The sequence below is a fragment of the Amycolatopsis thermalba genome (assembly GCF_003385215.1).
In the GTDB taxonomy this organism is placed as follows: Bacteria; Actinomycetota; Actinomycetes; order Mycobacteriales; family Pseudonocardiaceae; genus Amycolatopsis_E; species Amycolatopsis_E thermalba.
The window spans coordinates 1-57,028 of the sequence record NZ_PQHW01000034.1; the positions used below are offsets into that span (position 1 = coordinate 1).

At 71.7% G+C, this 57,028-nt stretch carries 51 protein-coding genes, 1 tRNA gene and 1 pseudogene (1 of these 53 cut by a window edge); 27 read left to right on the forward strand and 26 right to left on the reverse strand.

Annotated features, from left to right (window positions below):
• Positions 1–124: 124 nt before the first annotated feature.
• The 4 genes from D0D15_RS15775 to D0D15_RS15790 form a co-directional block, all read right to left on the reverse strand.
• A complete protein-coding gene (locus D0D15_RS15775) occupies positions 125–1,189 on the reverse strand; it encodes a 2-oxoacid:ferredoxin oxidoreductase subunit beta (RefSeq protein ID WP_094003776.1) in 1,065 nt (354 codons plus the stop codon).
• On the reverse strand, positions 1,186–3,087 hold the full coding sequence (locus D0D15_RS15780; protein ID WP_094003777.1) for a 2-oxoacid:acceptor oxidoreductase subunit alpha: 1,902 nt from the start codon (positions 3,085–3,087) through the stop codon (positions 1,186–1,188). The genes D0D15_RS15775 and D0D15_RS15780 overlap by 4 nt, the downstream gene beginning before the upstream one ends.
• 141 nt (positions 3,088–3,228) lie before the next feature.
• Positions 3,229–3,993: an enoyl-CoA hydratase gene (locus tag D0D15_RS15785; protein WP_115944535.1), complete on the reverse strand. Its 765-nt coding sequence runs from the start codon at positions 3,991–3,993 to the stop codon at positions 3,229–3,231.
• 8 nt (positions 3,994–4,001) lie between these two features.
• Positions 4,002–4,448 carry an Lrp/AsnC family transcriptional regulator gene (locus D0D15_RS15790; protein WP_094003778.1) on the reverse strand — a complete coding sequence of 149 codons (447 nt, stop codon included), beginning with the start codon at positions 4,446–4,448 and terminating at the stop codon, positions 4,002–4,004.
• 73 nt (positions 4,449–4,521) lie between these two features.
• Between D0D15_RS15790 and ddaH the strand changes: the two genes are divergently transcribed.
• The 14 genes and pseudogenes from ddaH to D0D15_RS15860 all read left to right on the forward strand — a co-directional run bounded on the left by ddaH (position 4,522) and on the right by D0D15_RS15860 (position 16,675).
• A complete protein-coding gene (gene ddaH, locus D0D15_RS15795) occupies positions 4,522–5,352 on the forward strand; it encodes a dimethylargininase (protein WP_233157083.1) in 831 nt (276 codons plus the stop codon).
• A gap of 82 nt (positions 5,353–5,434) precedes the next feature.
• Entirely contained in the window at positions 5,435–6,673 is a 1,239-nt protein-coding gene (locus D0D15_RS15800; RefSeq protein WP_115944528.1) for a class I SAM-dependent methyltransferase, read from the forward strand.
• Positions 6,670–7,458, forward strand: a complete 789-nt coding sequence (locus D0D15_RS15805; protein WP_094003781.1) for a sugar phosphate nucleotidyltransferase — start codon at positions 6,670–6,672, stop codon at positions 7,456–7,458. The genes D0D15_RS15800 and D0D15_RS15805 overlap by 4 nt, the downstream gene beginning before the upstream one ends.
• A pseudogene (locus D0D15_RS37015) lies at positions 7,455–7,553 on the forward strand (PIG-L family deacetylase); the annotation flags it as partial. The gene D0D15_RS15805 and the pseudogene D0D15_RS37015, both read left to right, overlap by 4 nt.
• A gap of 74 nt (positions 7,554–7,627) precedes the next feature.
• Complete coding sequence (locus D0D15_RS15815) at positions 7,628–8,650, forward strand: NAD-dependent epimerase/dehydratase family protein (RefSeq protein WP_094003783.1); 1,023 nt, start codon at positions 7,628–7,630, stop codon at positions 8,648–8,650.
• A gap of 19 nt (positions 8,651–8,669) precedes the next feature.
• Complete coding sequence (locus tag D0D15_RS15820) at positions 8,670–9,971, forward strand: MATE family efflux transporter (protein ID WP_094003784.1); 1,302 nt, start codon at positions 8,670–8,672, stop codon at positions 9,969–9,971.
• Positions 9,968–10,903, forward strand: coding sequence for a glycosyltransferase family 2 protein (locus tag D0D15_RS15825; protein WP_115944529.1), 936 nt, complete (start codon positions 9,968–9,970; stop codon positions 10,901–10,903). Before D0D15_RS15820 ends, D0D15_RS15825 begins: the two co-directional genes overlap by 4 nt.
• A complete protein-coding gene (locus tag D0D15_RS15830) occupies positions 10,900–12,054 on the forward strand; it encodes a polysaccharide pyruvyl transferase family protein (protein ID WP_115944530.1) in 1,155 nt (384 codons plus the stop codon). Before D0D15_RS15825 ends, D0D15_RS15830 begins: the two co-directional genes overlap by 4 nt.
• Complete coding sequence (locus D0D15_RS15835) at positions 12,051–12,599, forward strand: dTDP-4-dehydrorhamnose 3,5-epimerase family protein (RefSeq protein WP_094003787.1); 549 nt, start codon at positions 12,051–12,053, stop codon at positions 12,597–12,599. Before D0D15_RS15830 ends, D0D15_RS15835 begins: the two co-directional genes overlap by 4 nt.
• 5 nt (positions 12,600–12,604) lie before the next feature.
• Positions 12,605–13,918, forward strand: a complete 1,314-nt coding sequence (locus tag D0D15_RS15840; RefSeq protein ID WP_094003788.1) for a glutamate-1-semialdehyde 2,1-aminomutase — start codon at positions 12,605–12,607, stop codon at positions 13,916–13,918.
• A gap of 76 nt (positions 13,919–13,994) precedes the next feature.
• Positions 13,995–14,246 (forward strand): PqqD family protein, encoded by a 252-nt coding sequence (locus tag D0D15_RS15845; RefSeq protein ID WP_094003789.1) that lies wholly within the window; start codon positions 13,995–13,997, stop codon positions 14,244–14,246.
• Positions 14,194–15,345, forward strand: a complete 1,152-nt coding sequence (locus D0D15_RS15850; RefSeq protein ID WP_233157085.1) for an asparagine synthase-related protein — start codon at positions 14,194–14,196, stop codon at positions 15,343–15,345. Before D0D15_RS15845 ends, D0D15_RS15850 begins: the two co-directional genes overlap by 53 nt.
• Positions 15,342–15,758, forward strand: coding sequence for a lasso peptide biosynthesis B2 protein (locus D0D15_RS15855; protein WP_233157086.1), 417 nt, complete (start codon positions 15,342–15,344; stop codon positions 15,756–15,758). The genes D0D15_RS15850 and D0D15_RS15855 overlap by 4 nt, the downstream gene beginning before the upstream one ends.
• Before the next feature lie 5 nt (positions 15,759–15,763).
• Positions 15,764–16,675, forward strand: a complete 912-nt coding sequence (locus D0D15_RS15860) for a hypothetical protein (protein ID WP_094003791.1) — start codon at positions 15,764–15,766, stop codon at positions 16,673–16,675.
• A 227-nt stretch (positions 16,676–16,902) separates the two neighbouring features.
• On the opposite strand, the gene D0D15_RS15865 is transcribed toward D0D15_RS15860, so the two are convergent.
• On the reverse strand, positions 16,903–18,669 hold the full coding sequence (locus tag D0D15_RS15865; protein ID WP_115944536.1) for an ABC transporter ATP-binding protein: 1,767 nt from the start codon (positions 18,667–18,669) through the stop codon (positions 16,903–16,905).
• A gap of 168 nt (positions 18,670–18,837) precedes the next feature.
• Between D0D15_RS15865 and D0D15_RS15870 the strand changes: the two genes are divergently transcribed.
• From D0D15_RS15870 to D0D15_RS15875, 3 genes are all read left to right on the forward strand, one after another.
• Entirely contained in the window at positions 18,838–18,975 is a 138-nt protein-coding gene (locus D0D15_RS15870) for a putative RiPP precursor (protein ID WP_115944531.1), read from the forward strand.
• Positions 18,976–19,019: 44 nt separating this feature from the next.
• Complete coding sequence (locus tag D0D15_RS36325; protein ID WP_167481515.1) at positions 19,020–19,160, forward strand: hypothetical protein; 141 nt, start codon at positions 19,020–19,022, stop codon at positions 19,158–19,160.
• A gap of 93 nt (positions 19,161–19,253) precedes the next feature.
• Complete coding sequence (locus D0D15_RS15875) at positions 19,254–20,369, forward strand: asparagine synthase-related protein (RefSeq protein WP_094003792.1); 1,116 nt, start codon at positions 19,254–19,256, stop codon at positions 20,367–20,369.
• 43 nt (positions 20,370–20,412) lie between these two features.
• On the opposite strand, the gene D0D15_RS15880 is transcribed toward D0D15_RS15875, so the two are convergent.
• The 17 genes from D0D15_RS15880 to D0D15_RS15960 form a co-directional block, all read right to left on the reverse strand.
• Positions 20,413–21,546, reverse strand: coding sequence for a nucleotidyltransferase family protein (locus tag D0D15_RS15880; protein ID WP_094003793.1), 1,134 nt, complete (start codon positions 21,544–21,546; stop codon positions 20,413–20,415).
• Positions 21,527–22,183: a phosphatase PAP2 family protein gene (locus D0D15_RS15885; RefSeq protein ID WP_094003794.1), complete on the reverse strand. Its 657-nt coding sequence runs from the start codon at positions 22,181–22,183 to the stop codon at positions 21,527–21,529. Before D0D15_RS15885 ends, D0D15_RS15880 begins: the two co-directional genes overlap by 20 nt.
• Positions 22,184–22,203: 20 nt before the next feature.
• Positions 22,204–23,850, reverse strand: coding sequence for a hypothetical protein (locus D0D15_RS15890; RefSeq protein ID WP_115944532.1), 1,647 nt, complete (start codon positions 23,848–23,850; stop codon positions 22,204–22,206).
• A 4-nt stretch (positions 23,851–23,854) separates the two neighbouring features.
• Positions 23,855–24,844, reverse strand: coding sequence for a GHMP family kinase ATP-binding protein (locus D0D15_RS15895; protein WP_094003796.1), 990 nt, complete (start codon positions 24,842–24,844; stop codon positions 23,855–23,857).
• Positions 24,841–25,539 carry a nucleotidyltransferase family protein gene (locus tag D0D15_RS15900; RefSeq protein ID WP_094003797.1) on the reverse strand — a complete coding sequence of 233 codons (699 nt, stop codon included), beginning with the start codon at positions 25,537–25,539 and terminating at the stop codon, positions 24,841–24,843. The genes D0D15_RS15895 and D0D15_RS15900 overlap by 4 nt, the downstream gene beginning before the upstream one ends.
• A complete protein-coding gene (locus tag D0D15_RS15905) occupies positions 25,536–26,648 on the reverse strand; it encodes an SDR family NAD(P)-dependent oxidoreductase (RefSeq protein WP_094003798.1) in 1,113 nt (370 codons plus the stop codon). Before D0D15_RS15905 ends, D0D15_RS15900 begins: the two co-directional genes overlap by 4 nt.
• Entirely contained in the window at positions 26,645–27,775 is a 1,131-nt protein-coding gene (locus D0D15_RS15910; RefSeq protein WP_094003799.1) for a glycosyltransferase family 4 protein, read from the reverse strand. The genes D0D15_RS15905 and D0D15_RS15910 overlap by 4 nt, the downstream gene beginning before the upstream one ends.
• Before the next feature lie 4 nt (positions 27,776–27,779).
• Positions 27,780–28,967 (reverse strand): HAD-IIIA family hydrolase, encoded by a 1,188-nt coding sequence (locus D0D15_RS15915; protein WP_094003800.1) that lies wholly within the window; start codon positions 28,965–28,967, stop codon positions 27,780–27,782.
• A 76-nt stretch (positions 28,968–29,043) separates the two neighbouring features.
• Entirely contained in the window at positions 29,044–30,270 is a 1,227-nt protein-coding gene (locus D0D15_RS15920; protein WP_094003801.1) for a hypothetical protein, read from the reverse strand.
• The gene (locus tag D0D15_RS15925; RefSeq protein ID WP_198958127.1) at positions 30,270–31,787 is read right to left on the reverse strand and encodes a right-handed parallel beta-helix repeat-containing protein; all 1,518 of its coding nucleotides are present in this window, start codon (positions 31,785–31,787) and stop codon (positions 30,270–30,272) included. Before D0D15_RS15925 ends, D0D15_RS15920 begins: the two co-directional genes overlap by 1 nt.
• A 16-nt stretch (positions 31,788–31,803) precedes the next feature.
• On the reverse strand, positions 31,804–33,741 hold the full coding sequence (locus D0D15_RS15930) for an alginate lyase family protein (protein WP_094003802.1): 1,938 nt from the start codon (positions 33,739–33,741) through the stop codon (positions 31,804–31,806).
• Positions 33,741–35,906: a bi-domain-containing oxidoreductase gene (locus D0D15_RS15935; RefSeq protein ID WP_094003803.1), complete on the reverse strand. Its 2,166-nt coding sequence runs from the start codon at positions 35,904–35,906 to the stop codon at positions 33,741–33,743. The genes D0D15_RS15930 and D0D15_RS15935 overlap by 1 nt, the downstream gene beginning before the upstream one ends.
• A 9-nt stretch (positions 35,907–35,915) precedes the next feature.
• Complete coding sequence (gene asnB / locus D0D15_RS15940; RefSeq protein ID WP_094003804.1) at positions 35,916–37,817, reverse strand: asparagine synthase (glutamine-hydrolyzing); 1,902 nt, start codon at positions 37,815–37,817, stop codon at positions 35,916–35,918.
• A 2-nt stretch (positions 37,818–37,819) separates the two neighbouring features.
• Positions 37,820–39,439, reverse strand: coding sequence for a Wzz/FepE/Etk N-terminal domain-containing protein (locus D0D15_RS15945; protein WP_094003805.1), 1,620 nt, complete (start codon positions 39,437–39,439; stop codon positions 37,820–37,822).
• Positions 39,436–40,758 carry a YveK family protein gene (locus D0D15_RS15950; RefSeq protein ID WP_094003806.1) on the reverse strand — a complete coding sequence of 441 codons (1,323 nt, stop codon included), beginning with the start codon at positions 40,756–40,758 and terminating at the stop codon, positions 39,436–39,438. The genes D0D15_RS15945 and D0D15_RS15950 overlap by 4 nt, the downstream gene beginning before the upstream one ends.
• 154 nt (positions 40,759–40,912) lie before the next feature.
• A complete protein-coding gene (locus tag D0D15_RS15955) occupies positions 40,913–42,091 on the reverse strand; it encodes a glycosyltransferase family 4 protein (protein ID WP_094003807.1) in 1,179 nt (392 codons plus the stop codon).
• Positions 42,081–43,397 (reverse strand): nucleotide sugar dehydrogenase, encoded by a 1,317-nt coding sequence (locus tag D0D15_RS15960; protein WP_094003808.1) that lies wholly within the window; start codon positions 43,395–43,397, stop codon positions 42,081–42,083. Before D0D15_RS15960 ends, D0D15_RS15955 begins: the two co-directional genes overlap by 11 nt.
• Before the next feature lie 581 nt (positions 43,398–43,978).
• On the opposite strand from D0D15_RS15960, the gene htpX reads away from it, so the two are divergent.
• Positions 43,979–44,845 carry a zinc metalloprotease HtpX gene (htpX, locus tag D0D15_RS15965; RefSeq protein ID WP_094003809.1) on the forward strand — a complete coding sequence of 289 codons (867 nt, stop codon included), beginning with the start codon at positions 43,979–43,981 and terminating at the stop codon, positions 44,843–44,845.
• Positions 44,846–45,194: 349 nt separating this feature from the next.
• Here htpX and D0D15_RS15970 read toward each other — a convergent pair whose 3' ends face one another.
• Both D0D15_RS15970 and rfbA read right to left on the reverse strand, forming a co-directional pair.
• A complete protein-coding gene (locus tag D0D15_RS15970) occupies positions 45,195–45,692 on the reverse strand; it encodes a hypothetical protein (RefSeq protein WP_094003810.1) in 498 nt (165 codons plus the stop codon).
• Positions 45,693–46,574, reverse strand: a complete 882-nt coding sequence (gene rfbA / locus D0D15_RS15975) for a glucose-1-phosphate thymidylyltransferase RfbA (RefSeq protein WP_094003811.1) — start codon at positions 46,572–46,574, stop codon at positions 45,693–45,695.
• An 87-nt stretch (positions 46,575–46,661) separates the two neighbouring features.
• Here rfbA and D0D15_RS15980 point away from each other — a divergent pair, with 87 nt between their 5' ends.
• The 3 genes from D0D15_RS15980 to D0D15_RS15990 all read left to right on the forward strand — a co-directional run bounded on the left by D0D15_RS15980 (position 46,662) and on the right by D0D15_RS15990 (position 49,733).
• Entirely contained in the window at positions 46,662–47,528 is an 867-nt protein-coding gene (locus D0D15_RS15980; protein WP_115944533.1) for an alpha/beta fold hydrolase, read from the forward strand.
• Positions 47,529–47,532: 4 nt separating this feature from the next.
• Complete coding sequence (locus D0D15_RS15985; RefSeq protein WP_143266143.1) at positions 47,533–48,123, forward strand: TetR/AcrR family transcriptional regulator; 591 nt, start codon at positions 47,533–47,535, stop codon at positions 48,121–48,123.
• Positions 48,124–49,085: 962 nt separating this feature from the next.
• Complete coding sequence (locus D0D15_RS15990; RefSeq protein ID WP_094003821.1) at positions 49,086–49,733, forward strand: DsbA family oxidoreductase; 648 nt, start codon at positions 49,086–49,088, stop codon at positions 49,731–49,733.
• Here D0D15_RS15990 and D0D15_RS15995 read toward each other — a convergent pair.
• The gene (locus D0D15_RS15995) at positions 49,706–50,842 is read right to left on the reverse strand and encodes a sialidase family protein (protein ID WP_094003822.1); all 1,137 of its coding nucleotides are present in this window, start codon (positions 50,840–50,842) and stop codon (positions 49,706–49,708) included. The two genes, D0D15_RS15990 and D0D15_RS15995, sit on opposite strands and share 28 nt — an antisense overlap.
• A 180-nt stretch (positions 50,843–51,022) precedes the next feature.
• On the opposite strand from D0D15_RS15995, the gene D0D15_RS37570 reads away from it, so the two are divergent.
• The 3 genes from D0D15_RS37570 (at position 51,023) to D0D15_RS16005 (ending at position 55,371) form a co-directional block, all read left to right on the forward strand.
• Positions 51,023–51,151: a hypothetical protein gene (locus D0D15_RS37570; protein WP_255407832.1), complete on the forward strand. Its 129-nt coding sequence runs from the start codon at positions 51,023–51,025 to the stop codon at positions 51,149–51,151.
• A gap of 61 nt (positions 51,152–51,212) precedes the next feature.
• The gene (locus D0D15_RS16000; RefSeq protein WP_094003823.1) at positions 51,213–54,062 is read left to right on the forward strand and encodes a lantibiotic dehydratase; all 2,850 of its coding nucleotides are present in this window, start codon (positions 51,213–51,215) and stop codon (positions 54,060–54,062) included.
• 157 nt (positions 54,063–54,219) lie between these two features.
• Positions 54,220–55,371 carry a lanthionine synthetase C family protein gene (locus D0D15_RS16005; protein ID WP_094003824.1) on the forward strand — a complete coding sequence of 384 codons (1,152 nt, stop codon included), beginning with the start codon at positions 54,220–54,222 and terminating at the stop codon, positions 55,369–55,371.
• A 3-nt stretch (positions 55,372–55,374) separates the two neighbouring features.
• Here the strand turns inward: D0D15_RS16005 and D0D15_RS16010 are convergent, their stop codons facing one another.
• On the reverse strand, positions 55,375–55,866 hold the full coding sequence (locus tag D0D15_RS16010) for a YajQ family cyclic di-GMP-binding protein (protein WP_094003825.1): 492 nt from the start codon (positions 55,864–55,866) through the stop codon (positions 55,375–55,377).
• 116 nt (positions 55,867–55,982) lie between these two features.
• On the opposite strand from D0D15_RS16010, the gene D0D15_RS16015 reads away from it, so the two are divergent.
• The 3 genes from D0D15_RS16015 to D0D15_RS16025 all read left to right on the forward strand — a co-directional run.
• Positions 55,983–56,064: transfer RNA gene (locus D0D15_RS16015), tRNA-Tyr, on the forward strand.
• 109 nt (positions 56,065–56,173) lie between these two features.
• Positions 56,174–56,731, forward strand: coding sequence for a hypothetical protein (locus D0D15_RS16020; protein WP_198958130.1), 558 nt, complete (start codon positions 56,174–56,176; stop codon positions 56,729–56,731).
• 9 nt (positions 56,732–56,740) lie between these two features.
• Positions 56,741–57,028: the 5' portion of a F0F1 ATP synthase subunit B gene (locus tag D0D15_RS16025; protein WP_094003826.1), read on the forward strand. It continues 225 nt past the right edge of the window; 288 of the gene's 513 nt are visible here — the first part of the coding sequence; it begins with the start codon at positions 56,741–56,743; its stop codon lies beyond the right edge, outside the window.

Below are 57,028 nucleotides of genomic sequence, written 5' to 3' on the forward strand. Positions count from 1 at the left end.
TTTCCGCCCCAGACCTCACTCCACCCCCCGGCACGCGCCCCGGGGGCGCGTGCCGGGGGGTGGAGTGAGGTCTGGGGCGGAAAAACGAAGCCCCGCACCGGTGGGTGGTGCGGGGCCTCGAGCGTCAGTCGACCGTCCAGGTGTCCTTGCCCGTCAGCAGGGCCTGCAGGTCCGCCGGCTTCGCCGTCCTGGCCTGTTCCACCTGCGCGCGGGCCTGGTCGTCGTACGTGGGGCGGGCCACCTGGCGGAAGATGCCCGTCGGGGTGTGGTTGAGGTGCTGGTCGCCGATTCGGGACAACCCGAAGGCGTACGCGGTGTCCTGGATGGACGGGTCGTGGACGATCAGCTCGTCCTCCCCGACCTCGGCCACCTTCGCGATCTCGAAACCGCCCCAGCGGTTGGGTACCACGCCGTACTCGGCCTCCGGGCCGAAGCGGATCGGCTCGCCCGCGCGCAGCGGGATGATCCGGTGCGCGGCCTCGTCCTTGTCCTTCAGCACATCGAAGGCACCGTCGTTGAAGATCGGGCAGTTCTGGTAGATCTCCACCAGCGCCGAACCGCGGTGCTGCGCCGCCGCGGTGAGCACCTCCGTCAGGCCCTTCTTGTCACTGTCCAGCGCACGGCCGACGAACGTGGCCTCCGCGCCCAGCGCCAGCGAGATCGGGTTGAACGGCGTGTCCACCGAACCCATCGGCGTCGACTTGGTGACCGTGCCGGGGTCGGACGTCGGCGAGTACTGGCCCTTCGTCAGGCCGTAGATCCGGTTGTTGAACAGCAGGATCTTGATGTTCACGTTCCGCCGCAGCGCGTGGATCAGGTGGTTGCCGCCGATCGACAGCGCGTCGCCGTCACCGGTCACCACCCACACCGACAGGTCCGGCCGCGTCGTCGCCAGGCCGGTCGCGATCGCCGGGGCGCGACCGTGGATCGAGTGCATCCCGTAGGTGTTGAGGTAGTACGGGAACCGCGACGAACACCCGATGCCGGAGACGAACACGATGTTCTCGCGCTGCAACCCCAGCGTGGGCAGGAACGACTGCACCGTGTTGAGCACGACGTAGTCACCGCAGCCCGGGCACCAGCGCACTTCCTGGTCGGACTTGAAGTCCTTCGCCTTCTGGGGCTCGTCCGTGGTCGGCACCAGGTCCAGGCCACCGAGCTGGGGAAGACCGAGATCCGTGGCGGTCATCGGGTCAGCGCTCCTTCGATGATGTCGGTGAAGACGTGCTGCAGTTCCTCGGCCTTGAACGGCAGGCCGGCGACCTTGGTGTAGGAGTGCACGTCCACGAGGTACTTCGCCCGCAGCAGCAGCGCGAGCTGGCCCAGGTTCATCTCCGGCACCACGACCCTGTCGTAGCGGGCCAGGACCTCGCCCAGGTTGCGCGGGAACGGGTTCAGGTGCCGCAGGTGCGCCTGCGCGATCGGGATGCCCAGCTTGCGCACCCGCCGGGCCGCGGCGCCGATCGGGCCGAACGTCGAACCCCAGCCGAGCGCGAGCACCCGCGCCTCGCCGGACGGGTCGTCGACCTCCAGGTCCGGCACGTCGATGCCGTCGATCTTGGCCTGCCGCAGCCGGACCATGTGGTCGTGGTTGTCCGGGTCGTAGGAGATGTTGCCCTTGCCGTCCTGCTTCTCCAGACCACCGATGCGGTGCTCCAGCCCCGGGGTGCCGGGCACCGCCCACGCGCGGGCCAGCGTCTCCGGGTCACGCACGTACGGCCAGAACTCACCCGAGCCGTCCGCCGCGTTCGGCTCGGTGGCGAACTCCACCGAAAGATCAGGCAGGTCCTCGACGTCCGGGATCAGCCACGGCTCCGAGCCGTTGGCGTTCGCGCCGTCGGACAGGATCATCACCGGCGTCCGGTACTTCAACGCGATCCGCACCGCCTCGATCGCCGCCGCGAAGCAGTCCCCGGGGGACTGCGGCGCGATCACCGGCAGCGGCGACTCGCTGTTGCGGCCGAACATCGCCTGCAGCAGGTCGGCCTGCTCGGTCTTGGTCGGCAGACCGGTGGACGGCCCGCCGCGCTGCACGTCGATCACCACCAGCGGCAGCTCCAGCATCACGCCGAGGCCGATGGTCTCCGACTTCAGCGCCACCCCCGGCCCGGAGGTCGAGGTGACCCCCAGTGCCCCGCCGTAGGAGGCGCCCAGCGCGGCGCCGATGCCGGCGATCTCGTCCTCGGCCTGGAAGGTCAGCACGCCGAAGTTCTTGTGCCGGGACAGCTCGTGCAGGATGTCCGAGGCCGGCGTGATCGGGTACGTGCCCAGCAGCACCGGCAGCCCGGCCCGCTGCCCGGCCGCCACGATCCCGTACGCCAACGCCGTGTTGCCGGTGATCTGCCGGTAGGTGCCCTTGTTCAGCTTCGCCGGCGCCACCTCGTAGGTGGTGGCGAACGACTCGGTGGTCTCGCCGTAGTTCCAGCCCGCGCGGAAGGCCAGGATGTTGGCCTCGGCGATGTCCGGCTTCTTCGCGAACTTCTCGCGCAGGAACGCCTCGGTGCCCTCGGTGGGCCGGTGGTACATCCAGGACAGCAACCCGAGCGCGAACATGTTCTTGCACCGCTCGGCGTCCTTCTTGCCCAGCCCGGTGCCCTCCAGCGCCCCCTGCGTCAGGGTCGACATGGCGACCTTGTGCACCTGGAACGCCGACAGCGTGTCGTCCGCCAGCGGATCCGCGTCGTAGCCCACCTTGGTCAGGTTGCGCTTGGTGAACTCGTCGGTGTTGACGATGATCGTGCCGCCGTTGGGCACGTCCCGCAGGTTCGCCTTGAGCGCCGCGGGGTTCATCACCACCAGCACGTCCGGCCGGTCGCCGGGGGTCAGGATGTCGTAGTCGGCGAAGTGCACCTGGAACGACGAGACGCCCGGGATGGTGCCCTGTGGCGCGCGGATCTCGGCGGGGAAGTTCGGCAGCGTGGCCAGGTCGTTGCCGAAGGCCGCCGCCTCCGAGGTGAACCGGTCACCGGTCAGCTGCATACCGTCGCCGGAGTCGCCCGCGAACCGGATGACCACGCGGTCCAGCTTGGCGACTTCAGTGGGCCGGCTCGCCGACAGCACACCGTTGCCGTTCGTGCTCGTGCTCATGGGTCAGAGAATCCCTCTCTCCCGACAGGCCGCGTCTTCGTGGCCGGCTGGGCACACTTCCGCCGATACCTCCACCTTACTTGCTGTTCTGTGACGCGAATCGGCGGTGTGATCCCGGTTACCCGTAACTTACGGTAACATCTAGTTCCGCGTGGTGATCTTCGCCTGCATCGAGGCGAGCCGTTCCGCGAAGTCGGGGGAATTCAGCGACTTCACCTGCGGTTCGATCTCGGTGTCCACTGCGCGGGAATGCTCGGCCATGGTCGAGGTTTGCCGCATCGAGAACTTGGTCGCGAGGACCACCTCCCGCGGTGCGTCCGCCGCCGGTTTCGCCAGTTCCAGTGCCGCCTCCAGCAGGTCGTCGTGGTCGCCGTCCACGGTGCGCAACGTCAGCCCGGCCGCCTCGGCCGCCGCGGCGTCCAGCGACTGGCCGAACAACGTCATCGCCCGCGCCCGCTGGATACCCACCGCACGCTGCAGCATCCACGTGAATCCGCCGCCGGGGTGCAGGCCGAGTTCGAGGAACCGCGGGATGAACTTGGCGCGCGGGCCGGCGAGGCGGACGTCCGCGGCGAGCGCGAGGTTCAGCCCGGCGCCGACGGCAGGGTCGTCGACCGCCGCGATCGTCGGCAGCGGCGACCGGGCCACGGCGAGAAAACCCTCGTAGACCGCCCGCAGTCCCTCCTCCTGCGCGCTGCCCAGCGTCGTCAGGTCGGCTCCGGCGCAGAACGCCGGCGGGGTGCCGGTGACGACCAGCGCGTGCACGTTCCGGTCCTGCTCGGCGTCGGCGACGGCCTGGGCCAGTTCGGTGGAAAGCGCCAGGGTCAGCGAGTTTCGCCGCTGCGGGGCGTCGACGGTGATCACCGCGACTCGTCCGCGCCGTTCGGCCACGATGCGTTCGGTCATGACGGCCATCATGTCGTGGGGTTGGGCGGGCGCTCAAGGAGACGGGACAGCACCACGGTGGACACCGTCCGGTCGACGATCTCCAGCCCGCGCACCCGCTCCAGCGCCATCTCCAGCTGGTGGATGTCGGCGGCCCGCAGGTGCACGATGGCGTCCGCCGCGCCGGTCACCGTGTACGCGGCGACCACCTCCGGCAGCGGCTCCAGCCGCGCCCGGATGCGCGCCGGGGAGATGTTGCCGCGGCAGTGCACCTCGACGAACGCCTCGGTGCCCCAGCCCAGCGCCTCCGGGTCGACCACCGCCGTGAAGCCGCGTAGCACGCCGGTCTCCAGCAGCCGGTCGACCCGGCGTTTGACCGCCGGGGCGGACAGCCCGACGACCTTCCCGATCTCGGCGTAGCTGGCGCGCGCATTCGTGACGAGGCACGAAACGATCTGCTGATCGAGGGTGTTCACACGCAATGTTTAGCAGGTGAATGAGCATGAAACAGCGATTGCTTGTCCCTGAATCGAGCCATACCGTGAACTCATGACGACTCGGGTTCCGACTACCCGCCGGTACCTCATGTGCCCGCCCCGGTTCTTCGCCGTCGAGTACGCGATCAACCCCTGGATGGACCCGACGCAGCCGGTCAGCGCCGAGCGCGCGATGGAGCAGTGGCGCGAGCTGCGCGACACCTACCGCCGCCTCGGGCACACGGTCGAGGAGATCGAGCCGCAGCCCGGGCTGCCGGACATGGTCTTCGCCGCCAACTCCGGCACCGTCGTCGACGGCCGGGTGCTCGGCGCCCGCTTCCGCGCCCCGCAGCGCACCGCCGAGGCCGAGCACTTCCGCCGCTGGTTCGTCGAGCACGGCTACCGCGACGTCGTCATGCCGTCGTACGTGAACGAGGCCGAGGGCGACTTCGCCTGGACCGGCCGGATGCTGCTGGCCGGCACCGGGTTCCGCACCGACCCCGCCGCGCACGCCGAGGCCCAGGAGGTGCTCGGGGTGCCGGTGCTGTCGCTGCGGCTGACCGACCCGCGTTACTACCACCTGGACACCGCGCTGTTCGTGCTCAGCGAGGCGACCGACACCACGCCGGCGCAGATCGCGTACTACCCGGAGGCGTTCTCGGCCGGCTCGCGCCGCGTCCTGGCGCGCCTGTTCCCCGACGCGGTGCTCGCGACGGCGGCCGACGCGGAGTGCTTCGGCCTCAACGGCGTGTCCGACGGGCGCAACGTGGTGCTGCCGGTGGAGGCCACGGAGCTGGCCGACCGGCTCGCGGCTCACGGCTACGAACCGGTGCTCGTCGACATCTCCGAGCTGCGCAAGGCAGGCGGCGGTCCGAAGTGCTGCACGCTGGAGATCCGCAAGTAGGTCGCGGGTCTCATTTCGGGCTCGGTGGGCGAAACGCGGACGGTGTCTGTAACAGGGCCTTCGCGTCTCCCGAATCAGGAGCATGACCACCTGCCGACTCTGTGGCTCGACACAGCTGGCCAGCGTCGTCGATCTCGGGGCGACTCCGCCGTGCGAGGCGTTCCTGACCGAAGCGCGACTGGACGAGTCGGAAAATACCTTTCCGTTGCACCTGCGGGTGTGCACGGACTGCTGGCTCGCGCAGATCCCGCCGTTGATCACGCCGGAGGAAACGTTCACCGAATACGCGTACTTCTCGTCGTATTCGGAATCCTGGGTGGACCACGCGGGCCGGTTCGTCGCGGGTGCGGTGGACCGGCTGGGGCTGGACGGCGACTCGTTCGTCGTCGAGGTCGCCAGCAACGACGGGTACCTGCTCAAACACGTTGTGGCACAGGGCATCCGCTGCCTCGGCGTGGAGCCGTCGGTGAACGTCGGCCAGGCCGCCCGGGACGCGGGCGTGCCGACGCTGACCGCGTTCCTCGGGCCGGAGACCGGCGCGGCCGTCCGGGCCGGGCACGGGCCCGCGGATCTGGTGGTGGCCAACAACGTCTACGCGCACATCCCGGACGTCATCGGCTTCACCAAGGGCCTGCGCGCGCTGGTCGCCGACGACGGCTGGGTGTCGATCGAGGTGCAGCACCTGCTCACGCTCATCGAGAAAACCCAGTACGACACGATCTACCACGAGCACTTCCAGTACTACACGGTGGCTTCGGCGCAGCGGGCGCTCGCTTCCGGCGGGCTGTCCCTTGTGGACGTCGAGCTGCTGCCGACCCACGGCGGCTCCATCCGGCTGTGGGCCCGGCCTGCCGAAGCAGCGGGTGACCCGAGCCACCGCGTGATCGACGTGCTGGCCCGGGAGAAGGCCGCCGGGCTGCACGAGCTCTCCGGTTACACCGAGTTCGCCGCGCGGGTCGCCCGGGTGCGCCGCGACCTGCTGCGGTTCCTCGTCGACGCGGCCGACGCGGGCCGCACGGTGGCCGGCTACGGCGCGCCGGGCAAGGGCAACACCCTGCTCAACCACTGCGGCATCCGGCCGGACCTGCTCGCCTACACGGTCGACCGCAACCCCTACAAGCACGGCCGGTTCACGCCGGGCACGCGCATCCCGATCCTGCCGCCGGACCGCATCGCCGCGGACCGGCCCGACTACGTCCTGGTCCTGCCCTGGAACCTGCGGGACGAACTGACCCAGCAGCTGTCCTACGTCGGGGAGTGGGGCGGCAAGCTGGTCTTCCCCATACCCCGCCTGGAGATCGTCGAGGTGAACCCAACGTGAAGGTCGTCCTGTTCTGCGGCGGGTACGGAATGCGGATGCGCGGCGGCACCGCCTCCGACGTGCCCAAGCCCATGGCGATGGTCGGTCCCCGGCCGCTGATCTGGCACGTGATGCGGTACTACGCGCACTTCGGGCACACCGAGTTCATCCTGTGCCTCGGCTACGGCGCCCACCACATCAAGGACTTCTTCCTCAACTACGAGGAAACCACCTCCAACGACTTCGTGCTGCGCGGCGGCAAGGCGGAGCTGCTGTCCACCGACATCGCGGACTGGACGATCTCGTTCGTGCAGACCGGCATCGAATCGCCGATCGGGGAACGGCTGCGCCGGGTCCGGGAGCACCTCGGCGGTGACGAGATGTTCCTGGCCAACTACGCCGACGTGCTCACCGACGCGCCGCTGCCGTCGATGATCGAGCGGTTCGCGAAGTCCGACGCGGGCGCGTCCATGATGGTCGTGCCGCCGCAGTCGTCGTTCCACTGCGTGGAGATGGACGAGGGCGGCCTGGTCGGGTCGATCACCGCGGTGAGCGAGATGCCGCTGTGGGAGAACGGCGGGTACTTCGTGCTGCGCCAGGAGGTGTTCGACCACATCCCGGAGAACGGCGACCTGGTCGCCGACGGGTGCGCCGAACTGGCCAAGCGCGGCCGCCTGCTGGCCTACCCCTACCGCGGCTTCTGGAAGCCGACGGACACCGTCAAGGAGCGGTACGCGCTGGACGAGGGCTACACGCGCGGGGTGCGCCCGTGGGCGCTGTGGGACAAGGACCGAGTGCCGGCGTGACCGGGCTGGTTCCGGAACGGATCGAGCGGATCGTGGTGCTCGGCGCCCACTGCGACGACATCGCGATCGGCGCGGGCGGCAGCGACATCGTCCTTGGTACGACCGGGAGGCGCGGTACGCGGAGGCCTTCCACGTCAGGAAGTTGTGTCTCCAGCTGGAGGGCTGAGCCATGCGTGTGCTGCTGACCGGGCACAAGGGGTACCTGGGCACGGTGATGGCCCCGGTGCTCGCCGCCGCCGGGCACGAGGTGATCGGGCTCGACTCCGGCCTGTTCGACGAGTGCGTGCTCGGCCCGAAGCCGCACGACCCGCCCGGGCACCGGGTGGACCTGCGGGACGTCACGCCGGCGCAGGTGTCCGGTGTGGACGCCGTGATCCACCTGGCGGCGCTGTCCAACGACCCGCTGGGCGCGCTGGCGCCCGAGCTGACCTACGAGATCAACCACGAGGCCGCCGTCCGGCTGGCCCGGCTGGCGAAGGACGCCGGGGTGTCCCGCTTCCTCTACGCCTCCACCTGCTCGGTCTACGGCGCTTCCGGCGGGGCGGATCTGGTGAACGAGGACGCGCCGCTGCGGCCGGTGACGCCGTACGCGGAGTCGAAGGTGCTCGTCGAGGACGATCTGCACGCGCTGGCCGACGACGGCTTCTCCCCGGTCTACCTGCGCAACGCGACCGCGTTCGGCTTCTCGCCGCGGCTGCGGGCGGACATCGTGCTGAACAACCTGGTCGGGCACGCGTGCCTGTCCGGTGAGGTGCTGGTGCTCTCCGACGGCACGCCGTGGCGGCCGCTGGTGCACGCGCGAGACATCGCGCGGGCGTTCACCGCCGCGCTGGAAGCACCTCGCGAAGCGGTGCACGACAAGGCGTTCAACATCGGCACCGAGCGCAACAACGTGACCGTCGCCGAGATCGCCGAGCAGGTCGTGGAGGCCGTGCCGGGCTCGCGGCTGCGGATCACCGGCGAGGCCGGCGCCGACCCGCGGTCCTACCGGGTCGACTTCTCCCGCTTCCGCGCCGCGATCCCCGGCTTCACCTGCGAGTGGTCGGTCAAGGACGGTGCGGTCGAGCTGGTCGAGGCCTACCACCGGCACGGGCTGACCCGCTCCTCGTTCGAGCGCAGCTTCACCCGGCTCGCGCGGCTGAAGCAGCACCGCGAGGCCGGCGCGGTCGACGACACCCTGCGGTTCGTGTGATCGGTGGCGGAGTAGTGCGATGGCGGTGACGGGAAAGCCCGGTCGGCACCGGCTGGTGCGCGGGTCACCGCTGCGCGCGATGGCGGGCCGGCTCAGCTGGGGCCTCGGCGACCAGGCGGTGTCCAGCCTCAGCAACTTCTTCGTCGGCGTCGTCGTGGCCCGCTCGCTCGGCGCGGCGGCGTTCGGCGTCTTCACGCTCGCCTGGGTGACCTACGGCGTGGTGCTCGGCCTGTCCCGGGGACTGGCGACGGATCCGCTGGCCGTCCGGTTCAGCGGGGTCGCGACCGACCTCTGGCGGGGCGCGGTGGCGCGCTCCACCGCGACCGCACTGCTCGTCGGGACCGGCACCGGTGTGGTGAGCGCGCTGGCGGGGATCGCGATCGGCGGCTCCGTCGGTGGCGCGTTCGTCGCGCTCGGCGTCATCCTGCCGGGCCTGATGCTGCAGGACAGCTGGCGGTTCGCGTTCTTCGCCTCCGGGCAGGGGCACAAGGCCTTCGTCAACGACCTGGTGTGGACGGCCGCCCTGGTGCCGGCGCTGGTCCTGGCGGTGCTGCACGGCAGCGTGGTCGGTTTCCTGCTCGCGTGGGGGCTGTCGGCGGCGGTCGCCGGGCTGTACGGCTACTGGCAGACGCGGATGACGCCGACCTGGACCGGGGCGCGCGCGTGGGTGCGCGAGCACCGCGACCTGGGCAGCCGGTTCCTCGCCGAGAACGTCCTGGTGGCCGGGTCCGGGCAGCTCCGCATGTACGGGCTGGGCGCGATCGCCGGGCTGGCCGACGTCGGCGCGGTCCGCGGCTCCCAGTTGCTGCTCGGGCCGTTCATGGCGGTCCTGATCGGGTTGTCGCTGGTCACCGTCTCCGAGGCGGCGCGGGTGGTCCGGGAGCGGCCGCACCGGCTCCGCCTGTTCGCCCTGCTGCTCGGCGGCGGTCAGGCCGCCGCCGCGATGGCGTGGGGCGTGGCGCTGATGGTGCTGCTGCCCGAGTCCGTCGGCCGCTACCTGCTCGGCGACGTGTGGGAGTCGGCCGCCGCGCTGATCCTGCCGGCCACGCTCGCCATCGCCGCCGCGAGCTTCACCACCGGCTCCTCGTCCGCGTTGCGGGCGCTCGGCGCGGCGGGCCGCGGCCTGCGCGCCGAGGTGGTCACGTTCGCGGGCTACGTCGGGGGCGGGTTGATCGGCGCCGCGCTGGGCGGCGCCCTCGGCTCCAGCTGGGGCGCCGTCGTCGGCAGCGTGCTCGGCGCCGCGGCGCGGTGGCTCGAACTGGAGGCCTGCCTCCGTGAACGCGATCCGGCCGTCACATCCGAGGAAATGAGGACCACATGACCGGCACACCCCGGCTGAGCATCGGACTGCCCGTCTACAACGGCGAGGAGTACCTGGCCGAGTCCCTGGAAGCGCTGCTCGGCCAGACGTACGAGGACTTCGAGCTCATCATCTCGGACAACGCCTCGACCGACGGCACCGCGGACATCTGCCGCCGGTTCGCGAAACAGGACTCGCGGATCCGGTTCATCCCGCTGGCGAAGAACATCGGCGCCGCGCCCAACCACAACTTCGTGTTCCGCGAGGCGCGCGGCGAGCTGTTCAAGTGGGCCTCGCACGACGACCTGTACGGGCGGGACCTGCTGCGGCGGTGCGTGGACGCGCTGGACGAGCACCCGGAGGTGGTCCTCGCGCACGCCGGGACGGCCATCATCGACGGCCCGGGCGGGGTGACCGCGCCGTTCGAGTACCGGCTCGCCACGGACTCCCCGCACCCGCCGGCCCGGTTCCGCGCGCTGCTGTTCGCCGACGGCGGTGACGACTTCTACGGGGTGATCCGCTCGGCCGCGCTGCGCCGGGTCCGGCCGCACGACAGCTACCACCACGCCGACCGGACCTTCGTCGCCGATATCGCGCTGCAGGGCCCGTTCCACCAGGTCCCCGAGCTGCTGTACTTCCGGCGCGACCACCCGGACCGCGCGGAGCGGGCCAACAAGACCATCCGGTCCCGCTGCGCGAACCTGGACCCGAAGCGCGCCGACCCGCTCCGGCACCCGACCGCCCGGCTGCTCGGCGGCTACGTGTGGGGCTGGATCCGGATCGTCCAGCGCGCGCCGATCACACCCGCGCAGCGCCGCGAGTGCTACCGCCACCTGGGCGAGTGGCTGGCCCGGCGCGCGCTGCGGCGGGAACCGTCGGAGGAGTTCGCCCGCGTCGAGAACGACCTGGACGCCGTGGTCGACTCGGTGGTGGCCGGGCGCGGGGGCGAGTGATGCGCGTCGGCGTCTTCGGCCTGCTGGGACAGGGCAACCTCGGCAACGACGGTTCCCTGGCCGCCCTGCTGGACCACCTGCGGCGGGCGCACCCGGACGCGGTCGTGGACGCCCTGTGCGGCGGCCCGGAGGAGGTCAGCGGGCGGTACGGCATCCCGGCGCGGCGGCTGCACTGGTTCCGCTCGGAGACGCTGCCGGCCAAGGTGCTCGGCAAGGTCGCGGACCCGCTGTGGATCGGCCGCTGGGTGCGCCGCCACGACGTGGTGATCGTGCCCGGCATGGGAGTGCTGGAGGCGACGCTTCCGCTGCGGCCCTGGGGGTTTCCCTACTCGCTGCTGCTGCTCGGGCTGACCGCCCGCCTCACCGGCACCAAGGTCGCGCTCGTCAACGTCGGCGCCGACGTGGTCCGCCAGCGCGCCACCCGGTGGGTGATCACGCGCGCCGCGCGGCTCGCGCACTACCGGTCCTACCGGGACGAGCACTCGCGGCAGGCGATGGCCCGCATGGGCGTCGACGTGCGCGCCGACGCGGTGTTCCCGGACCTGGCGTTCGGGCTGGCCGATCCCGAGCCCCGGCCCTCGTCCGGCGCGGTCGGCGTCGGGGTCATGTCCTTCCACGGCGGCAACGACGACCGGGCCCGGGCCGGCGAGATCAACCGCGCCTACCTGACTACCGTGAAGCGGTTCGTGCGCCTGCTGGCCGACGAGGGACGGCCCGTGCGGCTGTTCACCGGCGACGCCGCCGACGACGAGGTGGTCGCCGAGATCCTCGCCGACCTGCCGGACGTCGACGTCACCGCCGAACCGCCGGCCTCGCTGACCGACCTCATGCGCCAGATGGCCGAGGTGGACGTCGTCGTCGCCACGCGCTACCACAACGTGCTGTGCGCGCTGAAGACCGGGAAGCCGGCGATCTCGCTGGGCTACGCGCGCAAGAACGACGTGCTGATGGAGGCGATGGGGCTCGGCGAGTTCGCCCTGTCCGCCCGGGAGCCGGACTTCGACCGGCTGGTGCGGCGGTTCCGCGAGCTGCTGGACCGGCGGGAGGAGCTGGTCGCCGTACTGGGGGAACGCAATCGTGTGACGACCGAGCGGCTCGCGCACCAGTTCGCCATGATGTCCGAATCCGTCGTCGAAGGGAGCCGGCCGTGAAGGCCGTACCGGTACCCGGCATCGCCGGGGCGTGGTTGTTCGAACCGACACCGCACGCCGACGCGCGCGGGTTCTTCTCGCGTACGTTCGACCGCGAGGTCGTCGCCTCCGTGGGCATCGACCCGGACGGCTTCGCGCAGGACAGCCTGTCCCGGTCGGTCAAGGGCGTGATCCGCGGAATGCACCTGCGCTCCGGCGCCGGAGAGGCCAAACTGGTCCGGTGCTCCTACGGCGAGGTGTTCGACGTCGTGGTCGACCTGCGTCCGGACTCGCCGACCTTCCGCAACACCGAGTACTTCCAGCTCTCCGGCGACACCCAGGTCAGCGTGTACGTGCCGGCGGGCTGCGCGCACGGCTTCCAGGCGCTGACCGACCCCGCCGACGTCTCCTACCGCATCGACCGGCCGCACGACCCGTCCGAGGACGTCACCATCGCCTTCGACGACCCGGACCTGGCCATCCCGTGGCCGCTGCCGGTCACCCTGACCTCCGACCGCGACCGGCGCGCGCCCGCGCTCGCCGAAGTTCTGAAGACCCTGAGGTGACAGTCATGGACGCCCAGTTCCTGCCCAGGTCCACCGAGCTCAACGAGCGCCTGCACCAGCTCGTGCCCGGTGGCGCGCACACCTACGCCAAGGGGGAGGACCAGTACCCCGAGGGGCTGGCGCCGGTCATCTCCCACGGCCGCGGCGCGCACGTGTGGGACGTGGATGGCAACTCCTACATCGAGTACGGCTCCGGGCTGCGGTCGGTGAGTCTCGGGCACGCGCACCCGCGGGTGGTCGAGGCCGTGCGGCGCGAGCTGGACCGGGGCAGCAACTTCGTGCGGCCCTCCACCGTCGAGCTGGCCGCGGCCGAGAAGTTCCTGGCGACCGTGCCGACCGCGGAGATGGTCAAGTTCGCCAAGAACGGCTCGGACGTCACCACCGCCGCGGTCCGGCTCGCGCGGGCGGCGACCGGGCGGCGGGTGGTCGCGATCTGCGCCGACCAGCCGTTCTTCTCCACCGACGACTGGTTCATCGGCACCACCGGCATGCCGGCCGGGATCCCGGACGAGATCGCCGCGCTGACCGTGCGGTTCCCGTACGGCGACCTGGCCGCGACCGAGGAGATCCTGCGGCAGCACGACGTGGCGTGCCTGGTGCTGGAGGCCGCGAGCGCGGTCGAGCCGCCGCCCGGGTACCTGGAGGGGCTGCGTGCGCTGGCCGACGCCTACGGCGTGGTGCTGATCTTCGACGAGATGATCACCGGTTTCCGCTGGTCGGAGGCGGGCGCGCAGGGCTACTACGGGGTGACGCCGGACCTGTCGACGTTCGGCAAGGCCCTGGGCAACGGGTTCGCGGTGTCCGCGCTGGCCGGCAAGCGGGAGCTGATGGAGCTGGGCGGGCTGCGGCACACGCGCGAGCGGGTGTTCCTGCTGTCCACCACGCACGGCGCGGAAACCCACTCGCTGGCCGCGGCGATGGCCGTCATGGACACCTACGTCCAGGAGGGCATCGCGGCGCGGCTGCACGCGCTCGGCGAGCGCCTGGCGTCCGGGGTGCGGGACGTGGCGGCGGCGATGGGCGTCGGCGAGCACGTCGTGGTGCGCGGCCGGGCGAGCAACCTGGTGTTCGGCACGCTCGACGAGCAGCTGCGGCCGTCCCAGCCGTACCGGACGCTGTTCCTGCGGCAGCTGGTCGCCGGGGGTGTGCTCGGGCCGTCGTTCGTGGTGAGCAGCGCCCTGACGGAGGCCGACATCGACCGGACGGTGGACGTGGTGGCCCAGGCGTGCACCGTGTACCGGAAGGCGCTGGACGCCCAGGACCCGACGCCGTGGATCGGCGGCCGCTCGGTCAAGCCGGTGTTCCGGCCGTACGCCTGACGGGGGGCGTCCGGCGTAACAGGGCGGTGGTCGTCCGCGACCCCCTGGTGAAGCCACCAGTTCCGGGAGGGCCGCCATGCGTGTACGGGCATCCGACATCTCGGCTCGCACCATCGGTGACGAGACGATCGTGCTCAGCCTGTCGACCTCGAAGTACTTCACCATCACCGGGGTCGGCACGCGGCTGTTCGAGCTGCTCGCCGAGGAGCGGTCGGTCGAGGACCTGGTCGGCGTGATCACCAGCGAGTACGAGATCGACGCGGACACCGCGCGCCGTGACATCGAGACCTTCCTCGGCCGGCTCCGCGATGCCCAGCTCCTCCACTGAGGCGCCGCCGCGGCTGTCCACACTGGACATCGCGGCCGGTCAGCCCCTCGGTGCCGCCCCGTTTCCGCTCGGCGTGCCCACGGACCCGGTGCGCGCGCTGCGGACCGCCCTGCGACCGGCGTTGCGGCGCGAGCCGTGTGTGATCGCCTTTTCCGGTGGGCGGGACTCGTCGGTGCTGCTGGCGGTCGCGGCCGATCTCGCCGCGCGCGAGGGGCTCGCGCCGCCGATCGCGCTGACCTTCCGCTACCCCGGTGACGCGGCCGCGGACGAGTCGGCCTGGCAGGAGGCGGTGATCCGGCACGTCGGCGTGGACACCTGGGTGCGCCGGGACATCGCCGGTGAGCTGGACCTGATCGGACCGCTCGTGCGGCCGGTGCTGCGTGCGCGCGGCCCGGTCTATCCGGCGGCGCTGGGCAACACGATGCTGCTCGCGTCGCACGCGCCGGGCGGCAGCCTGGTCACCGGCAACGCGGGGGACGAGGTGCTCGGCGGGCACCGGCTCGGAACGCTGCGTGCGGTGGCGCGCCGTCGTGGCCGCGGGGTGACCGGGGCCGATTGGGCGCGGTTCGCCGTGAGCGCGGCGCCCGCGTTCGCTCGTCGCCGGATCGCGCGCCGGTCGCTGCCGATGCCGTGGCTGCGGCCGGATCCGCGCCGCGTGGTGTGGCGCGCGGCCGCGGACCGCCCGTTGCGGTGGGAGACCAGCGTGCGCACCGCGTTGGCGACACGCGCGTTCGCGGTGGGATTCCGGACGCGGGCCGACGCGGCCGCGGAGTACGGCTGCGAGCTGGTGGAGCCGTTCGCCGATCCGTCGTTCGTCGCGTCCTACGCGGCTACCCGGCCGATGACCCGCGCGGCGGGCACCCGGCTGGTGGCCGACGGGCTGCTGCCGGAGGCCGTCCTCGCCCGGCGGGACAAGGCGCGGTTCAACGCCTCCCGCTTCGGGGCGCGCTCGCGTGAGTTCGCGCGTGACTGGGGTGGCACCGGTGTGGACGAATCGCTGGTCGACCCGGACGCGCTGCGGGCCGCGTGGCTGGCCGACGAGCCGCCGGCCGCCACCGCGATGCTGTTGCAGCAGGCCTGGCTGGCGGAGGCGACATGAGGTGGCGGCGACGGGCCCGGCTGGCCTGGGAGGTGCTGCGGGCGCTTCCGCCGATGGTGCGGATCGAGCTCGGCCTGCGGCGCTCGGACCTGCGGGAAACCTGCCGCCGGTTGGGGGTGCGCTGCGATCTGACCAGCACGGAACCACCCTCGGACGAGCTGCCGGTGCTGCCGCGGTGGTCGCGGGCGCCCATCCGGGCCTCGTACTTAGTGGTGTCGCGGTGGCCGGCCGGGGACACCTGCCTGCGCCAGTGCCTGCTCATCGGGCACCGGTTGCGGGACCTGGAGCCGGTGCTGCGGATCGGCGTGCGGCGTGCGGACGGCCGGTTCGCCGCGCACTCGTGGCTGGAGATCGACGGCAAGGCGCTGGACCCCACGGCGGCCCGGTACGCGGTTCTCGGATCGGCGGGGTGACCACAATGGACTTCACCTACCGGGCCCACGGGCTGACCGTCTGGAGCGACGTCGAGCTGGCGCTGCCACCCGGCGACGGCGGCGAGCCGGATCTGGTGCTGCGCCGGGGGCCCGATCACGCGGTGCCCCGGGCGGAGCTGCCCGGTCGCTGCCTGGCCGAGCTGGCGAAACCGGACGGGCGGGTGTTCTACACGCTCGCCACGGACGGGAACCGGACCGTGCTGCGGTACCCGTCGCTGTGCGAGTTCGCCGGCGACCCGCTGCTGCGTGAGGTGACCTACCACCTGGACCCGTCGGCCGATCACGGGTTGCTGACCGTGCTCGCGACGGGCGCGCTGCTGGCCGTGCACCTGACGCTGAACTCGCACCTGGTGCTGCACGCGAGCGCCGTGCGGGTCGACGAGCGGGCACTGGCGTTCGTGGGTGCGTCCGGGATGGGGAAGTCCACGCTCGCGGCGGCGTTGTGCGGGCTCGGGTGCGATCTGGTGGCCGACGACGTGCTGCGCGTCGATGCCGGCGGGATCGTGTACCCGGGGAGCACGGAGAACCGGCTGCGGATGGCCGCGCGCGGACTGGCGGACGAGGCCGCCGAGGAGGACGTGCGGCCGACCGCCGACGGTCGGCTGGCGTTGCGGTCCACCGTGTCCACGAACGCGTTGCCGCTGGCCGCGTGCGTGATCCCGCGGCCAAGTCGGTCCGTTGTGGACGTTTCGGTGGAGCGGCTGGCCGGGGCGCGGGCGTTCGTGCGGATGAGCCAGTTCCCGCGGGTGCTGGGCTGGCGCGATCCGGCGGTGATGGACTTCGCGTTCCAGCGGCTGGCCGATCTGGTGGCGGAGGTGCCGGTGTTCGAGGCGACGGTGCCGTGGGGGCCGCCGTTCCGCGACGAGGTGCTCAACACCTTGGCGGCCCTCACCTAACCCCACACGCGAGTCCCACGTTCCCGCACGCGAGTCCCACGTTCCCGCACGCGAGTCCCACGTTCGGGCATGCGTGTCCCACGTTCCTGCGCGCGTGTTCCACGTTCGGGTGCGCGAGTTCGCCGATCGCCCCGCGCGCCGGCAGCGGCGAAGTCGCGTGCCTGAGTGTGGGACTCGCGTGCTTGAGTGTGGGACTCGCGTGCTTGAGTGTGGGACTCGCGGGTGGGTCAGCGGTAGGCCGCTGACTGGAGGCGGTACAGCTCGGCGTACTGGCCGGCGCGGGCCATCAGCTCGTCGTGCGTGCCGCATTCCACCACGCGGCCCGCGTCGAGCACGTAGATCCGGTCGGCCATGCGGGTGCTCGAGAAGCGGTGCGAGATCAGCAGCGCGGCCCGCCCGCCGAGCATGGCCCGGACGTCGGTGAACAGCTCGTGCTCGGCGCGCGGGTCGAGCGCCGCGGCGGGTTCGTCCAGCACCACCAGCGAGGTGTCCCGGTACAGCGCCCGCGCCAGCGCGACCCGCTGCCACTGCCCGCCGGAGAGGTCGAAACCCTCGTCCAGGTCCCGGCCGAGCATCGTGTCCAGGCCGTGCGGCAGCTCGCGCGTCACGCCGAGCACGCCCGCGCGCCGGGCCGCGTCGTGCACCGACTCCTCGTCGGCGGGGCGGTCGCCGTCGCTGATCGTGATGTTGTCGCGCAACGTCATCTGGTACCGCACGAAGTCCTGGAAGATCACCGTCACCGACGCGCGGATGTCGGCGGGCGGGGCCTCCGCGCCGTCCCAGCGGCGCGTGCCCCGGTCCGGGTCGTACAGCCCGGCGACGATCTTGGCGAGCGTCGTCTTGCCGGAACCGTTCTCGCCGACCAGCGCGACCACCTCGCCCGCGCCGATCTCGATGTCCACCGAGTCGACCGCGGGCCGCTCCTGCTCGGGGTAGCGGAAGCCGACGTCCCGCAGCACGACGCCCCGCCGCAGCGGCCGCTTTTCCCCGGCGGCGGTCGAGCGCGGGGCCGACGCGACGAACCGTTCGAGGTCGGCCAGGAACGGCGCCGATTCGAGCAGCCCGCCGACCGAGGTGAACAGCGTGCCGAGCTGGCTGCTCAGCAACCGCACCGCGATCGCGGCCGCGCCCGCCGCGGGCAGGTCGATCCGGCCGCTGCGCACCAGCCCGACGATCGGGCGCAGCGCGGCCGTCAGCGACAGCGCGACACCGATCGTGGTGAGCCCGGCGATCAGCTGGCGCCGCCGGACCTGCTGCCGCAGCGCGCCGTTGATCTCGGTGTTGAGCTCGGCGTGCCGCGCCCGCAGCGGTTTCGTCGAGTGGAACGCGCGCAGCTCGGCCGCGTACGGGCGCTGGGTGAGCAGCTGGCGCAGGTAGTTGCGGCGGCGGAACAGCGGCGTCAGCCGGTGGGCGAACGCGAACTCGGTGCGGCTGGCCCACCGCGCGAGCAGCACCGCGGGCAGCCCGGCGGCGAGCAGGACCGGCACCAGCAGCGGTTCGACCCCGATCAGCACCGCCGACATCGTGACCACCCCGAGCAGGCTCCCGGTCAGCCCGAGCAGCGCGGTGGTCACGGCGAACGGCCGGGTCAGCGCGTTCTGCTGGACGCGTTCCAGCGACGTGGCGAAGCCGGCGGACTCGTAGGTCACCAGGTCCGCGCGGGCGGTGGTGTCCAGCACCCGGTCCCAGACCCGCTGCGAGACGCGTTCGCCGAGCAGCCGGTGCTGCTGGGTCTGCAGGGCGCCGACCGAACCGGACAGCGCGGTCATGAACGCCAGTGCCAGCAACGAAACGGTGAGGCCGAAGCGCGCGTGTTCCGGCTGCAGCAACGCGTCGAAGGTGAGCTTGCTCGCCGCGACCACGCCGAGCGCGCCGAGTGCGCCGATGATCTGGTAGACCGCCGCGGTGGCCGTGCCGGCGCGGTCGGCCGCCGCGACCTCCCGCGCCGCGGCCGTGATCAACCGCGGCGTGGCCGCGATGCGTCTGATCCCCACCGCCGAATCGTACCGCCGGGGAAACGAATTCCCGGAATTGTTCCGGTACCGGTTGGACAACTTCACCAGCACATTCTCCGGGCGGTTGTAACGGAATGGGTCATTCGGGCGAATCCCGGTCGAGGTCCTTCGGCTCTCCTTCGTCGACGAGCAACGGAAAGGAGTGACATGAAGAAAGAATACGCCGCGCCGGGCATCGACGACATCGGCACGTTGTCCGAGCTCACGCTGGGTCAGTCGGCGGGAACGCGGCTCGACGCCGATTTCGCCGCCGGCACCCTCTTCGGTGATCTGACCTTCTCGTGACACGGGTTTTCCCGTTCCGGCCAGTAGTGGGGGGAGGTGAACACATGCGCGAGCCCTACACCACCCCGGAAATCACCCTGTTGGGTTCGGTGATGGACTTGACACAGCAAAACCTGTTCGGTTCGTCCCCGGACAACCTGACGTGGGCGATACCGATCCTCGGCGATCGCGACGCGTATTCGTGATGGTTTTCCCGGTCGCGGGGACAGGTGGTCGGGTGATCGCCTGTCCCCGTCGGCCGGCTGTGCGGAAGTGAGCACCCGGTGACGCTGTACACAATGGACCGACTGGAGATCGCGGGCGGCTGGATCAACGGGTACGACCTCATCCCGTTGCCGCTGGGCGATCCGGGCGAGCCGCGGCGGGTGCTCGACCGGATCCTGCTCGGGCACCTGACGCGCACGCCGTGCCTGGTCGCCTTCTCCGGCGGCCGCGACTCCTCGGCGCTGCTGGCCGCGGCGGTGGCGCTGGCCCGGCGCGAAGGGCTGCCGCCGCCGGTGCCGATCACGCTGCGGTACCCGGCCGCGCCCGCGTCGGACGAAACGTCGTGGCAGGACGCCGTGCTCGCGCACCTCGGGGTCACCGAACGCATCGTGCTGACCGTGGGCGACGAGCACGATCCGGTCGGTCCGATCGCGACGGCGGTGCTGCGGCGGCACGGGCTGGTGTGGCCGCCGAACTTCGCGCCGACCTGGCGGATGATGGACGCGGCCCGCGGTGGCGTGCTGCTGACCGGCGAGGGTGGCGACGAGGTGTTCGGGCTGAAGCGGATCACGCCGCTGACCAAGGTGCTCAAGGCGCGCGGGCGGGTCCGGGCCCGGGTGTTTCCGGATGCGGTGCGTGCGCTGGCGCCCGCGTCCGTGCGGCGGCGGGCGGCGCTGCGCGCGAGGTACCGGCGCCCGTGGCTGCGGCCCGCGGCGGAGGAGGTGCTCGCGGAACGGGACGCGGCGGACGCGGCGGCGTACGAGTTGCACGCCGGCCGGCACGCGTGGCAGTTCACGACGCGCCGCTGCGCGCGGCTGGGCTACCGCACGGTGCGCGCGCTGGGGTCCGAACTGGACTGCCGGTACGTGCAGACCTTCGCCGAGCCGGACTTCGTGGCGGCGATCGCGCGGGCCGCCGGGTTCTGGGGGTGGAGCGGCCGGACGGCCACGATGCGTGACCTCTTCGGCGACCTGCTGCCCCGCGAAATCCTGGAACGCACCAGCAAAGCGGACTTCACGGGCGCGGTGTTCACCGACCGGACACGCACGTTCGCGCGCGCGTGGACCGGTCGCGGGGTGGACGAGGAGCTGGTGGACCCGGCGGCGCTGCGGGACAACTGGCTCGCGCCGAGCCCGCACGCGCCGTCGATGACGCTGCTGCAACAGGCCTGGCTGGCGACCAGCGGTTGACTCGCGGAATCCCGCGCGGCGACAGCCGGCGGAGTTCACCGGCTCACCGGGACCCGGTGGGCGAGCCCTTCCGCACCTCGCGCAGGGCGTAGGTGAACCGGCTCAACGGGCTCCGGTGCCGGGCGGCCGTGTAGCTCGCGTCCGGGAAGACCAGCGCCCGCAGGTACGCGGGCTTGTCGCGCCACGGCAGGACCCGCAGCGTCGCCACCGCCTGTGCCGCGAACGTCTTGTCCGGTGTCGTGTGCAGGCCGAGCCACGATTCGTCCCGCCGGCACGGCACGTAACCGACCGCCCAGTGGGCCAGCTCGCCCGGGACCTTGATCCCGAGCAGCCGCACCGTGTCGGCCACCGCGGCGGCCACCACCGCCTCCGCGCCCCACGACGCGGCCGTCCGCCGCACCGGCTCCGGGTTCCCGTCCACCACCCGCAGCATCTCCGCCACGTCCCGCAGCGAACCGAGCCGCAGCGGCCAGTCCCCGAGTGCGGCGTGGTAGCAGGCGTGCAGGAACCGGTTCGGCAGCGACAACGCCCGCACCGCCCGCCCGCCGATCGCGAACTCCTGCCCCGCGTCCCACACCGCGTCCAGGTCGACCCGCCGCCCCCACGGGCCCAGCACGAACGTGCGGTGCAGGTCCAGCTCGTACCCGGCGGGCGGGCGCAACGTCATGCCCTTGTCGAACCGCCGGTCGAACCCCGGCCGCGGCTCGGCGAGCGTCCGCCGGAAACCCGCCGTCGCGAGCACCGCCACCGTCCGGTCGATGTCCCCGGCCCGCACCAGCACGTCGAGGTCGTTGAACGACCGCAGCGCCGGATCGGAGTAGTCCAGGTGCGCCACGGCCGTCCCCTTCAGCACCCGCGCCTCGATGCCCGCCCCGGTCAGCAGGTCCAGGATCCGCAACAGCTCGTGCTCCAGCACCAGCACCCGCATCTGGTTGGTGGCGTGCGCGGAGGCCGCCTCCCGCGCCTGCGCACCGGTCGCCGGGAACGCGCCCGCGGCGATCGCCGCGGTCAGCAACCCGGTCATCCGGTGCTTCCGCGCCGCCGCCAGCAGCCCCGGCCAGTCCTCGGCGCGCACCGGTCGCGCGGGCATGGCCCGGTCGGTCCCCGGCAGGCGATACGCCGCGGCGGCGAGCAGCGCCGCCGGGTACTCGCGTTCGTCACACAGCCTGCGGCCCATCCGGCTCTCCGCTCATCCGTCTCCAGATCCGGTCGATCAGCCCCGCCGTCGCCGGGACGACCGCCACCGCGGCGCAGAACCCGCCGATCGTGTCGGTCGCGTAGTGGGCGTTCAGCCCGACCTGCGCCCACGCCGCGTAGGAGCCGGTCACCAGCGCGCACGCCAGCACAACCACCGGACCCGCGCGCCACCGCCGGGCCAGCGGCAGCGCCACCACCAGCGTCACCGCCGTGACGAACGCCGTGTGCCCGCTCGGATAGGACAGGTGGATCACGTGGATCGTCCGGTCCGTCAACGGTTTCCCGAGCGTGGTCACCGCGACCGTCAGCCCGGGACCGGCGATCGCGAGCGCCAGCACACGCCACCGCCGGAGCACCGTGAGCGTCACCGCCAGCAGCACCGTCAGGACCATCGATCCCCTGGGCTCACCGAAGAAGTCGATCGCGATCGCCGCCGACCAGGCGGCGTCGACCGACTCGGTCGCGGCCGGCTGCACCCACGCGTCGAACCACCCCGGCTCGCTGTGGCCGGCGTAGAGCACGCCCAGCAGCACGACGACCAGCGCGGCGGCGACCGCGACCGGGTTCAGCACCCGTGCCGCGGGGGCGGGCAGCAGCGGTGGGTTCCGCCGCGGCACGAGTGATCTCCGCAGCCCAGTCATCGCGTCCTGGCCAGCAGGATCCAGTCCGCGGTGATCTCGGCCTCCGTGAAGTGCTCGGCGAGGTAGGCGCCGTAGACCTCGCGCAGCGCGGTGACGGTCTCCGCGCAGCAGCCCTGGCCCTCGGTCAGGCGCGGGATCATCACCCAGTCCACGTTGCCGAAGGCCCGGTCCGCGTCCGGGTGCACGGAGCGGTCGAAGCTGATGCCGACGTCCCACCACAGCGGGCCGCCGGTCGCGGGCGGCAGGGACAACGCGAACGAGAACGGGTTCGCCAACGCGATCGTCGCCACCGTGTCCGCGGGCCCGGCGTGCCGCCGCAGCAACGCCACGCCGTCGTTGATCATCGCCGGGACGGCGTTCGCTGTGCGGTACGCGGTCTGCCACTGCGCGTCGGCGGGAACCACGAAGTCCCGCAGGCCCGGAGCGGCCATGCGCTGGCTCGCCGGCGGAGCCGCCACGTAACCGTGCTCGCTCGCGGCGCGGCCCAGCGCCAGGGTGTCCTTCCCGGCGATCGGCCCGGCGGTCGCGGTCGCCGGGGCCGCCACCCCCGCGAGCACCAGCGCCGGGGTCCGCACCTTCGGCGCGAGGACCACCAGGAGCAGCAGCGGGAGAACCACCAGCGCAGGCAGATCGCCGTGCTCGGCGGTGTTGGCCGAGGCCACCAGCACGCTGGACACCCACACGTATCCGGCGGCCACGGCCGTCTTGAGGATCGGGCGCGAAGGCAGCTCCAGCCGGCGTGCCCGGAGGATCAACGCGACGACGACGGCCGCGGTGAGCAGCAGCACCGGGGCGGTGTAGGCGGCGCTGCGCATCAGCATCCCGAGCCGTTGCCCGCCCTGGGAACCGCCGGCGTGCACGAGGTCGGCGAGGTAGCCGGCGATCCCGATGCCGAACGTCAGCCGCATGACGACCGCGACGCCGAGGAAGGCCGCGACCGCGGCGGCGCCGAACCGGAGGTTGCGGGGCAGCGTGCCCAGCACGAGACCGACCACGACCGCGGCCGCGCCGGCCGCGAAGAAGTTGGCCTTGCAGTAGAACATCAGCCCCAGCAGGAAACCGAGCACGAGCCCCTCGGCGACCGCGCGCCGCGTGGTGAGCGGCGCACGCGGCCGGATCAGCACGAGCAGCAGCAGCGTCGCGTACAGCACCCAGCCGTAGCGGTTGTAGAGCATCGCGTACGTGGTGGTCCACGGCGAATACCCGAGCGGGCGGGGCGTGACCACCAGCAGCGCCAGGAAGACCGTGAACCCGGCCGCGTGCACCGCGGGCAGCCGCCGGCGCGCGACGAACCAGGCCAGCGGCGCGGTGATCGCGAGGAAGAGCGCACCGGCGTAGACCACCGCGGTCAGCGACGGGACCGCCTGCACCTTCATCCCCAGGCTGACCAGCCCGTACACCAGCGGCCCGATCGGGTTCTCGAAGTCGGTGCTGGGCACCTGACCCCCGGTCATCCGGTAGGCGCCGTCGAGCAGGATGAACACGTCCCAGGGCGCGGACATCGGCGCCGGTCCGGACCACAGCCACACCCCGCCCAGCCCGGCGACGAGCACGAGCGTCACGACCGGCCAGAGCCAGGGTCGCCGGTCGCGGCGGTCCGCGGGCTCCGCCGCGACGCGCGCGTCGATGGCCGGTTTCGTCATCGGGTCAGCTCCAGATGTCGCGGTGCACGTTGAAGATGACCCGGGACCCGAGCCGCTCCAGTTTGATCGGCAGTTCCTTCATCGTGGCCAGCCGCGAGCGCACCGCCCGCTGGTGTTCCAGGGGGCAGCTGACCAGCAGGAACCCGCCGCCGCCCGCGCCGGTCACCTTCGCGCCGGACGCGCCCGCCGCCAGTGCCGCGTCCACGGCCTCGTCGATCTGCCGGTTCGACACCCCGGACGCGAGCGAGCGCTTGGCCTCCCAGCTCTTGCGCAACGCGGTGCCCAGCGCGGACAGGTCGCCGCCACGCAGGCCGTCCGCCGCCTCGCCCGCGAGGTCGCGCAGCTGGCCCAGCTGCGGCAGCCGGTCGCCGACGTTCGCGTTCTGCTCGCCCAGGATCGTGTTCGCGCTGCGGGTGATGCCGGTGAAGAACAGCATCAGCTCGTCCTGAAGCTTCCGCCAGTCCGCGCGCGGCAGGTCGATCCGTTCGACGCCGACCGCGTCGCCGGGCCCGAACTGCAGGTCGCACAGCCCGCCGTAGGCAGCCGCGTACTGGTCCTGCCTGCCGATCGGTTTGCGGCAGCGGTCGATCTCGATCGCGCACGCCCGGTCGGCCAGCTCCGCGGCGGTCACCTGCCTGCCCTGGTAGGCGAACAACGCGTGCAGCAGCCCGACGGTCACCGAGGACGACGATCCGAGCCCGGACCCGGCGGACGGGATGTCGGCCAGCGTGGTGATCTCCACGCCGCTGCGCACCCCGGTCATGTGCATGGCCTCGCGCACCAGCTCGTGCTCCAGGTCCTCGACCCGGGAGACGATCTCCTTGCGCGAGTAGTTGACGTAGATCTCGTCGTCGAAGCGCTGCTTGACCACGACGTAGACGTACTTGTCGATGGCCGCGTTGAGCACCCGGCCGCCGTGTTCGCGGTAGTAGCCGGGCAGATCGGTCCCGCCACCGACGAGCCCGATGCGCAGCGGGGTCTGGGTGATGATCACGACGCTCGCCTGCCTTGCCATTCGTCGCGGGCCCGGTCCAGCGCCGCGGGGGTGCCGATGTCGAGGAACCACGCGTCGCCGAGGGAGACCACGCGCGCGTGCCCGACGAGCTTGGGCAGCAGGTGGTAGCCGATGTCGGCGGGCGGCGGCCCGATCAGGTCGAGCACGGCGGGGGAGAACGCGTACATCCCGGCGTTCGCCAGATCACCGGACGGCGTGGCCGGCTTCTCGGTGAAACCCGTGACCAGGCCACCGGAAACGGTCAGGATCCCGCACCGCGTGGGATCGGGGGCGTGGAACACCGACAGCGTGGCGATGGTCCCGCCGGTGCGATGCGCGTCGATCAGGACCCGCGGGTCGAAGTCGGTGAGGTTGTCCGCGTTGAGGGCCAGGAACATGTCCTCGCCCGCGACGAACGAGCGGTTGGCCCACAGCGTGCCCGCGCTGCCGAGCAGTTCCGGTTCCTCGACGGTGTGCACGACCGGGCCACCGCGCCGGACCGCGAGGTGCGCCCGCACCAGCGGGGCCAGGTGGTGCAGGTTGACCAGCACCTCGTCCACCCCGGCGGCGGCGAGCGCGTCGAGCCAGATGTCCAGCATCGGCCGCCCGCCGATCTCGACCAGGCACTTGGGCGTGTGGTCGGTCAGGGGTCGCAACCGCGTCCCCAGCCCGGCCGCGAGCAGGAACGCCTTCACGTCCCCGCCTTGCGCACCACGCCGAGCGACCGCATCTTGGCGTCCGCCTCGGCGAGGATCTCGTCCAGGCCCGGCATGTCCCGCAACCAGTCGGCGTACTCGGCCACCGAGTCCGCGGGAGTCCGCTTCGGGGACCAGCCCAGCTGTTCGAGCGCGTCGATGTCGGAGGTGATGTGCCGGGTGTCGCCGAAGCGGTACTCGCCGCTGATCCGGCCCGGCCGGTCCGATCCGTACTGGCGGCGCACGATGTCGGCGAACTCCTGCGTGGTGTAGCCGGTTCCGCCGCCGACGTTGAAGACCCGCCCGGCGGCGCGGTCGTCGGCGAGCACCAGCACATTCGCGTCGACCACGTCGTGGATGTTCACGTAGTCGCGGATCGCCTGCCCGTCCTCGTACAGCGTCGGCGCGCCGCCCAGCAGGTAGTGCAGGTTGAAGATGCGGCACGCGCCGGAGTAGGCGTTGTAGACCGACTGCCGCGGGCCCTGGACGATGCTGTAGCGCAACGCGGCGGTCGGGATTCCGTAGCGGCGCCCGAGGTTGACCGCCACGACCTCCTCGCCGTGCTTGGACATGCCGTAGGCGTTCTGCGGGTTGGCGATCCGCTCCGGTGTGGGCAGCATCGCCAGCGGCTCGCCGCACACCGCGCAGCCGAGGTCCCAGTGCCCCGCCCGCAACGCCGCCTCGGGCCGCATGTCCGGCGTCTGCTCGCCGTGCGCCGCGCACCGGTAGAGCCCCTCGCCCATCGCGGCCTGCGAGGACGCCACCACGATCCGGGCCAGGTCCAGCTTCTCGGCGACCACGATCTCGTAGATCATCGCCGTGGACGTGACGTTGACGTCGGTGAACTTCGCGAAGTCCGGCAGGTAGTCCTGGTAGGCGGCGAAGTGGTAGACCGCGTCGGCGCGGCGCAGCAGGTTGCGCATCAGATCGCGGTTGCGCACGTCGCCCTCGTAGAACTCCACGCCGGGCGTCAGGTGGTTCGGTTTCCCGTCGCGGTGCACCGGCGCGGCCAGCACGTCCAGCACGGTCACCTCGTGCCCCAGCTCGACGAGCCGGTCGCAGGTGTGCGATCCGATGAACCCGGCGCCGCCGGTGACCAGGATCCTCATCGCGCGTGCACCTCCCGGTACACGTCGAGCGTGCGCGCGGCGGTGGCCGCCCAGGTGAACTCGCCCGCGCGTTCCGGTCCGCGGGCGCGCAGCCGCTCGCCCTCCGGGCCGCAGGCCTTGACGATCGCGTCGGCGATCGAGCCGGAGTCCGCCGGATCGGCCAGCAGCGCCGCCCCGCCCGCGGTTTCCGGCATCGCCGTCACGTTGGAGGTGACCACCGGGCACGCCGAGGCCATGGCCTCCAGGATCGGCAGGCCGAACGTCTCGTTGTGCGACGGGTACACGAACACGTCGGCCGCGCGGTAGAAGTGCACGGTCTCCTCCAGCGGCACCCCGCCGACCCACACGATGTCGCCGGCCACGCCGAGCCGCGCGGCCAGCGCCTTGAGTTGCCCGACGTACTCGACGTCCCGGCCGGGGCCCACGACGACCAGCTGCCGGTCCCCGAGGTCGGATTTCGCGGCGGCGAACGCGCGGATCAGGCCCTCGCAGTTCTTGTACGGCCACAGCGACGACACGAACAGCACGAACTGCCTGGTCACGCCGTAGCGCCGGGACACGTGGGCGAACGCCTCGTCCCGGTCGCCGGGGCGGAACAGGTCGTGGTCCACCGCCTCCGGGATGAGCCGGATCTTCGCCGGATCGACGTCCAGGTACTGCCGCACCTCGTCGACCAGGCTGCGGGAGTTGAGGATGATCGCGTCGGCCAGCCGCGCGGTGCGCGGGTAGCTCAGCTGCCGGTACAGCCGCGCCGGCGGTGAGATCGCGTGCGGTGTGGTGTACGCGTGCAGCGTCTTGATGTGCACCACGAGCTTCGGCGCGGACTTCACGATCGGCGCCATCAGCGTGTTCAGCACGTCGATCCCGCTCAGCGGCAGCCGCACCGGCGAGTACAGGTGCTCCGACAGCGTGCGCAGGTTGCGCTTCTCGTTGGACCACGGATAGGTGATGTACTCGACGCTCGACCCGTAGTCGTGCGTCGGCCGCGACTTCGGGCTCACCATGAGGTGGAACGACTCGCCGTCGCGGAGCAGCTCGGTCATCTCGGGGATGACGCGCGTCCAGAACCAGTGCGCGCCCGAGGGGTTGACCGGATCGTCGGTGAGCAGGTTGATCGCGACGCGCATGCGGTCAGAATGTCTGCGAGACAACGGCATCTGGGGTCATCCTCGACTGTCGGACGTACTGGGCCAGCAGGTGCATGCACGCCTGGTGGGCGTCTTCGACGACGCCGTAGTTGGCGGAGTCGACGTGGATGGAGACCTCGGCGCGGCGTCGCGCGGGCCCGCCCTCGAACCCGGTGAGCGCGATGGTCGGCATGTCGTGCGCCGCCGCCCAGTCCAGTGCCCGCACGATGTTCGGCGACCGGCCCGAGGACGAGATGACGATCAGCACGTCACCCGGCCGCGCCTGGGACTGCAACTGGTACTCGAAGACGTGCTCGTAGCCCAGGTCGTTGGCGATCGCGCTGAACAACTCCACGTTCGTGCTCAGGCTCTGCACCCGCGTGGTGACGCCGGTGCCGTTGCGGATGCCCTTCACGTGGTCGCATTGCAGGTGGTTGGCGATCGACGCGGACCCGCCGTTGCCGCACGCGAACACCGCCGAATCGCGGTCGTAGGCGGCGTTCAGGACGGTCGCCGCGCGGCTGACCTGTTCCAGGTCCACGGTGGCGAAGGCGCGCGCCAGCTCGGCGACGTAGGCGCCGCCGTAGGAGTCGGCGCGGTGGAACTTCGCGGCCGGGAACTTCGGCGCCTTCTCCTGATGCGGCGCCGGGACGGTGCTGCCACCGAGGATGAACCGCACGGCGGCAGCGAGATCGGGGAACGTGTCGACACCCGTCACCGCCGAGCCGGGCGGCCCGACGTGCAGCGGCTTGGCGCCCACCGCCCGCGCCAGCCCGACGTCGGCCGGGCTGTCCCCGACCACCCAGGACGCCGCCAGGTCCAGGTCCAGCGCCTCCGCGGCGGCCAGCGCCATGCCCGGCCCGGGTTTGCGGTCGGCGCTGCGCCGCGCGAACGCCTCCACGATGCCGTCCGGGTGGTAGGGGCAGAACAGCCACAGGTCGACGTGCGCGCCGTGCCGCGCCAGCTCGGCGATCATGTGCTTGTGGACCTGCTCCACGTCGGCGATGCCGTAGTACCCGCGGGCCACCCCGGCCTGGTTGGTGACCACCGCGACCGGGATGCCGGCGCGGTTGAGCGCGGCGATGGCCGCGATGGACCCGTCGATGAACTCGACCCGGTCGACCGAGCCGACATATCCGCTGTCGACGATGATCGTGCCGTCGCGATCGAGCAGAACCCCTGGCTGGCTCACGGTCGACCACCTCTCTGAGATGACTTGAGGTCGCGCGCGGGCCCGGGCGCGTTACGGTTTCCGGCCGGTGGAGTGCTCATTCCACAACCGTCCTTTGTGGAGCGGCGCGCGGGGCGGACAGCAGCGCCGCCGCGACGAAGAGGTGCAGCAGGTACGGCGAGGCGTCGCCCACCCCGACCTCGGTGTAGGAGGCGACCAGGCAGTAGGTGATCAGGAAGATCGCGTACGCCCGGGCCGGTGAGGGCGGGCGGGACAGCGCGACGATCACCAGCGTCAGCAGGAACAGCCCCACCAGCACGATACCCAGGTAGCCCTGCTCGTGGTAGACCGCCAGCCAGCCGCTGTCGATCGGCAACCCGTTGAAGGACTTGTTGGACAACCCGGTGCCGAAGACCTGCTCGAACCAGCTGCGTGGTTCCTGCAGCAGCGCGTCCCACACTTTCGTCCGCCCGGTGAGGTTGCTCAGCGCCTCGTCGTCCTGCCCGCGCAGCAACCACGTCTGCACCAGCGGGCCGAGCGGGATCGCGGCCAGCGCGACCGCGCCCGCGCAGAGCGTGAAGATCTTGCGGGCCCGGACGCTGGTCAGGAACAGCGACAGGCCGGCCACGAGCAGCCCGGCGACCAGGCCGAGCAGCGCCGTCCGGGTGTGGCTCAGCAGCAGCATCGCGAACGCGGGCCCGGCGATGAACGCCACGCTGCGGCCGTCGGTGTGGCGGTTCACCCACAGCAGGACGACCAGCCCGGCGACGACCGCGCTGTAGGCGCCGACCTGCGGCGCGGTCATCGGCCACAGGGTTCCGCTGAGGCGGCCGTCGTTGCTCGCGGGCAACGCGTTGCCCGGCGAGATGAACAGGCCGACCGCGACCGGGACCAGCACCACGATGAGGGCCCGCAGGTGCAGCCGCACGAACCGGATCGCGTGGTCCATCCACGGGCTGATCAGCCACAGCGTGGCGACGAACAGGGTCAGCCGGAAGCAGCGGAACAGCGAGCCGTAACCGGCCTCCAGGCGGGCGCTGCCCGCGATGCTCGCCGCCAGGAGCAGGGTGAGCAGGAACAGGAACGCGCTCGGCCGGATCCGCACGCGCGGGTTGGTGATCAGCGCGAGGCCGAACGCGGCCACGATCGCCCCCATCGTGACCACCTGCACGACGGTCCGCGGCAGGGTGATCAGCAGTTGCCCGCCCTGCGAGCCGAGCGTGTTGAACACCAGCAGCGCCCAGATCGCCGGCAGCAGGCGGGGGAACGCCTCCTGGCCGGGCTTCTCCGGCGCCGCGCGGGGCCGGACGGTGTCGATGCTCATCAGCCACCCGCCCTGAGCGTGAACGTGCTGCCGGTGTCCTGCTGGTAGGGCGGCGCCTGCCAGGCCACGGTGTCCAGGACGCCCTCGGTGTCGACCGCCATGAAGCTCCACGGCCCGGCGTAGGTGTTGTCGTGCCACCGGTTGTCCTGCCCGAACGTGATCGCCTGCCGGATGACCTCGGCCTTGTACGGCGACCAGTCCGGGTAGGTGCCGTAGTTGGACAGCACCGCCATGCGCCCGCACATCGCCCGGCACCCGATCACCACCGGGTCGAAGGCGAACCGGTTGCCGTGGATGTCGACGCGCTGGGTCTTCCAGCGGCAGTCGGAGTACAGCGGTTCGCCGGCGATGGCGGGCTGGGCGCACGTCGCGGCGTCCGGGACCAGCCGGGTGCAGTAGCCGGTCGAGGTGTTCGCCGCGCTGTTGCAGAAGCGGTCGGCGTTCTCCCACAGGGTGATCCCGGACCAGTTGTCGGTCAGGTCGTTGCCGGTGATCTCGATCTTGTCGGTGCGCGCCGGGACCCGCGGTTCCCCGCCGGATTCGGAGATGTAGATCGTCGCGGCGGGGAAGGTGTCGCCCTTGTCGACGAAGGAGCGGCCCTCGACCCAGTTGTTGCGGCGGATCGCGTTGTTCCGGATGATCGCGTTGTAGCTGGTCTCGTAGATGATCGCGGCGCCGCCGTTGCCCTCGATGACGTTGCCCTCGATCAGGAAGTCGTTGTTGTTGGTGTCCGCCCACAGCCCGACGCCCTGGTTGTCGTGCACCCAGTTGCCGCGCACGTCGGCACCGTTGACGGCCCAGAACTTGATGCCGCCGGTGCAGCCGCAGCCCTCGTAGCGGGCCTCCAGGTTGTCGGTGTTGTTGCCGGTGATCTCGTTGCCCTCGACGACGAGCCCGGTGATGGTGTCGCCGGCCTGGTAGGCGTTCATCGCGTACTGGCCGTTGGCGCGCAGGCAGTTGGCACGCACCTGCTGCCGCGCCCCGGCCATCAGCCCGGCGCCGCGGTTGTCCTCGATGGTGTTGTGCTCGATGATCCAGCCGTCGCCGGAGTCGTGGTTGACCACGCCCTCGTTGAGCGGCGCGTCGAAGCCGGTGACCACCAGGTGGCGGATCGTCACGTCGGAGGCGGTGCCCGCGAACGCGTACCGGTTGACGCCGCGGCCGTCGAACACCGCGCCGGGGGCGCCGAGGTAGGTGTTGCCGGTCCGCGGCTGGACCTGGTCGTACTGGTCCTCGCCGAGCACGTGCTTGCCCGGGGCCAGCCAGAACGTGGTGCCCGGCGGGTTGTCGGCGGTCTTGATCGCCAGGTCGTTGACCAGGCCCGGGTCCACGACGACCGCCCCGGCGGGGGGCGTGGCCGGACCGGGTGCCGCGTTGCCGCACACCGCCGCCACCTGGTTCGGCACGCCCTCCTGCGCGGTGGGGGCCGCGGTCGGACCGGACGTGCACGCGGGCACCGCCAGGAGCGCCAGGGCCGGCAGCACCCGGCGGAGTCGGGTCGTCGTTCGTGCGGGCACGGGGTGCCACCTCCGGCTAGTGGGCGAAGCGCAGCAGTGTGGTGAGCGCGCCACCGCGCCCGGCCAGTCCACTGCCGATCAGGGTCGTGGCCGGTTCGCGGCGGCCGTAGCCGGGCGAGTACCAGCCGAGCGGTGGGCCGGTCTGCCCGTGGTGCGCGGTCCAGGTGAGCCCGGCGGGCAGGTCGAGGACGGCGGCCTGCTCGCGGCCGCCGGAGGTCCAGGTCAGCACGGCCGCGTGCCCGGTCAGTTCGGCCGAGACACGGGGGCCCAGGTGGAACGCGAGCCGCGCCGGGTGGTGCCGGCCGGCGGTGATCTCGTCGGTGATCCGCAGCTCACGCGCGCCCGGGTCGAGTTCGACGGTGCGCCGGTGCACGGCCGGGCGGTAGCCGTCGTGCTCGGCCGACCACCGCGCCACCCCGCCGCCGGGCGCGGCCAGCACGCGGGTGGTCGCGTGCCGGGTCCACAGGAACGGGCCGCCCGAAGTGGACTGGTCGGTGTCGTCCAGCTGCACCGTGTTGTGGCCCAGCGTGGACCGGAAGTAGGCGCGCCACTCCGGTTCGCCGTGGTAGCAGTAGGTGCCCGGGTCGGCGAGGACGTCCACGCCGTCGTGCCGCACCTCGACCGACAGCGCGTCGGCGTGCGCGTGCGCGGCGATCGACAGGAACCCGTGCGGGCCGCCGTCGCAGCGGCACCAGATCTCGCCGCGGCCGTCGCCGGGCGGGGTGCGCAGCAGCGTCAGCCCGGCGTCGGCGAAGTGGTCCGGCCGGGTGCGTGGCCGGTCCGCCGCCTCGAACCGGTCGGCGAGCGCGGCGAGCAGCGGCGTGCGCACGTCGCCGCAGCGCGGGCTCGGCCACCAGTCCAGGCGCCCGAACAGGGCGTCCCCGGTCGCCAGCAGCGACGACCAGCGGTCGGTGCCGCGGCCGTCGAGGACCAGCCCGTGCCCGTCGTCGCCGTCGCCCTGCCGCGGCGGGTGCAGCCGGACGTCGACGACGGCCGCGAGCGCGTCGGTCGTGCGCAGCAGCGTGCGCCACAGCGAGTCCGGCACGGCCGCCCCGGCCTCGGCCGCCGCGGCCAGGCCCAGCTCCAGAACCAGGCCGTGGTACTCGGTGGCCAGCTCGCGGTTCAGGCCGGAGCCGAAGGTGTTGGCGGCCAGGTGCTCGTCGAGCGACCGCAGCGCGGCCGATCGCCAGGCGGCCGACTCGGGGAACCACGGGAACGCGCAGGACGCGGCCAGCTGCCCGGCCGCCTCGGCGATGACGTGGTTGTTCGCCGACGAACCGCGGCTCGGGAAGGTCGCCAGCCACCGCTGGTGGTGCCAGATCTGGTGCAGCGCCTCGGGGTTGTCCTCGAACAGGCCGGCCGCGCCGGGCCAGCCGTGCAGCAGCCGCCGCACCCACACCCAGGACAGCAGCCGGATGCCCAGCTCGATCCCGCTGACCCAGTGCACGCTCGTCATCGGCGCGTTGGCCGCCCACCAGGACTTCAGGTGGTCGGCGACCCGCTCGGCGTAGCGGTCGTCACCGGTGAGCGCGTAGGCGGTGGCGAGCACGGTGAGGTGCTGGTGCCGCGACGGCTCCCAGATCTGCTTGATGTCGCCCACGACGTCCTCGTGCCGGTACGGGATGTCGAAGGCGAACGTGTCGGCAGGCGCCCGCCGCCCGGTCTTCGGATCGGCCGACCAGTCCGGGTTCACCAGGTCGTCGCGCGGCACCCCGAAGTACTCGGCTCGGCCGTCCAACAGCCGGTCCGCGGTCTCCAGCACGCGTGCCCACGCGTCCGGCGGCACCCGCACGTCCTCGGGCAGCACGGCGGTGAAGCGGCGGCCGGGCAGGGGAGTGGACGCCTCCGGCAACGCGCGCCGCAGCTTGCGCCGGTTCCGCACGTCCGCGGCCCGCCCGGCGACTTCGCGCGGGCCCATCCGCGACAGCCGCCGCAGGTACCAGCCGGGGTCCATCATGCCGACGTCCCGATCCGGACCGGTGCGCCCGTGGCCAGGCTGGTCCGCACCGCGAGCGTGGCCAGCGTGGTCGCGACCAGCGACTCCAGCGGCACCGGCATCGGCCCGCCCGAGGTGACCGCGGTGACGAACGCGTCCAGCTCGGCGTGCTGGCCCTTGTCGCGGCCCTTCGGGATGCGCGAACTGGTCCAGCGCTTGCGCGCGTACACCGAGGCGCGGGCGAAGTCGTCGAACTTCAGCACCTTGCCGTCGGCGACGACGTCCAGCGTCTCCTTGGGGAAGCTCGCCGGACCGGTGGTGGCGTAGCTGATCGCCGCGGTCGAGCCGTCCGGGTAGCGCAACAGGATCTGCAGGTCCTGCTGGTCCGGCGTGGCGCAGGCGTAGACCGACACCGGGTCGGCGCCGAGCAGCCAGCTGACCGTGTCGATGAAGTGCCCGCCCTCGCCGTCGAACCGGGTGCCCTCGGAGCCGGCCTGGCTGTACCAGCTGCCGTGGTCCAGGCGGCCGGCGTTCACCAGGTACCGCACCGACGCCGGGCCGATGCGCCTGCCGAAGTGGCTCGTCGCCTCGTGCAGCAGCGGCGCGAACCGGCGGTTGAACCCGACCTGCAGCCGGTCGTTGCCGGACTCCTCGACCGCGCCCAGCACCTTGCCCAGCTCGGCTTCGGTGAGCGCCAGCGGCTTCTCGACGAACACCGCCTTGCCGGCCAGCAGCGCGCGCCGGGTCAGCTCGGCGTGCGAGCTGTGCCGGGTCACCACGAACACCGCGTCGATGCCCGGGTCGGCCAGTGTGGCGTCCACATCGGTGGACGCCTCGGCGAACCCGAACTTGCGCTTGGCGTTCGCGCCCGACAGCGACGACGTGGTGACCACGCGGCGCAGCTCGACGTCCTCGCGCTCGGCCAGGTGCGGCAGCAGCATCGAGGACGCGTAGTTGCCCGCGCCGATGAACGCGGTCCGCACCCTGCCCATCCGCCGGGACGTGCGGATCGAGGCCGGGACCCGCGCGGTCAGCTCCGGTTCCGCGACGCCGGTATCCACGCCCGGGTACCGGAACAACACGGCGACGGCCTTGAGCTCGCCTTCGTTGAGCCTGCGGTAGGTCTCCACCGCCGTGGCGAAGTCCGCGACGTGCGAGACCAGCGGTTCGACGTCCACCCGGCCACGCGCGATCAGGTCGAGGAAGCATTCCAGGTTGCGGCGCTCGGTCCAGCGCACGTAACCGATCGGGTAGTCGCGGCCGTCCAGTTCGTACTCCGGGTCGTAGCGGCCCGGGCCGTAGGAGCGGGAGAACCGGACGTCGAGTTCCTTTTCGTAGTAGGCGTTCCACGGCAGGTCGAGGCGGCACTTGCCGATGTCGATCACCCGGCCGCGGTCGCGGGCGAGCTTCGCGGCCAGCTCGACCGGCTCGTTCGTGCTGCCGCCCGCCGCGAGGTACACCTGGTCGACGCCGTGGCCACCGGTCAGCTCACCGACGGCGATCGCCACGTCGCCGGAACCGGGATGCCCGCACACGGACGCGCCCAGCCGCTCGGCCAGCGCGCACCGCTCCTGGTCCGGATCCACCCCGACCACCCGCACCCCGGACGCGGCCAGCAGTTGCACGACCAGCTGCCCGATCAGGCCCAGCCCGATGACCAGCGCCGTGTCGCCGAGCTGCGGTTCGCCGCGCCGGACGCCCTGCATGGCGATCGCGCCGACGGTCGCGAACGACGCGTGCCGCGGCTCGACCCCGGCCGGCACGCGCACGTAGAGGTTCTTCGGCACCCAGTTCAGCTCGGAGTGCAGCGCGTGCTCGTTCCCGGCGCAGGCGACCAAGTCGCCGACGGTGACGTCATCGATCCCGGCGCCGACCTCTTCGACCACGCCGCACAGCGAGTAGCCGAGCGGGGTGTAGGAGTCGAGCCGGTTCATCACCTTGCGATAGGTGGCGCCGACGCCGTTGGTCGCGACGCTCTGCACGACCTTCGCGACCTGGTCCGGCCGCGACCGCGCCTTGCCCAGCATCGACATGCTCGCCTCGGACACCTTCATCATCTCGGTGCCGGTGGAGATCAGCGAGAACGCGGACCGCACGAGCACGCCGCCCGGCTTGCCCGCCGGCGTCTCGACGTCCAGCAGCGCCAGCTCGCCGCTCTTGTAGTTCTGTACGACCTGCTTCACCAGGGCTCCTCACGCTGCTCGCTCGGCCGCACCGGCTTCGGTCGCGCCGCGGTACCAGTACTCCAGGGTCAACACGTGCCAGAGGTGCTTGGACCGGTCCTCCCGCCCCGCGGCGTCCTCGTCGACGAGCCGCTGCAACGCATCACGCCGCAGGAAACCCGAGTTCACGAGAACGCCGTCGTGCACGACCTCACGCACCAGCGGCGCCAGATCGCGGCTCATCCACGCCCGCAGCGGGGCGCTGAACAGGCCCTTCGGCCGGTGGACGATCTCCTTCGGCAGGATCGACAGCGCGGCTTCCTTCAGCGCGGCCTTGCCCTGCCGCCCGGCGATCTTGCGGTTGCCGGGCAGGCTGAACGCGGCCTTGACCACCTCGACGTCCACGAACGGCACGCGCACCTCGGTGGAGGCGGCCATCGTGGCGCGGTCGGTGTAGGTCAGGTTCAGGCCGGGCAGGAACATCCGCGCGTCGGCCAGGCACATGCGGTTGACGAAGTCGTCGAGCAGGTTGTCGTGGTAGGTGTCGGCGTGCTCGGTGAGCACGTCGTCCACGGCTCCGGCCAGGTCGGGGGCGACCAGACCGGCCAGCTCGTCGCGGTCGTACATCGTGTAGCTGCGCCGGAACGCGGTCTCCTCGGGCAGCTCGGCGAAGGACAGGAACCGCTTCGCGAAGCGCACGGACCGGAACCCGCGCCGGGACGTGGCCACCGGCAGACGGTCCACAAGGGACTCGATCGGCCGCCGCACCCCGCCCGGGATCTTCTGGTACCGCAACGCGATCAGGTTCGCCAGGTGCTTGCGGTAACCGGCGAACAGCTCGTCCGCGCCCATCCCGGACAGCATCACCTTGACGCCCGCCTCACGCGCGGCCAGGCAGATCAGGTAGCTGTTGATCGCGGCCGGATCACCGATCGGCTCGTCCAGGTGGTAGGTCAGGTGCGGGAGCAGCTCCTGCACGTTCGGCGCGATCTCGATCTCGTGCAGGTCCACGCCGAACCGTTCGGCCACGATCCGCGCGTACCGCAGATCGTCCGGCATGGCCTCGAACTTCGCGTCCTCGGCGCGGAACCCGATGGTGTAGGCGGAGATGCCGGGCGAGTCTTGGGCCGCCAGCGCGGTCAGGTAGCTGGAGTCCAGGCCGCCGGACAGGAACGTCGCCACCGGCACGTCGGAGAGCAGGTGCTTGCGCGTGGAGTCCTCGACGACCGCGGCGAGGTCGGCGGGCGGGCCGTGCTGCGCCTCGGTGGCGACGTCCCGCAGGTTCCAGTACCGGCCGGTGTCGACGCGTCCGTCCGCGCGGCATCGCATCCAGGTGCCCGGCGGCAGCTTGTGCGCCTCGCGGAACGCGCACCGGCTGTCCGGAACCCAGTAGTACAGCAGCGACGCGACCAGCGCGGTCTCGTCGACGTGCAGCCCGCCGATCTCCCCGGCCAGCGCCTTCAGCTCGGAGGAGAACGCGATTCCCCCACCGCGGCGCACGTAGAACAGCGGCTTGATGCCCAGCTGGTCGCGGGCCAGGAACAGCTCCCCGGTGCGCTCGTCGAAGATCCCGAACGCGAACATGCCGCGCAGCCGGGGCAGGCACTGCACACCCCAGCGCCGCCACGCCTCCAGCAGGACCTCGGTGTCGGAGGTGCCGCGGAACCGCACGCCCTTGCTCACCAGCTCGGCCCGCAGCTCGGGGGCGTTGTAGAGCTCGCCGTTGTAGGTCAGCGCGAGGCCGCCGGAGACCATCGGCTGCGCGCCCGTCTCGGACAGGTCGATGATGGACAGCCGGCGGTGGCCGAGGTGCACGTCACCGTGGTCGTAGCGGCCCTCGCCGTCCGGACCGCGGTGGGACAGGCGCTTGGTCAGCCGGTCGGTCAGCGGGCCGCCGTCGGGCCAGCGAAAGGTTCCTGCGACACCGCACATGGTCAGCCTTCGCGATCGAGGGGCCGCTTGCCGTTCACATGTGCCTCCGTGGTCTCGGCCGGCGTGACCGGGGTGAATTCCGTCGTCGGCAGCTCGGCGTGCACCGGCTGCAGCGTCGCGGTCCGCTCGCCGGCGCCGGCCGCGGGCAGCGGGGCGAACCAGGTCGTGGGGTGATCGTCGACGTTCGCGCTGCCGTTGACCCGTCGTGCCTCGGCGAAGGTGGCCCGGCCCCGCAACGCGGTGTGCAGGCCGTCCCACAACGTGCCGTCGGTGCGGTCCCGCGGATCCGGCGCGACGAGCACGATGCCGATGACCGGGATGCCCAGATCGGCCAGCTGCCGCGCGACGGTGTGCAGCCAGAGCGTGCTGGCCTTGCCGGCGCGGACCACCAGCACGGTCTCCGCGCCCAGCCGGCGCAGATCGGTCCACGCCGTCCCCGGCGACACGGACCCCACGCCGAGGCGCAGCCCGTCGTCCAGCCGTTCGCTGCCGTCCACGACCGGCACCGCCGGTGCCTTGCCCGCCACCGCGGTCAGGTCGCGGTGGGGGAGGTCGTCGACGAGCACGACCTTCGTGTCCTTCGCCAGGTACTTCGCCACTTCGAGGGCGAGCGTGGCGGCCACCCGGGGACAACCCAGCTCGAGCACCGACACCGGGCCACCCTCGGCGGTCACCGCACGGGCGACCGTCGCCGCGACCCGGGCCCGCTGTGTGTCCGACCGGGCGTGCCGCAACCGGCGCGGCTGCGGCAGTTCGCCGATGACCGACGCGCCCAGCTCGGTGGAGATGTCGCGGCGCAGCACCGGCCGGTCCCGCACCACGCCGAGCACCGCGGCCAGCGCGAGCCCGGCGAACAGGCCGAACCCGCCGCCGATCCCGCCGGTGGTCACGGCCGAGGCGAGCACGGACGATCCGACCGCGCGCGGGCCGTCGACGATCTGGGTGCCCGCGCCCAGCTGCGGCTCGCCGATCCGCGCCTCGTTGGCCCGTCCGGTGAAGTCGGAGACGCGCGAGGCCAGGTCCGCGCGCTGGGCGTACAGGGACTGCAGCTCGGCGGGGCCGACGCGGCTGTTGCGGCCGGACGCCTCGACGATCTGCACGTCCACCTGGTTCAGCTCGCGCTGCAGATCGTCGCGCTGGTCGAGCAACGCCTGCGCCTCCGCGTCGGCGGCCGCCTGCAACCGCTGCCGGTGATCGGCGATGAACGCGTCGGCCAGCGCCTGCGCCCGTGCGAGCGCGTCGCGGTAGGTCGGCGCGGTGACCGTCACCTGCATGATGTTGTTCGTGACGCCCTCACCGCTGTAGGTCGTGAGGAACTGCTCGGGCGAGGCCGTCGAGTTCAGCGCCGTCAGCGCGGCACCGGCGATCCGGCTCGTCTCCAGCACGGCGACGTCGGTCTGGATCAGGCTCTTGCTGTCGTTGGGCTGGTCGGCCGCGTGCAGCACGATCAGCTGGGTCACCGCGGTCGGCTGCTGCGGCGTCAGGAACGCGAACGCCGCACCCGCGAGCAGGCCCAGGACCCCGGTCGACACCCACAGGCGGCGACGGCGGCGGATCGCGGTGAGCAGGCGGTGGAGGTCGATGAGCGGCTGGGCCGCCGGTGGACGGTCGGTCGTCGTCATGCCGAACCTGCCAATGCGTCGTTCTCGATCAGCTCATCGACCGGCCGCCGGGACGCCCGCACCGGGTGCGCGACGACCGTGCCGAGCACCCGCAGACCGGCGTCCGTGCACGCGGTGGCCAGCGCCACCAGCTCCCACCCGGTCCGGGTGCCGGTGCCCTGGACCACCACGGCGCCGGACGCGTCGTCGACGGTGGGCACGGTGGGCCGCCGGGCGCTGGTCACGACGATGCGGAGTTCCGGTCCGCTCGCGGCCGCCGCCAGCTGCGTGGCCGCGGCCCGCCCCGCCGGGTCGTCGTCCGCGACGACCAGGACCACCAGCGGCTCGTCGTGCAGGCGGGACAGCGCCCGCCGGTAGCGGATCTCCCGGCTGGCCTGGTCGACGGACGGCAGCAGGTCGGGTTCGTTCCACGGCCGGTCGGTGCCCAGCCAGCGCGACCAGCGGTGCCGCGGGGCGCCGGACGGCAGGTGCCCGCCGCGCTCGACCGGCACGTCGACACTGCCCAGCACCGGGCCGCCCACCGCGGCGCCGATCTCGCTCTCGTCCCGTAACCGGCGGTCCGCCCGCGCGCCGATCAGGTGACCGAGCACGCCGAGCAGGAAGAACGCGAGCGCGCCGCCGCCGACGAACTGCGCCATCGTCGGCGCCGCCGGGCTGACCGGGCGCTGCGCGGGGCCCATCACGATGGTCTTGGTCTGGCTGATCGTCTCGTCGGTCTGGTCCAGCTTGAGCATCGCGTCGGCCAGGTCGTTGCGCAGCTGCTCCAGCTGCGTGCGGACGTCGACGCTTTCCACCGACAGGGTGCGCACCGACCCCGCGAGGTCGGTGATGCGGTCGTTGGTCTCCTGCACCTGCCGGCGCAGCGCGTTCGCCTGCTCCTGGGCCACCTGGCTCGCCGCGTCCGCGGTGCCGCCGAAGAGCTGCGCGGTGTAGGCGACGTAGGCGGCGGCGACTTCGTCGGCGAGAGCCTGCGCCTTCTCCGGGGTGTTCGCGGTGGCCGCGATCTGGACGATGTTGGCCTGGTTCGCCCCGGCCTTCACGGTGCCGCGCAGCTCCTCGCCGCTCACGCCCCAGCCCAGCGCCTGGGCGGCGCGGTCGAGGACGACCGAGCTGCTGGCGACCTGCGCCTCGGTGAGGAGTTCGCTCTCGTCCCGCGAGCCCTGCAACAGAACGCTGGTGGTGGTCCGGTAACCAGGGGAGAACAGCATGGAGGCGCCGGCCCCCACCAGGGCGCCGAGCACCGCCAGCGCCACGAGCACGCGCCACCGGTTGCGCAGGATCCGCCCGATCGTGGACAGGCGGACGGTGTCGTCACCCAATGCGGGCCCCCTCGAACGAACCACGGACGCCGACGGCGCCGGGATGGATGGCCTTTCACAAACAGGTCGCGGCGATTCCCGGATTGGTTACCGGCTTTCCCAAAATGCGACCAGGCGTTTTTCCGACCAGGATTTCCGGGTGCCGGTCGGCAATTCACCGACCGGTCGCTGAGTAGGCGGCGAGCAGCGCCCGCGCGGAATTGGCCCAGGACAACGGACCCGCGACGCGGGCGGCGCCGAGTTCGCCCATGCGGGCCCGCTCGGCGGGGTCGTCCAGCAGACGGGCGGTGAGCTTGGCGAATTCGAGTTCGTCGTTGGCCGGTGCGTACACGGCCGCATCGCCCGCGGAAACCCGCGCCTCCCGCAGGTCGAACGACACGATCGGCCGGCTCATCGCCATGTACTCCATGATCTTGTTCATGGTGGACACGTCGTTCAGCGGGTTCAACGGGTCCGGCGCGAGGCAGACGTCCGCTGTGGACAGATAACACACCAGGTCCGCATCCGGGATGCGGCCGGTGAACTCGACCCGGTCGTCCAGGTGGAGGTCTTTCGACAGCGCGACCATCGCCTCGAACGCGTCCCCGGAGCCGACGAACACCGCGTGCCAGTCGGTGCGGCCGAGGTCGTCGCGTAGTTTCGCGAGCGCGCGCAGGGCGTAGTCGACCCCGTCCTGCGGGCCCATCACACCCAGGTAGCAGAGCAGGTGCGGCTTGCCGCGCTTGAGGTCCGGCTCCGGCGGAACCCGGTGGAAGCGGTCCACGACCGGGGCGCTGCGGACGACGAACACGTCCTCGGGCCGCTTGCCGCCGCGGGTGAGGGCCACGTCGCGGTAGCTCTCGTTGGTCGAGATCACCACGTCGGCGGCCCGGAAAGTGGCGCGTTCCAGGGCGCACACGCCGCGGTAGAGCAGGTCCCTGCCGCGGTCGAAGCGGGACAGGTACAGCTCGGGCACCAGGTCGTGCTGGTCGAAGACGAACTTCGCGCCCCGCCGCTTGAGCATCCGGGCGACGAGGAAGAGCAGGTCGGGCGGGTTGCACGCGTGCACGACGTCGACCGGGCCGATCTTGCGGGCCAGCCGGAACGTGTGCCGCAGCGCGGAGCCGTACTCGCGCAGGTAACCGGCCGGCCCGCCGGTCGCCGCGGTCAGCGGGTAGCGGTGGATGTGCACGCCGTCGAGGACGACCTCCGGTTCGGTGTCCCGTTTCGTCCCTTGTGGACAGATGACGTGCACCTCCCACCCGGCGTCGCGCAGGGTGGTGCTTTCCTGCCAGACTCGCCGGTCGAAGGGCACGGACAGGTTCTCGACGAGGATCAGGGCTTTACCAGGCAAGGCCGACGTATCCTTCTTCGGTGCGGCGCACGGCCGCGTCGGGCAGGCGGACGAGGTCGATCAGCGTGCGGTCGCCGGCCTTCGGCAGCGCGGCGAGCACGGCCGGGTCGGTGCTGCCGATCAGGCACACCTCGGCGTGGCCGAGCACCTCGTCCACGGAGCCGGCGAGCAGCTGGCCCAGGTGCGGCAGGCGGCTTTCGATGTACTCGCGGTTGGCGCCCATCAGCCGGGACAGGCTCACGTTCGCGTCGTAGATCTTGAGGTCGTAACCCTTGCCCAGCAGGCGTTCGGCGAGTTCGACGAGCGGGCTCTCGCGCAGGTCGTCGGTGCCCGGCTTGAACGACAGTCCGAACAGGCCGATCCGCCGCTTGCCGGTGCGGGCGACCAGGTCGAACGCGCGTCGCAGGTGTTCCTCGTTGGACGGCAGTACGTGCGCGAGCAGCGGCACCGACACGTCGGCGCGGTGCGCGGCGTAGACCAGGCCGCGCAGGTCCTTGGGCAGGCACGAGCCGCCGAAGGCGAAGCCGGGGCGCAGGTAGGCGGGGCTGACGTTGAGCTTGCGGTCGGCGAGGAACACGTCCATCACGCGGTGCGAGTCGAGGCCGAGGGCGCGGCAGATGGCGCCCAGCTCGTTGGCGAAGCCGATCTTGAGGCCGTGGAAGGCGTTGTCGGCGTACTTGGTCATCTCGGCGACCGGGATCGGCACGCGGAAGACGTCCCCGGGCAGGCCCTCGTACAGCTCGGCGACGGCGTCGCCGCTGGCGGTGTCCAGCTCGCCGATCACGGTTTTGGGCGGGTCGAAGAAGTCCTTGACGCTGCTGCCTTCCCGGAGGAACTCGGGGTTGACGGCGACGCCGAAGTGCACGCCCGCGGTGCGGCCGGAGGCCTTCTCCAGGATCGGTACCAGCAGGTCGAGGCAGGTGCCGGGCAGCATGGTGCTGCGGAATACGACCGTATGCCGACCGGTCTTGCCGGCGAGCGCGCCGCCGATCTCCTCGGTCACGCGTTCCAGGAAGGCGGTGGACAGGCTGCCGTTGGGGGCCGACGGGGTGCCGACGCAGATCAGCGAGATCTCGCTGTGCGCGATCGCCTCGGCGACGTCGGTGGTGGCTCGGAGCGCACCGCGGGCCACGACGTCGGCGGTGAGTTCGCCGATGCGTTCCTCGACCACTGGTGCTTTTCCCTGGCGGATGAGGTCGATTTTCACGGGGTTGATGTCGACCCCGATCACGTCGTGCCCCTCACCGGCGAGGCACGCGGCCGACACGCATCCGACGTAGCCGAGCCCGAAGACGCTGATCTTCATGGAATTCCTCCCGCCGCCACCGGCTTGACCCAGAGGTCGGCGGGCGGTCGGAGATCGTTACGGCGGTGGACGGCTGGAAAACCGCTTACGTAGTGGGGTTTCCGCGGGGAACAAACCGCCCCGCCCCGGCACCGGTTCTACATACATCCGGTATGTATCCGAACCGAAAGCCAGCGTCCCCACCGCGGGCGCGATCACATTGGTGTCCCGCCCCGTGTCGAGAACGCAAGCGGCCCCCGGCATGGACCGGCGGCTGATCGCGGCGTCACAGGCCGCCCAGATGCCGCCCGCGCGCCGATGAGGCCCCCTGACGAGCGCCACCTGCCCGAACATCCCCTTTCTCTGGCCACGTCAGCCTCCCTCTGGCGGGCGGGTCGCCCACGTGCCGTGCCCGGGTCCCCTCGCCAGCCGGAACACCCCGCCGCCTGTCCACCCACCCATCCCCGCCGGTTTCCCACCGCGTCCGCGGGTACCCGGTCGCACGGTAACCCACCGTGCTCGGCCGTGCGGAGATCGTGACGGAACTTCACTTCCTTTTCGTGCGTTGGGAAAGCGAGTGTTGATAAGGAGGCGCAGGGCACGTGCACAAGCACCAGAACGGGCTGAAGACCGCGCTGTTGCTCGGATTGCTGAGTGCCATCATCATCGCGATCAGTTCACTGTTCGGGCGTGGCGCGTTGTTCATCGGGCTGGCGCTCGCGCTCGGGATGAACGCCTACGCCTACTTCAAGTCGGACACGCTGGCGCTCCGGGCGATGCGGGCACGCCCGGTGTCGGAGCCTGAGCAGCCAGTGATGTACCGCATCGTCCGGGAGCTGGCGACCTCGGCCCGCCAGCCGATGCCGCGTCTCTACGTGAGTCCGACCCCCGCCCCGAACGCCTTCGCCACCGGCCGGAACCCGCGCCACGCCGCCGTCTGCTGCACCACCGGCATCCTGGAGCTGCTGGACGAGCGCGAGCTGCGGGCGGTGCTCGGCCACGAGCTGTCGCACGTCTACAACCGGGACATCCTGATCTCGTGCGTCGCCGGTGCGCTCGCGAGCATGGTCAGCGTGCTGGCGAACCTCGCGATGTTCGCCGGCGTGTTCGGCGGCAACGACCGCGAGGGCAACAACCCGCTGGTCTCGCTGCTGATCATCCTGATCGGTCCCATCGCGGCGGCCATCATCCGGTTGGGTGTCAGCCGTTCGCGTGAGTACCAGGCGGACGCGTCGGGCGCCGCGCTGACCGGGGACCCGCTCGGGCTGGCCTCGGCGCTGCGCAAGCTGGAGTACGGCACGCGCCGAGCCCCGCTCGTGGCGGAGCCGCAGCTGGTCTCGCAGTCGCACCTGATGATCGCGAACCCGTTCCGCCCCGGCGAGACGTTCTCCCGCATGTTCTCCACCCACCCCCCGATCGCGGACCGCATCCGCCGCCTGGAGGAGATGGCCCGCCGGGGCCCGTTCTGAGCGCAGCCGCCCCCCGAAGCCCACCGCACCAGCGACTCGGCTCCAGGCGCCGCCGTGTTCCGGCGGCCCGCTGCGCCCCCGTTCTGCCTAGACCTCGCGGCACGTCGAAGCCCACCGCGTCAGCGGGTCGGCTCCGGGCACCGGTCCGTCTCGACGGCGCGCCGCGGCTCAGTCAGCCCAGCCCTGCCGCATCGCGAAGCCCGCCGCGCCAGCCGCCCGGTCCCCGGCACAGGCCTGCCTCGACGGCCCGCCGCGGCCCTGTTCTGCCCAGCCCCGCCGCACCCCGAAGCCCACTGCACCAGCCGCCCGGCCCCCGGCACCAGCCTGCCTCGACAGCCCGCGGCCCGTTCTACCGGCGCTTCCGCTTGATCCGCTTCCCCAGCGCCATCGTGTGGTGGCTGCTCCGCGGCTGGTCCGGATCAACCGCCCACAGGATGTCCGCGACCGTCTCCGCCTCGTGCTCGTACCCCACCTGCAGGATGGTCCACAACCCGTTGCGCGCCTTGAGCCGGCACTGCGCACCGAGATCGGCGGGCTGGCCGGCGTACGAGTCGCCGGACACGAGCACCGCCAGCATGTCCAGCAGCTCCACCCGCGCGAAGTCCGACAGCGGCCCGGCCAGCGCGGCGAGGATTACCTCCACCGCCGGAACCGCCACCTCGAACAGGTTTCCGCTGATCTCCAGGTGGTTGTCGAGCCGGGCGCCGAGGGCTTCGCGCGGTTCCGCCGCCTCCAGGATCGTCTCGAACGTCCCGGGCAGGTGCGCGCCGCTCTCCCCGCAGCCGCACCGCAGCCGGCCCCAGTCGTGTCGCGCCAGCTCCGCGCGCACGAGCCTGCTGACAGTCATTTAACCGACGGCTCCCGCGGCGCGGGCGCACGCGACCACGTAGTCCCCGTACCCGGACTTCGACAGCTTCAGCCCGAGCGCCAGGCACTCCTCCGGATCGATGTACCCCATGCGGAGCGCGACCTCCTCCAGGCACGCGATCCGCACCCCCGTCCGGTGTTCGAGCACTTGGACGAACTGCCCGGCCTCCAGCAGCGAGTCGTGTGTCCCGGTGTCCAGCCACGCGAACCCGCGCCCCAGCTCGACCAGCTTCGCGCGCCCCTGCCGCAGGTACGTCAGGTTCACGTCGGTGATCTCCAGCTCGCCCCGCTTGGACGGGGTGAGCCCGCGCGCGATCTCCACCACCTGGTTGTCGTAGAAGTACAGCCCGGTGATCGCCTGGTTGGACTTCGGCCGCTCGGGCTTCTCCTCGATGGACACGAGCCGGCCGTCGGCGTCGAGTTCACCGACGCCGTACCGCTGCGGGTCCTTCACCGGGTACCCGAACAGCACGCAACCGTCGAGCGCGGCGACCTCCTCCTGCATCCGCCTGGAGAAGCCCTGCCCGTAGAAGATGTTGTCCCCCAGGATCAACGCCACGTCGTCGTCGCCGATGAAGTCCGCGCCGATGACGAACGCCTCGGCCAGGCCGTTCGGGCTCGGCTGCTCGGCGTAGCTCAGGCGCAGCCCGAACTGGTCGCCGGAGCCGAGCAGACGCTGGAAGTTCGGCAGGTCGGCCGGCGTCGAGATGATCAGGATCTCCCGGATCCCGGCCAGCATCAGCACGGAGATCGGGTAGTAGATCATCGGCTTGTCGTAGACCGGCAACAGCTGCTTCGACACCGCCTGGGTGATCGGGTGCAGACGCGTCCCGCTGCCGCCCGCCAGCACGATGCCCTTCATGTCCCCAGCTCCCTCCGGATCGATCCGGAACCACCCTAGCGTGTTTCGGAATTTACATACATACAGACTGTATGTATGTTGCATGGCATGACTCGCTCACCAGCACTCGGCCAGGAAAAGCGCGTGACCCTCCCGCAGGGTGACGTTCGCTACTTCGAACGCGGGGAGGGCCGGCCCGTGGTGTTCGTGCACGGCGTCTTCGTCAATGCGAACCTGTGGCGGCACGTCGTCCCGGACGTCGCCGACGCCGGCTTCCGCTGCCTCATCATCGACATGCCGCTCGGCGCGCACGAGGTCCCGTTGCGCCCAGACGCCGACCTGACCCCGTCCGGCGTCGCGGACCTCATCGCGGACTTCCTCGAGGCCGTCGACCTCCGCGACGTCGTCCTCGTCGCGAACGACACCGGCGGCGCCCTCACCCAGATCATGTTGTCCCACCGCCCGGACCGGGTCGAGCGCGTCGTCCTGACCCCGTCGGACAGCTTCGACTACTTCTTCCCGCCGTTGTTCAAGCCGCTCGTCCCGTACGCCCGCATCCCCGGCTCGATGCGCCCGCTCGCCGCGCTGCTGCAGGTCAAGGCGCTGCACCGGACCCCGTTCGTCTTCGGGCGGGTCGCCAAGTACGCGATCCCCGACGCCGTCGTCGAGTCCTACCTCGCGCCCGCCCACCGCCACGCGGCCATCCGCCGTGACCTGCGCAAGTTCCTCCGCGCCGTCCGCTCCCGGTACACGCTGGAGGCCGCGGAGAAGCTGCGTGCGTTCGACAAGCCGGTCCTGCTCGTGTGGGCCGACGAGGACCGGACGTTCCCGCTGCGCCTGGCCAAGCGCCTCGCTGCCATGCTGCCCGACGCCCGTCTGGAAGTGGTCGCCGATTCCTACGCCTTCGTCCCGGAGGACCAGCCGGCCGCGCTGGTGCGGCACATCCTGGCGTTCGCGGGCGTCATGGCAGATTAGGGGCGTGCGCCGTACCCAGGAAGAGCGATCGCAGAGCACCCGGGCCGCGTTGATGGCGGCCGCCCGCGAGCTGTTCGCCGAGCGCGGTTACCAGGCCGTGCCGGCGGACGAGATCGTGCGGGCCGCCGGGGTGACGCGGGGCGCGCTCTACCACCACTACGGCGACAAGCAGGGCCTGTTCCGCGCCGTGTTCGAGCAGGTCGAGCTCGAGGTCACTGCCGAGGTCGAGGCCGCCACCAAGGACGCGCCGGACCTCGCCACGGGACTGCTCTTCGCGCTCAAGGCCTTCCTCGACGCGTGCGAGCGCGCGGAGATCCGGCAGATCTCGCTGGTCGACGCCCCGGCCGTGCTGGGATGGACCACGTGGCGCGAAATCGAGGCCGAACACGGGCTCGGCCTGGTCATCACCGTGCTGCGGCAGGCGGTCGAGGAGGGGCTGATCAAGCCGCTGCCGGTTGAGGTGCTGGCCCAGCTCGTACTGAGCGCCGTGAACGAGGCGGCGCTGATGATCACCCACGCCGAAAACCCGGCGCAGGCCCGCTCGGACGCGGAGCAGGTGCTGGCCACCTGGCTGATCGGCCTGCTCGCGGAGTAACCGCGCGGACCGGCGGCGCGGCTGGTGATCTGCGGCGCCGAGCAGCCGGTGCAGGCTCGCTCGAATGCGAGCAGGTGGTCACCACGTGGCTGTTCGGCTTGTTCGTGGAGTAGCCGCTGAGGCCGGCGGCGCGGCTGAGGATCTGCGGCGCCGAGCAGCCGGTGCAGGCTCGCTCGAATGCGAGCAGGTGGTCATCACGTGGCTGTTCGGCTTGTTCGTGGAGTAGCCGCGGGGTCCGGTGGCGCGGCTGGATCGCCCGCGCCGAGCAGTCGGCGCGGGCCCGTTCGAATGCGAGCAGGTGGTCATCACGTGGCTGTTCGGCTTGTTCGTGGAGTAGCCGCGGGGGCCGGTGGCGCGGCTGGATCGCCCGCGCCGAGCAGTCGGCGCGGGCTCGCTCGAATGCGAGCAGGTGGTCATCACGTGGCTGTTCGGCTTGTTCGTGGAGTAGCCGCGGGGGCCGGTGGCGCGGTTGGATCGCCCGCGCCGAGCAGTCGGCGCGGGCCCGCTCGGACGCGAGCAGGTGGTCACCACCTGGCTGTTCAGCTTCCTCGCGGGGTAACTGCGGGGCCGGTGATCTACCACGTCGAGCACTCGGCCCACGCCAGCTCGGTCGCCGCGCAGGTGCTCACCGCGTGGCTGATCGGCCTGTTCGTGGAAGAGCCCCCGGTCGGAGTGGCTGGCGCTCGCCACGCCGAGAACCGGGCAGAGGGCCGGTCCGATGCCGGGTGTTCGCTCCCTGTCTGGTGATCACCCACAGGAAGAACCCCGCGCGGGCCCCGCGGGTGCTCGCCACGTGGCTGATCGGCTACTTCACCGGAGTTGCGCTGGCCCGGCGGCGTGGCTGATGATCGCTTACGCCGAGCACTCGGCCCGCCAGCTTGGTCGCCGCGCAGGTCCTCACCACGCGGCCGATCGGCCGGTTCGGGGAATAACTCCGCGTCCGGCGGCGTTCGCCCGGGGGCGTGCAGGAGGAGATCTGGTCCGATGTGGTGTGCCCGTGGTGCTACCTCGGCAAGCGGCGCTTCGAGCGCGCGCTGGCCGGCTTCGAGCACCGTGACCAGGTCGAGGTGACCTTCCGGTCCTTCGAGCTGGACCCGGCCGCCCCGCGCGAGCCGCAGCCGAAGGCGCCGCTCCTCGCCGCGAAGTACGGGATCAGCGAGGCGGAGTTCGCCGCTAGCGAGCAGCGCCTGACCCGCCTCGCCGCGGCCGAGGGCCTGGAGTACCACCTCGACGGCGGAGTCATCGGCAACACCTTCGACGCCCACCGCGTGCTGCAGCTTGCCCGCGAGCGAGGCCGGCAGGACGTCGTCGCGGAGCGGCTGTTCCGCGCCTACTTCACCGAGCGGCGTTCGGTGTTCGACGAGGATTCGCTCGTCGAACTGGCGACCGAGTCCGGACTGGACGGTGACGAGGTCCGCCGGATGCTGAAGGAAGGCGCCTACGCCGACGAGGTCCGCGACGACATCGACCAGGCCCGAGCGCTCGGCGCCAACGGCGTCCCGTTCTTCGTCTTCGACCGCCGTTACGCGGTCTCCGGCGCGCAGCCCACCGAAACCTTCGCCGCCGCGCTGGACAGGGCGTATCAGGACGCTGGTCCCTTGCCGAAGTAGATCTTGCACACCCCGCCGTCGTAGTCGGCCGTCAGTTCGAGGACGTTGCGCCCACTGTCCACAGGCAACAGCGACGAGCTGTAGTTCGGGCAGAAGTTGTTGTAGGCGCCCGGAACGTGCACCGGGGCGGGCAGCTCGTACCAGTTGCCCTCCCCGAAGTTGTCGTTGGCGAGCAGCACCTGACCGTTCGACGGTAGCGAGCGGCCGACGCTGTCGGTGTAGATCTGACCGACCATCAACAACCGAACGCCATTCGGTCCGCCGGGAAACACCGTGACGGTCTGGGCGTGCTGGAAGTAGTTGCCGCTCGCCGTCACCACCCGCGTGCCGGGATCGGCGGGGTCGCCGTAGTCCGCGCCGTCCGAGGAGATCTTGAAGTACGGATCGCAGTAGCGCGTGCCGTAGTTGCAGATCTCGTAGCCGAAGTAGTAGCGACCGTCGGGCAGCTGACGCACGATCGGCATCCCGGGCCGGACGCGATCGGGTGAGATCGCGACCGTGCTCTGCTTGTCGCTCCAGGTGACGCCGTCGGTCGACGCGATCCGGTTGAGCACCTGACTGTGGCGCGGTGCCTCGGTTTCGTCGGCGTAGTGCATCCACAGTGTCCCGCCGGAGTCCACTGTGAACTCCGGCTCGAACACGCCGCCGTGGTTGTGCGAACGGACGGCCTCGGACAGGAAACTCCAGCTCCGGCCACCGTCCGAACTGGACCAGACCCGGATGGACATGCGGCGGTCGGCGCCGCCGTTCTGCCCGTAGGACGCGGCCCACAGCAGGGTTCCGGCGCGCAGCCTGCCGACGCGTCGCGGCAGCTCGTAGATGCTGCCGCAGCACTCGCCCCGCACTCCCTCCGGGTCGCGGACCTCGCCGATCTGGCGGAACGACGCGCCTTCGTCGGTGCTCTCGTAGATCCGCGCGAACGCGCCGCTGCCGTCCCAGCTGTTCACGGACGCGACGATCCGCCCGCGCCGGAACGGCGCGTGTTCCAGGCGGATGACCCGCGGGTACGCGCCCACGCCCAGCTCGGTGCGTTGCGCCGCCTGCGCCGGAACCGTCATCGCGGCCGTCGTGACCAGCAACGTCAGCATCAGCGCGGCTATCCGGCGCATCCGTCCCCCTCACTCTCAGGAGCGGAATTAGACCACAGGGTGACGGTCGAGCGGACAAAAGCCCACTTTGTAGCGCAATACCCCGTGAGAATCAACCTCTTGATGGATCGTTGAACGATCCCCTACGTTCAGAAACCAGTGGCACAAGCCACAGTTCACGACGAAGGAGAGGTAACTTCCGTGGAAAACCTGGCTCCCGAGGACTTCGACCTGGACCTCCGCATCGCGACTCCGACCCAGGACGGGGACCTGCTGACGAACAAGTCCGGCTTCAGCGACATCTGCGCCACCCTGTGGCCGTCCTGCTGACGTGAGTTCCGGGTGGCGGGTCCGCGGGGGCCCGCCACCCGTCCAGCCGGGAGGCGAACCGATGTTCACGTGTGCCGGACCGGCCCTGCTGCGGGCCGCGGTGCGACCCCGCACCTGGGGGCCGATCCCGCCGCTGGAGGTCCTCGCGGCGGACGAAACGCTGATGGAAGCGGTCGAAACGGCCAGTCCGAGCCTGGCCCGCGACGTCCTCCGCCTGGTCCGGGGCGAGCCGGTCAGGGACAAGGTTCGCCGCCGCGCCGCGCTCGCCCTCGCGAAGTACCACCTGCGCATGACCAGCCGCCCGACGCCGTTCGGGCTCTTCGCCGGGGTCGCGCCGGTGCGATTGGACGCCGAGCCCGAGTTGCGGGCCGGTGACCAGCACCGTCCGACCAGTCGGACAGACGCCGAATGGCTGGACGGCGTCCTGCGACGGTTGCGAACCGATCCAGTGATCCTGACCAGGACAGTCCTGGTCGCCAACAACGTCAGCTTCGTCCGCGGGGACCGGCTCGTGCTGCCTGAGCGGTACGAGGGGGCAAGTCGTCGCGAAGCCTCGATCCGGTTCACGCCGCTCGTGCGTGCCGTCCGGGAGATGGCGGCCGCGCCGGTGGCCTGGCCGGACCTGGTCGAGCAGCTGTGCCGGCGGTTCCGGCGCACCGGTTTCGACGGGGTGCTGCGGCAGCTCGTCGAGGTGGGGGTCCTGCTCACCGACCTGGACCCGCCGCCGGACTGCGCCGACCCGCTCGCCCATGTGCTCGGCCGCGTGCCGGCGGAACATCCGATGCACGCGGAGTTGAGCGCGATTCTGAGCGAGTTGCGGGACGCCGACACGGCTGCCGAGGACCGGCGGTCCCGCCGGCGGGCAGTGGCGGCCCGGATGCGTGCATTGCACGACGTGGATGACGTGATCCAGACCGATCTGCGGCTGGATGTCGCGGCCACGCTGCCGGCCGCCCTCGGGACGGAAGCCGCCCGCGCGGCGGAGGTGTTGTGGCGCCTGGGGAGCACGACCGGACCGTCCTGGTTGGACGAGTACCGGAAGCGCTTTCTGGAGCGGTACGGCAGCGACCGGCTGGTGCCGGTGCTGGAACTGCTCGACGACACCCGCGGCCTGGGGGCGCCCGATTTCTCGCGGCGGCCGGATCGTCCCGGGCATCGGGCGTTGATAGAGCTCCTGCTGGCCGCCGTGCGCGCGGGCCGGGACGAGATCGAACTCGACGAGTCGCTGGTCGGCCTGCTCGCCGAGGAGCCGCCGTCGCGCCGCCCGGTGTCGATGGAGTTGTGCGCGGAGGTTCTCGCGCCCGGCTGGGAAGCGTTGTGCGCGGGCGAGTTCCGGCTGGTCATCGGGGAGAACTTCGGGTCGCCGCAGGCGGGGTCGACGATCGCGCGGTTCGCGCACCTCATGCCCGAACTCGACGCCGAACTGACGGCGCTGGTCCGCGACGGAGCCCCGGCGAGAGCGGCGCAGGTCGCGTGCCGGCCGCGGACGTTGCGCTCAGTCAACGTCGCGTCGGTGCCGCAGCGGCTCCCGATGCGCATCCCGGTGAGCTGTGGCCCAGCGACCGCAGAGGTGACCGGCCTGCGGCTGGACGATCTCGCCGTCGGCGCGACGCAGGACGAGCTGTACCTCGTCGACCTGACGTCCGGGCGGCGCGTCGTGCCGGTTTCCGGCTCGATGCTCAACCCGCGCAGCGGGCACGTCCCGCCCGTCGCGCGGTTCCTGCTCGAGCTGGGGGAGCAGGAGAACCCGTCGTGCCTGCCGTGGCGGTGGGGCGATTTGTCGACCGCTCCGGTGCTGCCCCGGGTCCGGTACGGCCGGACCGTGCTCGCGCCCGCGCGATGGCTGCCCAGCCGCGAGATGCTGGGCCCGTCGTCCGACTGGTCGGACGCCGTCCGAAACTGGCGACAGCGTTGGGCCGTGCCCAGGTGGGTGCAGCTGACCAGCTCGGACAACCGGATCGCGATCGACCTCGACGACCCCGGGCACCTGGCGGTGTTCCGCGCGGAGCTGCGGAAGACGCCGCGGCTGGTGGTCCAAGAGGTCCTGTCGCGGGACGACGGCTGGCTTGGCGGGCGCGCGTGCGAGGTGGTGTTCCAGCTGCTGGGGGAGCGGCCGGCCGCGCGTCCCGTTCCGGCCACCCGGACCCGGTCCGACGGGCTGCAGCTCCCCGGCGGCGACTGGCTGTACGCCAAGCTCTACGCCGGCGACGCCGCGCAGCGCCAGATCCTCCAGTCGCGGCTCGGCGAGCTGGTCGCCGGTGTGGAGGACTGGCACTTCGTCCGATATGCCGATCCCGATCCGCATCTCCGGATCCGGTTCGCCGGGAAACCGGACACGTTGTGGACGACGTTGTTGCCACGCCTGCACGCGTGGGCGGCGGCGCTCCGGGCGGAGGGGCTGCTGTCCCGGCTGGTGCTGGACAGCTACGACGCGGAGGTCGAGCGGTACGGCGGCCCGGACGCGATCTGCGGGGCCGAGCGGGTGTTCCACGCGGATTCGCTGGTCGCGCTCGCGATGCTCGACCGGGATTCGGATGATCTCGCGGCGTTGAGCGTGCTGGACCTCGTCCGGCATTTCGGACAGCCTCCGGAGATCCTGGACTGGCTCGCGGCGGCAGTGCCTCTCGACCTGCGGCGGAGCGTGCCCCGTGACCGCCGGGAGTCCTTCGCGGCGGCTGTCGACGCCACCGGTCGTCCGTCACTGGACCAACCGTGGAGGCAGCGGAGCCAGGCGGTCCTGGAGTACCTGACGAAACTGGCGCCGGAGCAGCACGGCCGGGTCGCGCTGAGCCTGGCGCACATGCACTGCAACCGCCTGTTCGGGATCGACCGGGCGCGGGAGCAGGAGGTGTACGGGCTGGTGCACGGCGGATTGGCGCTGCGCATGGACCGGAGGAGGCACGGCCGGTGAGTGCTGCTGGAGCGGTGTGTGGCCTGGTGGGGGTGCGGTCGGTGAGCGCTGCTGGAGCGGTGCGTGGCCTGGAGGAGGTGCGGCGGTGAGCACGGCCAGTGGAGGCGCGGCGGTGAGTACGGCTGGAGCGGTCCGCGGACCGGAGGAGGCGCGGCCGATGAGGGCCACGCACGTCGCTCGTCGCGCGAGGGCCCGGGAGGTCGCGCTCGAGGTGGGGGATCGCCTCCGCTCGGTGCGGGGTCGCGGGCCGGGTCTGCTGGACGGCCACCCGGGCATCGCCGTCCTGCACGCGGCACTGTCCGTTTGGGATCCCGCGTGGGCCGCGGTGAGCCGTGCCCATCTGGCCGCCGCGGGCGAGGTCGCGCCGGAGGCGGTGGTGCCCGCGGCCCTGGTGCACCGGGCCGCGCACGGCGGCGGTTACGACGGGCTGCTGCGCAAGGCCGGCGCGGCGCTGGCCGAGGTGTGCGAGGCGTGGCCCCGGGCCGACCGGCTCGCCGCGTCGGACTACGACGTGATCAGCGGGCTCACCGGCAAGGGCCGGCTGCTGCTCGCCCTGGGCGGCGACCGGTGCCTGTCCGCGCTGGAGGTCGTGCTGGAGCGTCTGGTGGCGTTGACCCGGCCGGTCCTGGTGGAGGGGCACGAGGTGCCCGGGTGGTGGTGCGCGCCGGAGCGGTACGTGGTCGAGGCGGACCGCGAGCGCTACCCCCGGGGCGATTTCAACGCCGGTCTGGCGCACGGCATCAGTGGTCCACTCGCGCTGTTGTCACTGGCCCACCGGCACGGCCACCGGGTCGACGGCATGACCGACGCGATGCGCGTGATCGCCGACTGGTTGTTGCGGTGGTCGTGGACGGACGAGTCCGGGGTGAGCTGGCCGTCGCGCGTCGGGTTCGATGCGCAGGTGCGGGGCACGGCGGTGCCGGCTTCGCGGACGGCGTGGTGCTACGGGACGGCCGGGGTGGCGTACGCGCTGCACCTGGCCGCGGCGGAGCTGGGTGACGCGGGGCTCGCCGGCCTGGCGGCCGCGGCCATGAGCAGGCCGGGCCGGGCGGAGGGCCCGACCGTGTGTCACGGCGATGCCGGGTTGCTGCAGATCAGCGTGCGGATGGGTGTGCCTGCCGACCGGATCGCCGACCGGGTCCTGGCCGCGTTCGACCCGTCGTCCCCGTTCGGCTTCCGGCACCGCCTGCACACCGGCGAGTGGACGGACGACCCCGGCCTGTTGCAGGGCGCCGCCGGAGTCGCGCTGGCGCTGGCGACCTACGCCGGCAACTCCGCCCCCTGGGACGCCGCGTTGCTGCTGAGCTGACGGTCAGCGGTAGTTGGTGAACTGCAGCGCGATGCCGAAGTCCTTGTCCTTGAGCAGGGCGATGACGTCCTGCAGGTGGTCCTTCTTCTTGCCGGAGACGCGGAGCTGGTCGCCCTGGATCTGGGCCTGGACGCCCTTGGGGCCCTCGTCGCGGATCACCTTGGCGATCTGCTTGGCCTTGTCGGCGGCGATGCCCTGGAGGATCTTGCCGTTGACCTTGTAGATCTTGCCGGACACGGCGGGCTCGTCGGCCTCGAACGCCTTCAGCGAGATGCCCCGCTTGATCAGCTTCTCCTTGAACACCTCGACCGCGGCCTTGGCGCGCTCCTCGGTGTCGGCCTCGATCGTCACGGCCTCTTCGCCGGCCCAGGAGACCTTGGCGTTGACGCCGCGGAAGTCGAAGCGGGTGGAAAGCTCCTTGGCCGCCTGGTTGAGGGCGTTGTCGACCTCCTGCCGGTCGACCTTGCTCACCACGTCGAATGACGGATCCGCCACGTGTCCTACCTCGTCGTTTCGCTTGTCGGCTGACCACACCATAGCGCCGCCCCCACCCCCGTCGGAGGCCCGCCGGAGGGTTGGTAAGCTAGTCCCCGGCCGGGACGCCCGGCCATGGCGGGTTGCCCGAGCGGCCAAAGGGATCTGACTGTAAATCAGACGGCACTGCCTTCGCAGGTTCGAATCCTGCACCCGCCACGCCAGCGAAAACGCCCCGCTGACCTGGGAAAACAGGTCGCCGGGGCGTTCTTTTGTCTCCGGCCCGGCCGGTGACGACACCGATTCGGCGGGTCGTCACAATCCGGGTATGGAGGGCTTCGAGCCGCGGTGGTTGTCCGGCTTGGCCGCCGTTCGCTGGGAACACGGCCGCCGGCTCGCTGCTTTGGTCGGGCGACGGTTGACGGCGGCGTGGCTCGCTTGGGAGCTCGATGGTGACTGCTGGTGGAACGACGCCCCGGTCGTGTTCGACTTCGGCGGGGAGCAGCTCGAGATCAGCCATCGGAAGTTCGATGAGCTGTCGATCACGTGGACCTCGATCCAGGTCACGCGCCCGCCGGCCGACCCGATGTTTCAGATCGCCTGGCGGGATGACATGTGCCACCGGTTGACGGCGTTGCATGGGCAGGTCCTCTCGTCGGTGGCACTGCTGGAATGGCAGGGCGAGCAGCGCGACCTGGGTACAGGTGCGGTTGCCGTGCACCTCGCCTTCACGTCAGGTGGTTCCGTGACGGTTGCGAACGCCTTGGACGAGAACGAGTTGGACTTCGGAGCCCCGGGCCCGCACTGGAGACGGCACGCGCTCTCGCAGAGGGGCGGTCGTGAATGGCCACTGGGCGAAATATCGCCGCGGCCGGTTCTTCGCTAGGTTCGGGCGATGATCGTCCTCGCTGTGGAGAATCCGGTTCAGCCTGATATTCGTGAGCTCGCGCTCGGGCTTGTCGCGTTTCTCGTGCTGCTGTTCCTGATCACGAAGTTCGCCGTGCCGCGCTTCGAGGCCTTGTTCGAGAAGCGGGCGGAGAAGATCGAGGGCGGGATCGAGAAGGCGGAGCAGGCGCAGGCGGCGGCCGCGGAGGCGCTGACCCGCTACCGGGCCCAGCTCGCGGACGCGCGTGCCGAGGCGGCGCGGATCCGGGAGGAGGCCCGCGCGGAGGGCGAGCGGGTG

What these genes read in the sequence shown, in the direction of transcription:
- D0D15_RS15775 (WP_094003776.1), bottom strand. Translation starts at nt 1,189, where the DNA reads ATGACCGCCACGGATCTCGGTCTTCCCCAGCTCGGTGGCCTGGACCTG.
- D0D15_RS15780 (WP_094003777.1), bottom strand. Translation starts at nt 3,087, where the DNA reads ATGAGCACGAGCACGAACGGCAACGGTGTGCTGTCGGCGAGCCGGCCC.
- D0D15_RS15785 (WP_115944535.1), bottom strand. Translation starts at nt 3,993, where the DNA reads ATGACCGAACGCATCGTGGCCGAACGGCGCGGACGAGTCGCGGTGATC.
- ddaH (WP_233157083.1), top strand. Translation starts at nt 4,522, where the DNA reads ATGACGACTCGGGTTCCGACTACCCGCCGGTACCTCATGTGCCCGCCC.
- D0D15_RS15800 (WP_115944528.1), top strand. Translation starts at nt 5,435, where the DNA reads ATGACCACCTGCCGACTCTGTGGCTCGACACAGCTGGCCAGCGTCGTC.
- D0D15_RS15815 (WP_094003783.1), top strand. Translation starts at nt 7,628, where the DNA reads ATGCGTGTGCTGCTGACCGGGCACAAGGGGTACCTGGGCACGGTGATG.
- D0D15_RS15820 (WP_094003784.1), top strand. Translation starts at nt 8,670, where the DNA reads ATGGCGGTGACGGGAAAGCCCGGTCGGCACCGGCTGGTGCGCGGGTCA.
- D0D15_RS15825 (WP_115944529.1), top strand. Translation starts at nt 9,968, where the DNA reads ATGACCGGCACACCCCGGCTGAGCATCGGACTGCCCGTCTACAACGGC.
- D0D15_RS15840 (WP_094003788.1), top strand. Translation starts at nt 12,605, where the DNA reads ATGGACGCCCAGTTCCTGCCCAGGTCCACCGAGCTCAACGAGCGCCTG.
- D0D15_RS15845 (WP_094003789.1), top strand. Translation starts at nt 13,995, where the DNA reads ATGCGTGTACGGGCATCCGACATCTCGGCTCGCACCATCGGTGACGAG.
- D0D15_RS15855 (WP_233157086.1), top strand. Translation starts at nt 15,342, where the DNA reads ATGAGGTGGCGGCGACGGGCCCGGCTGGCCTGGGAGGTGCTGCGGGCG.
- D0D15_RS15860 (WP_094003791.1), top strand. Translation starts at nt 15,764, where the DNA reads ATGGACTTCACCTACCGGGCCCACGGGCTGACCGTCTGGAGCGACGTC.
- D0D15_RS15870 (WP_115944531.1), top strand. Translation starts at nt 18,838, where the DNA reads ATGAAGAAAGAATACGCCGCGCCGGGCATCGACGACATCGGCACGTTG.
- D0D15_RS36325 (WP_167481515.1), top strand. Translation starts at nt 19,020, where the DNA reads ATGCGCGAGCCCTACACCACCCCGGAAATCACCCTGTTGGGTTCGGTG.
- D0D15_RS15875 (WP_094003792.1), top strand. Translation starts at nt 19,254, where the DNA reads ATGGACCGACTGGAGATCGCGGGCGGCTGGATCAACGGGTACGACCTC.
- D0D15_RS15880 (WP_094003793.1), bottom strand. Translation starts at nt 21,546, where the DNA reads ATGGGCCGCAGGCTGTGTGACGAACGCGAGTACCCGGCGGCGCTGCTC.
- D0D15_RS15890 (WP_115944532.1), bottom strand. Translation starts at nt 23,850, where the DNA reads ATGACGAAACCGGCCATCGACGCGCGCGTCGCGGCGGAGCCCGCGGAC.
- D0D15_RS15905 (WP_094003798.1), bottom strand. Translation starts at nt 26,648, where the DNA reads ATGAGGATCCTGGTCACCGGCGGCGCCGGGTTCATCGGATCGCACACC.
- D0D15_RS15910 (WP_094003799.1), bottom strand. Translation starts at nt 27,775, where the DNA reads ATGCGCGTCGCGATCAACCTGCTCACCGACGATCCGGTCAACCCCTCG.
- D0D15_RS15920 (WP_094003801.1), bottom strand. Translation starts at nt 30,270, where the DNA reads ATGAGCATCGACACCGTCCGGCCCCGCGCGGCGCCGGAGAAGCCCGGC.
- D0D15_RS15930 (WP_094003802.1), bottom strand. Translation starts at nt 33,741, where the DNA reads ATGGACCCCGGCTGGTACCTGCGGCGGCTGTCGCGGATGGGCCCGCGC.
- asnB (WP_094003804.1), bottom strand. Translation starts at nt 37,817, where the DNA reads ATGTGCGGTGTCGCAGGAACCTTTCGCTGGCCCGACGGCGGCCCGCTG.
- D0D15_RS15945 (WP_094003805.1), bottom strand. Translation starts at nt 39,439, where the DNA reads ATGACGACGACCGACCGTCCACCGGCGGCCCAGCCGCTCATCGACCTC.
- D0D15_RS15960 (WP_094003808.1), bottom strand. Translation starts at nt 43,397, where the DNA reads ATGAAGATCAGCGTCTTCGGGCTCGGCTACGTCGGATGCGTGTCGGCC.
- D0D15_RS15970 (WP_094003810.1), bottom strand. Translation starts at nt 45,692, where the DNA reads ATGACTGTCAGCAGGCTCGTGCGCGCGGAGCTGGCGCGACACGACTGG.
- rfbA (WP_094003811.1), bottom strand. Translation starts at nt 46,574, where the DNA reads ATGAAGGGCATCGTGCTGGCGGGCGGCAGCGGGACGCGTCTGCACCCG.
- D0D15_RS15980 (WP_115944533.1), top strand. Translation starts at nt 46,662, where the DNA reads ATGACTCGCTCACCAGCACTCGGCCAGGAAAAGCGCGTGACCCTCCCG.
- D0D15_RS15995 (WP_094003822.1), bottom strand. Translation starts at nt 50,842, where the DNA reads ATGCGCCGGATAGCCGCGCTGATGCTGACGTTGCTGGTCACGACGGCC.
- D0D15_RS16000 (WP_094003823.1), top strand. Translation starts at nt 51,213, where the DNA reads ATGTTCACGTGTGCCGGACCGGCCCTGCTGCGGGCCGCGGTGCGACCC.
- D0D15_RS16005 (WP_094003824.1), top strand. Translation starts at nt 54,220, where the DNA reads ATGAGGGCCACGCACGTCGCTCGTCGCGCGAGGGCCCGGGAGGTCGCG.
- D0D15_RS16020 (WP_198958130.1), top strand. Translation starts at nt 56,174, where the DNA reads ATGGAGGGCTTCGAGCCGCGGTGGTTGTCCGGCTTGGCCGCCGTTCGC.